Annotated in this window: 41 protein-coding genes (2 of these 41 running past the window's edge); 15 read left to right on the top strand and 26 right to left on the bottom strand. The window is 51.5% G+C overall.

From position 1 onward, the window contains the following. The 3 genes in view from CFT68_RS20950 to CFT68_RS20940 are tightly spaced (each overlapping or abutting the next) and all read left to right on the top strand, a layout consistent with a single transcriptional unit that may run on beyond the window. Positions 1-124, top strand: partial view of a DUF4932 domain-containing protein gene (locus CFT68_RS20950; RefSeq protein ID WP_088845642.1) — the 3' portion only. The gene continues 509 nt to the left of window position 1, outside the view; only the last 124 of its 633 coding nucleotides appear in the window; the start codon falls outside the window, past its left edge; it ends in the stop codon at positions 122-124. Then, positions 121-1,185 carry a sensor histidine kinase gene (locus CFT68_RS20945; RefSeq protein WP_088845641.1) on the top strand — a complete coding sequence of 355 codons (1,065 nt, stop codon included), beginning with the start codon at positions 121-123 and terminating at the stop codon, positions 1,183-1,185. Before CFT68_RS20950 ends, CFT68_RS20945 begins: the two co-directional genes overlap by 4 nt. Beyond that, a complete protein-coding gene (locus CFT68_RS20940) occupies positions 1,182-1,883 on the top strand; it encodes a LytR/AlgR family response regulator transcription factor (RefSeq protein ID WP_088845640.1) in 702 nt (233 codons plus the stop codon). The genes CFT68_RS20945 and CFT68_RS20940 overlap by 4 nt, the downstream gene beginning before the upstream one ends. A 171-nt stretch (positions 1,884-2,054) precedes the next feature. Here the strand turns inward: CFT68_RS20940 and CFT68_RS20935 are convergent, their stop codons facing one another. From CFT68_RS20935 to CFT68_RS20915, 5 genes are all read right to left on the bottom strand, one after another. Then, on the bottom strand, positions 2,055-3,584 hold the full coding sequence (locus CFT68_RS20935) for a M20/M25/M40 family metallo-hydrolase (RefSeq protein WP_088845639.1): 1,530 nt from the start codon (positions 3,582-3,584) through the stop codon (positions 2,055-2,057). 240 nt (positions 3,585-3,824) lie between these two features. After that, positions 3,825-4,874 (bottom strand): arsenosugar biosynthesis radical SAM (seleno)protein ArsS, encoded by a 1,050-nt coding sequence (gene arsS, locus CFT68_RS20930; RefSeq protein ID WP_088845638.1) that lies wholly within the window; start codon positions 4,872-4,874, stop codon positions 3,825-3,827. 227 nt (positions 4,875-5,101) lie between these two features. Then, entirely contained in the window at positions 5,102-7,303 is a 2,202-nt protein-coding gene (locus tag CFT68_RS20925) for a HelD family protein (protein ID WP_245815468.1), read from the bottom strand. 51 nt (positions 7,304-7,354) lie between these two features. Beyond that, entirely contained in the window at positions 7,355-8,680 is a 1,326-nt protein-coding gene (locus CFT68_RS20920) for a gluconate:H+ symporter (RefSeq protein WP_088845637.1), read from the bottom strand. 18 nt (positions 8,681-8,698) lie between these two features. Further along, positions 8,699-9,217 carry a gluconokinase gene (locus CFT68_RS20915; RefSeq protein WP_088845636.1) on the bottom strand — a complete coding sequence of 173 codons (519 nt, stop codon included), beginning with the start codon at positions 9,215-9,217 and terminating at the stop codon, positions 8,699-8,701. Between the two features lie 359 nt (positions 9,218-9,576). On the opposite strand from CFT68_RS20915, the gene CFT68_RS20910 reads away from it, so the two are divergent. The 3 genes from CFT68_RS20910 to CFT68_RS20900 all read left to right on the top strand — a co-directional run bounded on the left by CFT68_RS20910 (position 9,577) and on the right by CFT68_RS20900 (position 11,077). Then, positions 9,577-9,804, top strand: coding sequence for a helix-turn-helix transcriptional regulator (locus tag CFT68_RS20910; RefSeq protein WP_088845712.1), 228 nt, complete (start codon positions 9,577-9,579; stop codon positions 9,802-9,804). Next, complete coding sequence (locus CFT68_RS20905) at positions 9,801-10,127, top strand: HipA N-terminal domain-containing protein (RefSeq protein ID WP_088845635.1); 327 nt, start codon at positions 9,801-9,803, stop codon at positions 10,125-10,127. The genes CFT68_RS20910 and CFT68_RS20905 overlap by 4 nt, the downstream gene beginning before the upstream one ends. A gap of 83 nt (positions 10,128-10,210) precedes the next feature. Then, positions 10,211-11,077: a HipA domain-containing protein gene (locus tag CFT68_RS20900; protein WP_317044130.1), complete on the top strand. Its 867-nt coding sequence runs from the start codon at positions 10,211-10,213 to the stop codon at positions 11,075-11,077. A 214-nt stretch (positions 11,078-11,291) separates the two neighbouring features. On the opposite strand, the gene CFT68_RS20895 is transcribed toward CFT68_RS20900, so the two are convergent. The 5 genes from CFT68_RS20895 to CFT68_RS20870 form a co-directional block, all read right to left on the bottom strand. Beyond that, the gene (locus tag CFT68_RS20895; protein WP_088845601.1) at positions 11,292-12,260 is read right to left on the bottom strand and encodes a tyrosine-type recombinase/integrase; all 969 of its coding nucleotides are present in this window, start codon (positions 12,258-12,260) and stop codon (positions 11,292-11,294) included. 271 nt (positions 12,261-12,531) lie between these two features. Next, positions 12,532-13,467, bottom strand: a complete 936-nt coding sequence (locus CFT68_RS20890) for a DUF4062 domain-containing protein (protein ID WP_088845633.1) — start codon at positions 13,465-13,467, stop codon at positions 12,532-12,534. A gap of 258 nt (positions 13,468-13,725) precedes the next feature. Next, on the bottom strand, positions 13,726-14,967 hold the full coding sequence (locus tag CFT68_RS21680; protein ID WP_141106666.1) for a hypothetical protein: 1,242 nt from the start codon (positions 14,965-14,967) through the stop codon (positions 13,726-13,728). Between the two features lie 252 nt (positions 14,968-15,219). Next, entirely contained in the window at positions 15,220-18,501 is a 3,282-nt protein-coding gene (locus CFT68_RS20875; protein ID WP_088845630.1) for an Eco57I restriction-modification methylase domain-containing protein, read from the bottom strand. Positions 18,502-18,541: 40 nt separating this feature from the next. Next, positions 18,542-21,922 carry a helicase-related protein gene (locus CFT68_RS20870; RefSeq protein WP_088845629.1) on the bottom strand — a complete coding sequence of 1,127 codons (3,381 nt, stop codon included), beginning with the start codon at positions 21,920-21,922 and terminating at the stop codon, positions 18,542-18,544. Between the two features lie 684 nt (positions 21,923-22,606). Here CFT68_RS20870 and CFT68_RS20865 point away from each other — a divergent pair. Continuing rightward, the gene (locus CFT68_RS20865) at positions 22,607-22,918 is read left to right on the top strand and encodes a hypothetical protein (RefSeq protein ID WP_088845628.1); all 312 of its coding nucleotides are present in this window, start codon (positions 22,607-22,609) and stop codon (positions 22,916-22,918) included. 135 nt (positions 22,919-23,053) lie between these two features. Here the strand turns inward: CFT68_RS20865 and CFT68_RS20860 are convergent, their stop codons facing one another. The 6 genes from CFT68_RS20860 to CFT68_RS20835 all read right to left on the bottom strand — a co-directional run bounded on the left by CFT68_RS20860 (position 23,054) and on the right by CFT68_RS20835 (position 30,494). Then, on the bottom strand, positions 23,054-24,778 hold the full coding sequence (locus CFT68_RS20860; protein WP_088845627.1) for a hypothetical protein: 1,725 nt from the start codon (positions 24,776-24,778) through the stop codon (positions 23,054-23,056). A 278-nt stretch (positions 24,779-25,056) separates the two neighbouring features. Beyond that, positions 25,057-26,238 (bottom strand): replication initiation protein, encoded by a 1,182-nt coding sequence (locus CFT68_RS20855; RefSeq protein ID WP_088845626.1) that lies wholly within the window; start codon positions 26,236-26,238, stop codon positions 25,057-25,059. A gap of 311 nt (positions 26,239-26,549) precedes the next feature. Beyond that, a complete protein-coding gene (locus CFT68_RS21675; RefSeq protein WP_141106665.1) occupies positions 26,550-26,918 on the bottom strand; it encodes a hypothetical protein in 369 nt (122 codons plus the stop codon). Beyond that, on the bottom strand, positions 26,915-27,679 hold the full coding sequence (locus CFT68_RS20845; protein ID WP_088845624.1) for a ParA family protein: 765 nt from the start codon (positions 27,677-27,679) through the stop codon (positions 26,915-26,917). Before CFT68_RS20845 ends, CFT68_RS21675 begins: the two co-directional genes overlap by 4 nt. A 234-nt stretch (positions 27,680-27,913) precedes the next feature. Continuing rightward, entirely contained in the window at positions 27,914-28,765 is an 852-nt protein-coding gene (locus CFT68_RS20840; protein WP_088845623.1) for a DNA/RNA non-specific endonuclease, read from the bottom strand. A 1,264-nt stretch (positions 28,766-30,029) separates the two neighbouring features. Beyond that, the gene (locus tag CFT68_RS20835; protein ID WP_088845622.1) at positions 30,030-30,494 is read right to left on the bottom strand and encodes a hypothetical protein; all 465 of its coding nucleotides are present in this window, start codon (positions 30,492-30,494) and stop codon (positions 30,030-30,032) included. Positions 30,495-30,924: 430 nt separating this feature from the next. On the opposite strand from CFT68_RS20835, the gene CFT68_RS20830 reads away from it, so the two are divergent. The 3 genes from CFT68_RS20830 to CFT68_RS20820 all read left to right on the top strand — a co-directional run bounded on the left by CFT68_RS20830 (position 30,925) and on the right by CFT68_RS20820 (position 37,296). Beyond that, positions 30,925-32,187, top strand: coding sequence for a DUF4062 domain-containing protein (locus CFT68_RS20830; RefSeq protein ID WP_088845621.1), 1,263 nt, complete (start codon positions 30,925-30,927; stop codon positions 32,185-32,187). Positions 32,188-32,278: 91 nt separating this feature from the next. Beyond that, the gene (locus tag CFT68_RS20825) at positions 32,279-33,199 is read left to right on the top strand and encodes an AAA family ATPase (RefSeq protein WP_170934887.1); all 921 of its coding nucleotides are present in this window, start codon (positions 32,279-32,281) and stop codon (positions 33,197-33,199) included. 38 nt (positions 33,200-33,237) lie between these two features. Then, positions 33,238-37,296: a caspase family protein gene (locus CFT68_RS20820; protein WP_141106663.1), complete on the top strand. Its 4,059-nt coding sequence runs from the start codon at positions 33,238-33,240 to the stop codon at positions 37,294-37,296. A 187-nt stretch (positions 37,297-37,483) separates the two neighbouring features. On the opposite strand, the gene CFT68_RS22465 is transcribed toward CFT68_RS20820, so the two are convergent. The 4 genes from CFT68_RS22465 to CFT68_RS21880 form a co-directional block, all read right to left on the bottom strand. Continuing rightward, complete coding sequence (locus tag CFT68_RS22465; RefSeq protein ID WP_394340125.1) at positions 37,484-37,843, bottom strand: transposase; 360 nt, start codon at positions 37,841-37,843, stop codon at positions 37,484-37,486. A gap of 480 nt (positions 37,844-38,323) precedes the next feature. Beyond that, complete coding sequence (locus tag CFT68_RS20805) at positions 38,324-39,565, bottom strand: hypothetical protein (RefSeq protein WP_141106661.1); 1,242 nt, start codon at positions 39,563-39,565, stop codon at positions 38,324-38,326. 161 nt (positions 39,566-39,726) lie between these two features. Continuing rightward, positions 39,727-41,427 carry a serine protease gene (locus CFT68_RS20800; RefSeq protein WP_170934885.1) on the bottom strand — a complete coding sequence of 567 codons (1,701 nt, stop codon included), beginning with the start codon at positions 41,425-41,427 and terminating at the stop codon, positions 39,727-39,729. Between the two features lie 10 nt (positions 41,428-41,437). Then, positions 41,438-42,421: a lipase family protein gene (locus CFT68_RS21880; protein WP_170934884.1), complete on the bottom strand. Its 984-nt coding sequence runs from the start codon at positions 42,419-42,421 to the stop codon at positions 41,438-41,440. Between the two features lie 183 nt (positions 42,422-42,604). Here CFT68_RS21880 and CFT68_RS20795 point away from each other — a divergent pair, with 183 nt between their 5' ends. After that, positions 42,605-44,125: a tetratricopeptide repeat-containing protein gene (locus CFT68_RS20795; RefSeq protein WP_141106660.1), complete on the top strand. Its 1,521-nt coding sequence runs from the start codon at positions 42,605-42,607 to the stop codon at positions 44,123-44,125. Positions 44,126-44,360: 235 nt separating this feature from the next. Next, positions 44,361-45,194, top strand: a complete 834-nt coding sequence (locus CFT68_RS21665) for a hypothetical protein (protein ID WP_141106659.1) — start codon at positions 44,361-44,363, stop codon at positions 45,192-45,194. A 259-nt stretch (positions 45,195-45,453) separates the two neighbouring features. On the opposite strand, the gene CFT68_RS20785 is transcribed toward CFT68_RS21665, so the two are convergent. The 3 genes from CFT68_RS20785 to CFT68_RS20775 all read right to left on the bottom strand — a co-directional run bounded on the left by CFT68_RS20785 (position 45,454) and on the right by CFT68_RS20775 (position 51,614). Beyond that, complete coding sequence (locus CFT68_RS20785; protein WP_170934883.1) at positions 45,454-48,174, bottom strand: UvrD-helicase domain-containing protein; 2,721 nt, start codon at positions 48,172-48,174, stop codon at positions 45,454-45,456. 429 nt (positions 48,175-48,603) lie between these two features. Further along, the gene (locus CFT68_RS20780; RefSeq protein WP_088845612.1) at positions 48,604-49,644 is read right to left on the bottom strand and encodes a 5-methylcytosine restriction system specificity protein McrC; all 1,041 of its coding nucleotides are present in this window, start codon (positions 49,642-49,644) and stop codon (positions 48,604-48,606) included. After that, entirely contained in the window at positions 49,641-51,614 is a 1,974-nt protein-coding gene (locus CFT68_RS20775) for an MrcB family domain-containing protein (protein ID WP_088845611.1), read from the bottom strand. The genes CFT68_RS20780 and CFT68_RS20775 overlap by 4 nt, the downstream gene beginning before the upstream one ends. Before the next feature lie 177 nt (positions 51,615-51,791). Here CFT68_RS20775 and CFT68_RS20770 point away from each other — a divergent pair, with 177 nt between their 5' ends. Together CFT68_RS20770 and CFT68_RS20765 are read left to right on the top strand one after the other, a co-directional pair. After that, positions 51,792-52,736 (top strand): phospholipase D-like domain-containing protein, encoded by a 945-nt coding sequence (locus CFT68_RS20770; RefSeq protein ID WP_088845610.1) that lies wholly within the window; start codon positions 51,792-51,794, stop codon positions 52,734-52,736. A gap of 66 nt (positions 52,737-52,802) precedes the next feature. Continuing rightward, positions 52,803-53,969 (top strand): HNH endonuclease domain-containing protein, encoded by a 1,167-nt coding sequence (locus CFT68_RS20765; RefSeq protein WP_088845609.1) that lies wholly within the window; start codon positions 52,803-52,805, stop codon positions 53,967-53,969. 27 nt (positions 53,970-53,996) lie between these two features. Here the strand turns inward: CFT68_RS20765 and CFT68_RS21660 are convergent, their stop codons facing one another. From CFT68_RS21660 to CFT68_RS20755, 3 genes are all read right to left on the bottom strand, one after another. Next, positions 53,997-54,203, bottom strand: coding sequence for a site-specific integrase (locus CFT68_RS21660; RefSeq protein WP_141106658.1), 207 nt, complete (start codon positions 54,201-54,203; stop codon positions 53,997-53,999). A 170-nt stretch (positions 54,204-54,373) separates the two neighbouring features. Beyond that, positions 54,374-54,808, bottom strand: coding sequence for a site-specific integrase (locus tag CFT68_RS21655; RefSeq protein WP_141106657.1), 435 nt, complete (start codon positions 54,806-54,808; stop codon positions 54,374-54,376). A gap of 254 nt (positions 54,809-55,062) precedes the next feature. Further along, a complete protein-coding gene (locus CFT68_RS20755; protein WP_088845607.1) occupies positions 55,063-56,091 on the bottom strand; it encodes a helix-turn-helix transcriptional regulator in 1,029 nt (342 codons plus the stop codon). A gap of 666 nt (positions 56,092-56,757) precedes the next feature. On the opposite strand from CFT68_RS20755, the gene CFT68_RS20750 reads away from it, so the two are divergent. After that, positions 56,758-57,671, top strand: partial view of a reverse transcriptase domain-containing protein gene (locus CFT68_RS20750; protein ID WP_088845606.1) — the 5' portion only. It continues 220 nt past the right edge of the window; 914 of the gene's 1,134 nt are visible here — the first part of the coding sequence; the start codon lies at positions 56,758-56,760; its stop codon lies off the right edge, out of view.

The raw sequence follows: 57,671 nt of genomic DNA, 5'->3' as shown, positions 1-57,671 counted from the left end.
TGCCGACGTGATTACCGCCGAATACAGCGGCCGGCCAGCCAGCCAGGATTTCGCGCAGTTCTTCCCGCGAATTCTGACGTACTTGGCGCAGAAATACCCCACTGCCGAATCGACTACCCGATGACCGTTGCCCGGCCGCGCGCCTTCCCCGAGTGGCCCATCCACCTGCTGATCTGGGCCCTGCTGCTGACCAAGGACCTGGTGGTACTCTATACCACGCCCGCCGACCGCCCCCCCGCCCTGGCGGGCGCCACGGCCGGGTTTGTGACGCTGGGCTACCTGCTCATCAACGCCACGGCCTTTTACCTGCCCGTGGGGCTGGTGGCCCGGCCGCTGCTGACGGGCGCGCTGAACTGGCCGCGTTTTGGCCGGGCCGCCGGGGGCTTGCTGCTGACGTTGCTGCTCATTACGGGGGTGCGCTACGGGATGGAGTTTCTGGTGTTCAAACCCCTGCTCGGCTTCGATAACTACGAGCACAACCCGACGTTTACCGCGCGGTGGTTTGTGGAGAACAGCGTCCGGTTTTATTTCGATTACATGCTCTACGGGCTGCTCTATGCGTTTATCCGGCATCAGTTGCTGACCGAGCGGCGGCGGCGCGAAACCCAGCAGGCGCACACCGCCGCCGAGTTGACCTTTCTCCGCTCGCAGCTGAATCCGCACTTTCTCTTTAACACCATCAATGACATCTACGCGCTGGTGTATCAGCAGTCGGAGGCCGCGCCGCGGGCGTTGCTCAAGCTGGCCGAGCTGCTGCGCTACATGCTGCACGATGCCAACCACGACCGGGTGCTGCTGTCCCAGGAGCTAAACTACCTGGCCGGCCTGATCGAACTGCAGCGTATTGGTACGAAGGACAACCTTCAGCTCGATTACCAGCTTCGGGGCCCGCTCAACGGGCAGCTGATTGCGCCAATGCTGCTGGTCAGCTTCGTGGAAAATGCCTTCAAGCACGGGCTGCTCACGGACGCGGCTCGGCCTGTTACACTTCAGCTAGACCTCACCGCTACCACCCTGGATTTCCGCCTGCACAACACCCGAATTGAGCAGCAGAAAGACCAGGTCGGCGGTATCGGGCTGGCTAATGTGCGGCGGCGGCTGGAGCTGCTCTATCCCGCCCGCCATACGCTGACCATTGCCGACTCGCCCACTGATTTTCAGGTAACGCTCCGCCTTGCCCTATGACCACCCCCATGCATTGCCTAGTGATAGACGATAAGCCGCTGGCCATCGATATCCTGACCGATTACGTGGCCAAGGTGCCGTTTCTGCAGTTGGCTGGCAGCAGCCAAAACCCTTTGGAAGCCCTCCACTGGGTGGGCGAGCGGCGCATCGATTTGATCTTCCTCGACATTCAGATGCCCCAACTCACAGGGCTCCAATTCCTGCAGGCCCTGGACCGGCGCGCGCCGGTGGTGCTCACCACGGCCTACCCCGATTACGCTCTGGCGGGCTTCGAGCACGATGTGATTGATTACCTGCTCAAGCCTATCTCGTTCGAGCGCTTTTACCAGGCCGTGCAGAAAGCCCAGCGGCGCCTGCACCCGGTGGTGGAGGAAACGCCCCGCCCGTACGTGTTTGTCAAAACCGAACATCGGCTGCAACGGATTGATCTGGATGATGTGCTTTACGCGGAGGGCTTGCAGAACTACGTAATTGTTCACACACTAACCGAAAAAATCATTGCCCGACAAACCCTCAACAGCCTAGAAGCAAGCCTGCCTGCCTCAGCTTTTGTGCGCGTCCATAAGTCGTTTATTGTGGCCCTGGCTCACGTGCACAGTATAGAGCGTAGCCGGATTTTCATCCAGGCCACCGCGGATGAGTCCCGGTGCATCCCCGTCGGCGATGCCTATCGCCGTACTTTCTACGACCGGCTGTAGCCTATATGGCCCAACCCGCAGCGCCGCTAGTAACGTGCTGCCCCAGACCAGCATTAATTGGGAAACGTCATTCAGCGAATTAGCCTACCGATAGTTTCTGTTCCTACTCTTGCGCTACCCCATCTACTAAGCCATTGCAGAGGCTGCCTTCGCAAAATGTAGCCGCGTAGGCTATTGCAGCTGCATAATGGCAGCCATGGTTTCGAGGCCTTCCCAGAGGTTGCCCAAGCGGATGTTTTCGTTTTCTGCGTGCTGGTTGTTGTCGTAGTTGGCTACGGGCACGGTAAGCGTGGTGGCGCCAATCCTCTTGAACACGTGCAAGGGCAGGCTGCCGCCGGAGGTAGGGAGCTGCACCACCGGCTGGGTGCTGGTGCGCTGCACGGCCGCCACTACGGACCGGGCCACTGGCAAATCCATGGGCGTACGCTCCGCGTTGTAGCCGGTTTGGGGGCTTACCCGCACGAGGCGCGGGTAGCGGGCCCGTTCGGCCGCGGTTGGCTCCTGGCTGGTCACGAAATAGCCCTGGCGCTGAATATGGCGCACTACTTTGGCTACCTGTCGCTCACTGTCGTTGCCCAGCACTAGGCGCAAGTCCAAAGTGGCTTCGGCGGTGGTGGGTATTACGTTGGCAGCCTGGGTGCCTACCTGGGCGCTGCGCAACCCGTTGATATTGAGAGAAGGTTGGTTGATCAGCTCGTTTAAGGACTGCCCGGCACCATTGGCACGCGCGAAACCCAGTTCCTGCTGAATAGTAGCATCTAGGTTTGGTACGCGGCTGAGGGCCTGCTTCTCCAGTGGGGTTAGCGGAATCACGTCATCGTAGAAACCGGCAATGGTCACGCGGCCGGTGGTGTCCTTCATGGAGCCCAGCAGCTGCGCCAGCTCCAGGGCCGGGTTGGGGGCCCAGTTGCCGTAGTGGCCGCTGTGCAAGGGCCGCGTGGCACCGTACACGGTCAGGCCCACATTTACGTCGCCGCGGGCACCGAACACCACTTGCTTCTGCCCCGACTGGTGTACAGGCCCATCACAGATAATCCACAAATCGGAGGCCAGCAGCGCGCGGTGCCCTTCCACAATCTCGCTCAGGTGCGGCGACCCTTTCTCTTCTTCGCCTTCAAAAAAGAACTTGAGGTTTACGCTAGGCCGCTGCCCACTCTGCACGAGAGCCTCATAGCCGGCCAAAATGGCCATAACGCCGGCTTTGTCATCGGAGCTGCTGCGGCCGTAAATGCGCCAGTTTGGGTCGGTTTTCTCGCCGGCCTGCAGCAGTGGGAGAGGCTTCCCACCCTGGCCTAGGCCAGTGCTCATCAGCTGAGGCTTGAAGGGGCTGAGCCCGGCGGCCCACTGCGCCGGGTTCACGGGCTGCCCATCGTAGTGGGCATAGAAAATGAGGGTGCGTTTGGCGCCGGGCGTGCGCACTTCGCCATATACCGCCGGGGGCACACCAGCGGTAGTGGCCGGGAGCAGCTGCGTCTTGATACCGCGTTTCTGCATCATGCCCGCAATAAAGCGGGCCGTCTGGCGCAGGCCGGCACTATCGGCCGCCACATTCGGAATGGTCAGCAGCTGCATAAACTCCGCCAGCAGCGGCTGCTCATGTGCCTCCCGATACTGGCGCACCTTGCGCAGGCTGGAATCGGGGGCACTAAAGCTCAGTAGAGCTAATAGCAGAAGCAGACTGGCTAGGTAAGTCTTTTTCATAGAAGTTTTCGGACGCGAAGGGCTCAGATGCCAGTAAGGTAGGAGGCGTCTTGTAAAAAGCTACTACACAGGCCTAGGGGCAATCAGAGAATGAGCCGAAAAGCACGCTAGGCCACTCCTGATAGCCTGGGCTTGCTGCGTGAGCAAACTTGTTGCATCAAGAGTGGCCTAGCGCTGAGCTTTAGCAACCTCTTAAGTAGATATGTAGCAAGAGGAGGCGGAAAACTATGAATGGCACTTCTAGGCCACTGTGCCGCCGCAGCTGGAGCCGGCGCCGGCGGTGCAGCCGTAGCAGTGCTGGTTCACGACAATGGAGCGCTGCGCCAAAGCTGCCGCATCAAAGTCCCGGATGTGCTGCACGGGGCTGGCCACGTACAAATCCAGCATCTGGTTAAAGTCGCAGTCGTAGAGGCCACCGTCCCAACCCACGGAAATAGTGTTGCGGCACATCACGCCAGCCGCGGCTACGGGGTTGAAGGCATTGACCAGCTTTTCCATGTAGCCCGCGTAGTTGCCGGACTCAATCAAGTAGTCGAGGTAGCGGCTCACGGGAATATTAGTGATGGCAAACAGCTCATTGAACACGATGCCGTGGTCCTTGAGCAGCATGCGCTTGAACTGGTCCTGCAGGCCTTTTTGGCCAGCGGGCATAAATGCGCCGGCGGGGTTATACACCAAGTTAAGCACCAGGCCGCTGCCTTCTTGCCCGTACCCCACGGCATTCAGCATTTTTAGGGCCCGCACGGAGTCCTCGAATACCCCGTCGCCGCGCTGCCGGTCGGTTTTATCGGCCGTGTAGAAGGGCAGGGAGCTGACGACTTCCACGTTGTGCGCCTTGAAGAAGTCGGGCAGGTCGTGATACTTCTTGTTGGCCACGATGATGGTCAGGTTGCAGCGCACCAGCACTTTGCGGCCCAGCAGGCTGATCTGCTCCACAAACCACCGGAAGTCGGGGTTCATTTCCGGCGCGCCGCCCGTTAAATCCACCGTCGCAATATCGGTCTGCGCCAGCGCATCCAGGCAGAACTGCATCGTTTCCCGCGTCATGATTTCCTTGCGGTCGGGGCCAGCATCGACGTGGCAGTGCCGGCACACCTGATTGCACATCTTGCCCACGTTGATCTGCAGTACGGCCGCCGCCACCGGTGTCAGCGGAAACAGGCCCGCGCCCCCCAGCTTCTCATGGAACAGCGGCAGGTGCAGGGTATCGGCCACCTCCCGGCGCAACACCGTCAGCTGAAAAGACGAATCGGCCAGTTGATGTCCGGTAGATTTAAGGGACTTTGTCATGAGCTATGCGAAACGAAAGGCAGCTGGTCGCCATCCGCAGGGTACCAAGATAGATGATAACTTTAGGGTTAGCGGGGGCTGATTCAGTATGAAGCCTACATAACCACAAGCACAACCGGTTTACCTGCTAAGCGGTTCAGCCGATAGGTATCAGGACCGAGTGGCCTAGCCAATCGGCCGGCTTATAAACGGGGGCCAAGCCGGTTGGACAGCTTCTGCAAGAGCAGCTACTGCGGCTCGGGCGCTCCCGACGGGGGCGGGGAGAGCAAAAAGCCGGTGATTTCCCCGGAGTACGTCAGGGTAAGCTGGTGCATGGCCCGGGTGCAGGCCACGTAGAGCATGCTTTTATCTACTTCCGTTTTGTAGGTGCGGGCCGATGCAAAGGGCACAATGACCTCATCAAACTCCAGCCCTTTCGCCAAATGGGCAGTGGTGATGATAACTCCTTCCTTGAAGGTCGTGGACTCCTCCGTGAGCAGCTGCACGCCAGCGGCCTGAATTACCTCATACGCCTCTTCTGCTTGCCGCAGGGTTTTGCAGATGATGCCCAAAGAATGTTTGCCGGAGCTTTGGAAGGTCTTGATAAGCTGCTGAATGGCCTGTAGCTCTTCGCTGCGATTGGAGCAGCGCACCAGGGCCGGCTCCTGCCCGTGCCGTTCCAGCGGAATGATCTGGGGATTGGGCGTAATACGCTGGGCAAAGGCCGTAATCTCTACCGTAGACCGGTAGCTGCGGAAAAGCTTCACCACATCGGCCTGCGGAAATACGCGCTCAATCGTTTCAGCGGAGGAAGAGCTGTACGGGTTAACCGTCTGGCTGACATCGCCCAGAATGGTCTTGCGGCACAGGAATAAGCGCGACAGCACGGCATACTGCACCGGCGTATAATCCTGCATCTCGTCCACCAGCAAGTGCTTGACGTGTTCGTAGGCGCTGATGCCCTCCAGCCGGATGCGCAAGTAGATCAGAGGAAATACATCCGCGTACTCCAGGCGCTGGCGCTGGTCGATCTTCAGCAGCTCGGGCTTACCGATCCAGCGGTAAAAATCCCGGTAGAGGTCCAGCACCTGGTGGTATTTAAACAGGCGGGGAATAGCTTCTCCAATTCGGCCTTTCTCCTGGCCGGTCAGCTTACGGCGGGCCGCGTCCCGCACGTAGGCCTGTACATCCTGCACCACCAGCGCAAAGCGTTTCAGAAGGGGAACCCGGTGGTAGGCCTTGAACTTTTGCTGCAGGAAAGCGCTGGGCACCACGGTCGGACCTACGCGCAGATCGTTGAAAGTGAAGTAGTTATTCTCAATATAAATCAGGTACTGATTCAGCTTGCTCAGGAAGTCAAAGGACGACTTAAACCGGATACGCTCGATGAAACCGGCGTCGTGGTAGTCCAGCAGGGCGGATACCTGCTCAAAGAAGGTTTGGAACTGGTAACGGTTTTCCAGCAAATCGACCGCCAGCTCCTCCATGCCCATCTCGGGAATATGCTCTTCCCCCAGCTCGGGCAGCACATTGGAGATGTAGTCGGCGAAGACCTTGTTGGGGGAAATGATGAGAATGTCTTTGGCCGTGATGGTTTCGCGGAAGCGGTAGAGCAGGAACGCGATGCGGTGCAGGGCAATGGAGGTCTTGCCCGAGCCCGCCACCCCCTGAATGACCATCACCGGGGCCGTCTCGTTGCGGATTACCGCGTTCTGGTCCCGCTGGATGGTCGCGACGATGTTCTTCATCTTATCGTCGGAGGACTTGGCCAGCTCCTGCTGCAGCACGTCGTCGTGAATGTTCACGTCATTTTCGAGCATGAACTCCAGGTGGCCGTCGCGGATCTTGTACTGCCGCTTCAGCTCAATGTCGCCCTGAATCGTGCCGGATGGGGTTTTGTAGAAAGCCTCCCCCAACTCGAAGTCATAGAACATGGAGGAGATAGGGGCCCGCCAATCGTAGATCAGGTTCAGGCGCTGCCTTTCGTCAAAGAAGGAGTGCACCCCAATGTAGATCGGCGTGCTTACCTGGCCCCGGGCAACAAAATCGATGCGGCCAAAGTACGGGGACTGGCCTAGCTTGAGCAGCTTGCGTTTTCTGGACACCGCAGCATCGCCCGTAAAGGCCATGCGGTTAATGGATTGGCCGGCGGCCACCATATCGGCATCGTCCATGCCCGACTGGTGCTCGTGGATGTACTGCTTTTTCTGCCGGAGCTCCTGGGAAAACTGCTTAACGGCGTCATCCACCCGCCGAATGGCCAGCGTTAGTTTCTCCTTGATTTCTTCCAGGTATTCTTTTTCTTCTTGCTGGGTTGCATTCATCACGGGCGGCCGGTAAAAAAGGACCTCAAAGGTGAGGGCAAATTCTGGCCTGGGGAAATGCTGGTCGTATTTAATGTTACCGCCCACTAGGCTTGCGTCGGCACCTTTCGGTGGGCTGCCTTGCATAAGAGAAGCAATGGTCTCTTACTTAGTTTCTGATCTGGATATACCCGGCAGTTAGCCTAGGGCCTTCAAAGCCCAGTCCAGAATGAGCACGCCCACCAGCCCTACCACGGATACTATGGTTTCCATCATAGTCCAGGACCGGAGCGTGTCGCGGGCCGAGAGGTTAAAGTATTCCTTGAACAGCCAGAAACCCGCATCGTTGAAGTGGGAGAGCAGTAAGCTGCCGGCGCCGATGGCCAGCACCATCAGGTTAGGGTTAGCGTGCGAATGGGCGATGGTGGGCAGCATGACGCCCGCGGCCGTGAGACCCGCAATGGTGGCCGAGCCCAGGCATACCCGAATGATGGCGGCAATCAGCCAGCCCAGCATCAAGGGCGGCAGCCCCGTGCCCTGCAGTCCGGCGGCAATCTCCGAGCTGACGCCGCTTTCCACCAGGACCTGCTTGAGGGCTCCGGCCCCGGCAATGATGAGTAGAATCAGGGCGACGTCCTTGACCGAGGCCGCACAAGCCTCCATCACTGATGCATACGTCTTGCCCTGGGCCAGGCCCAGACTCACGCTGGCCACCAGCACGGAAGCCAGCATCGCCACGGCCGGCTCCGCCAGGAAGGTTAACGTGGGTGCCAGCCAGGAGGTAGCTGGCAGCAGCGCCTGCAGGCCTAGCACGAGTACCAGTAGCAGCACCGGCAACAACGACGAGAGGAAGCTGTTCAGGCGGCCGGGCAGGGCACTTTCGGGCAAGGGCTCGACCCGAAATCCGGCCAGAGGCACCGCCACGATATGACGCAGGGTGCGGCCATACACCGGGCCCGCCAGCACAATGGCCGGCACCGCAATGAGCAGCCCGTACGCGAAGGTGAGCCCCAGGTTGGCGTGAAACTGGGCCACCAGGGCAGTAGGCGCGGGATGCGGGGGCAGGAACCCGTGCATAACCGACAGGGCCGCCAGCATGGGCAGGCCTACGTACACGGCGGGCAGCTGGTATTTGTAGACCACCGAAAAGATGAGGGGTATCATCAGCACAAACCCGACGTTGTAGAACAAGGGAATGCCGATGATAAAGCCCGCGGCCATCATCGTCCACTGAATATGGCGGGTGCCGAAGGCCTGAATCAGGGCGACGGCAATCTGCTGGGCCGCCCCGCTCTCGGCCACCAGCTTTCCGAGCATGGCCCCGAGCACAATGACGAGCAGTACTGAGCCCAGCGTATCACCCAGTCCCTTATACATGGCTGCCAGCAACGGGCCCGGGCCCATCCCAAAGGCAAACCCAACCCCCATGGTTACCAGCAGAAACGCCAGAAAAGCATGCACTTTCGCCCAGCTAATCAGCCCAATCAGCACCAGAATGGCCGCCAGCAGTATGAGTATCGTCATCGAATGCGGGGCTAACAACTACACCTTGGAAACAGATTGGTCACCCTTCCGCAGGTAAGCCAGCGCCCGCCGCACCAGGTTGGGCGGAGTGTCGTCAATGGGCAACCGTAGGCCATAGGCGGGGCGCTCCAGGGTAGCAAATTGAGAACCCAGCAGGGCGGAGCCCATGTAGTGGCCCTCCCGATTGGTAAGTCGCTGGCGCACGAGCTCCTCGGAGCCATCCAGAAACACCCAGCTTATGGGACCCGCCGCCATCAGTTGTTGCCGGTAGCTTTCCTTCAAGGCCGAGCAGGCCAGCACGGCGCCTCCCTGTTGGGTCCACTCCCGGATGCCGGCGGCCAACGCGGTCAACCACCCCCGGCGGTCGTCGTCGGTGAGAGGGATGTTGCGGCTCATTTTGGCAATGTTAGCGGGCGAGTGGAAGTCGTCAGCATCATGGAAGGGCAACCGAAGCTCCTGGGCCAGCAGCGCGCCCACGGTAGATTTACCCGACCCCGAAACACCCATAACGATAATGACCTGGTAGGTTGACGGCATACGAAAGGAGGGAGTAGCAAATGAATAATGTTGGGCGGGCTTACTGCGTTACAGCATCAGCGCCTGAACCGTAACCGCGCTTGCGGGATACGTAACTGGTGGGCTCAGAGGCTAGACTTCCCCGCTGGCACAAGCTACCTGCCCGGAACTGCCGGAACCGAGGTTTGTTTCGGAGGACGAGACGGCTGCCAGCCGTAGCCTCTTTCAGTACCGGAAACTGCTTATGCCCTGCTCCCGCCCGCTTGATTTAGTATATGTATACCCGATCAGGTATAAGTTCAGGATTATCTTGTATATTTATACCCGAACGGGTATTAAATAGATAACTCTGGGTTCTGCACCCTAACCGGATGGAGCGTATGCCGTCTTCCTTAGCTGCTTTCGTTAAGCACCGGCGCAAGCTGCTGCAGCTGTCTCAACCCGACCTAGCTGCCAAAGCGGGAGTGGGCCTGCGTTTCGTGCGGGAGCTGGAGCAGGGCAAAGCTACTCTGCGCCTGGATAAGGTTAATCTGGTGCTGCGCCTGTTTGGTCACGAGCTTGCGCCCGCTCCGCTGGACCGCACCCGGTTACTGGAGACGCAGCCATGAGAAAAGCCGAAGTACACCAGCATGGGCTGCTGGCCGGGCACCTGACTCAGGACGAGCAGGGATACACCTTTGTCTACGCCCCGGCCTACCTAGCCGCGACGGCCGCCGAACCGGTTAGCCTGACGCTTCCGCTGAGGGCTGCCCCCTACGTGGAGCGCGTGCTGTTTCCCTTTTTTGACGGGCTTATTCCTGAAGGGTGGCTGCTGGAAGTCGCGGAGAAAAACTGGAAGCTCCACGCCCGCGACCGGATGGGCTTGCTTCTGGCCTGCTGCCGGGACTGCATCGGCGCAGTCAGCATTCACCCTCTGGAAACCGACGCATGAACCGCTGCCTGTTTTGCTACCAGCCCCTACCCGCGGGGGCAGACTATCACCCGGCATGCAGTCGCCGGCTGTACGGCAAGCCCATGCCGCCAGCCTTTCCTTATACCGAAGGGGAGATGCGGGCCCTGGCGGAGGCCGTGGTGCGCCAGCACATCACCGTGACGGGCGTGCAGCCCAAGCTATCGCTGGCCCTGGCTCCGGCGGGACCCGCCGGGCAGCCCTCGCGCCTGACCATCGTCGGCGCGCTGAGCGGCGACTACATTCTAAAGCCCCCGACGCCTCACTACCCGTACCTGCCGGAAGTGGAGGATTTGACGATGCACCTGGCGGCGCTGGCCCGGCTGCCCACTGTGCCCCACGGCCTACTACGTCTGCAGGATGGAGCCCTGGCCTACGTAACCCGGCGCATCGACCGGGTGAAAGGGCGGAAGCTGGCCATGGAGGACATGTGTCAGCTGACCGAGCGCCTGACGGAAAACAAGTACGACGGCTCCCACGAGCAGGTAGCCAAGGCTTTGCTGAAGTATTCGGCCAATCCCGGGCTGGACGTGGTCAACTACTACGAGCTAGTACTCTTCAGCTTTCTGACGGGCAATGCCGATATGCACCTGAAAAATTTCTCGCTGCTGCAGACGCCTGGCCAGGGCTACGGCCTGGCTCCGGCCTACGACCTGGTGGCCACGGCCCTAGTCAACCCGGCGGACACCGAGGAGCTAGCCCTGACGCTCAACGGCAAAAAGAAGCGCCTGCGGCAGGCGGATTTCCGGCAGGCCGCCGGGCGCGCCGGCGTGGAGGAGAAAGTCATGACGGGGATCTTCGCACGCTTCGCGAAGGTGCGGCTCACCTGGCACAAGTTCATTGACCAAAGCTTTTTGCCGGTGCCCCTGCGGGAACAGTTTCACACGCTGGTCGAGCAGCGATTCGCGCAGCTGGCGTTGGAAGATGAGTGAAGGGGGCGGCGCCAGGGGCTTACCGAAAGAGGAGCCGTAAGACAGTCGATTCAGGAAAACCAGGAAATGGTGCCCAGTCTAGGCGGGACGGCGTGGGACAGGAAACGTAAACTTAGTACCGATAATGCTCAATTGTCGGTACTAAGTTTACATCAAAAAACCGGCTTTTTGGCCGGATTTCCAACCTCGCTTTTTGCCGGTCGGATTTGCCCGGCTAGAGCCCGAGCTCCTTGGCCGAGTTGTGCTGGCGCACATTGTCGAGTCGGGTGTAGCGCCGGATCATCGCACTCGTCTTGTGCTTGGTCTGGTTCATCACCTTGGAGTCGTCGGCACCGTTGAGCTTGGACACCGTGACGAAGGAAGCCCGCAGCGAGTGCGCCGTGTACTGTGGACCCAGGTACTGTTGCACGATCAGGTTGGTGTACTTGGTCGTCATGCGCCGGGTCGTCACCTGGTTGTTACGCCGCATCGATACAAACACCGGACCTTCCGTGCGACCCAGCATCCGCAGCCAAGCCTGCAGCGACCGGATCGGACACAGCGCCGAATCCGGCGAATAGAAAATGGCTTTCTCCTCGGCTTGCCCCAGCTGGTTGGTTTTGCTGTGGGGCAGCGTTACCACCAGGCCGTCCTCGTCAAAGGCCAGGTCTTCGATGTTGAGCGCTTCGAGCTCTGAGCGGCGGAACGCGCCGGTGAAGCCGAGCAGCAGCAAGGCCCGGTTGCGCAAACCCGCGGGCACCGTGACATCGATGCTCTTGATGGTGCGCTTGAACGAATCGAGGGAAAACGCGGGCGCCTGCTTTTGGCGGGTCTTGATTTCGCGGGCAATGCCGCGCAACAGCACCTTGAGTTTCTTGTCGGCCGTGGGCGACTCCACGCCCGCCAGCTCGTGGGCCTTGGCAATGGCGGCGCCGTGCCGCTCGATGGTCGCGTACTTCTTGCCCGCGTCCGCGAGCTCGGTTAAGAATCCGACCAGTGCTTCTACCGAAGCCGGCAGCGCGGCGAGCTGGTGCAATGCACACCAAGTAGTGAAGCGCTTCCAGTCGCCGGCGTAGGCGCGCACCGTGTTGGGCGCCCCGCGCAGGCCGGACTCGACGTAGCGGTGGGTGGATTCCACCAGGTGGGCGGGCACCTGGGCGGCGGCCGGAGACTGAACGACGGGGAGCAGATTCTCAGTAGCCATATATATAAGGAGTAGCGCGCCGAAAAACGGAGTGAAATACGAATTTACGCTAAGGACCGATAAGAGAACCCTATCAGACCTTACACCCAGCTTTAGATAGGTTTTGTTAAGGAAAACTTATCGAATAGGCAATTCAGAGTTGCAGGGGCTACTTACTACCGAAGTTGATTTAAGCGCGTTGTCAGACTAACCCTACAGTGGAAATTATAAGCTTTAAATTAGCAAGAATGACGGTACATAAAACAGAATACAAATAAAATTATGTGTTATGTTAATTATAATTCAATCTGGCAAATAAGCTTTTTCCTTTAGAGGTAAGTTCTAAAATATTCGTGTTTTCTCTTTCTTTAAAAGAAGCTAAATCCAGTATCAGTAGTTGATCTAAAAACATATCAAGCAACAAACTAATCTCACTCGGATCAGTTATTGAAAATTTTTGAAGTTCAGATTTTATATTTCTATAAAAATAATTCTTTGAAACACCATGTAATAATGCACTTGCATTGCTCTTATAAAGTTCCAATCCATTCACTACATAGTTGCCCTTAATATTGTTTTTATAAGTAGTCAAAGTGTAATTGAAATTATTAAGTATATTTTGTGACTCATTAAGCTCCTTATTACCCTCCTGACTTAAAAGCTTCGATTGTAACACACTGTTTTCTCTGCTAAGCCTCGATATTTCCTCTGCAACAAGTGGACTAGCTGCTTCATTACCGCGTATCCAACCCATGCGAGGTTTAATCGTCATTAGAGTAGACAAGGAATGAGATACTTGTAAAGCCAAATTATCAGTAGTGGTCCAAAAATTAACTAACTTTTTGTTAAACCTAGATTTAAATAAAGTAAGCCTCTTTTTTTCTCTGCCTGAATCTATGAAATCGTTATTCCACGTTTTTACCGAGTCATCAAGCATGAATGCTATGCACGGAACGCCCTGTTCTAATGCGTAGCTATATTCTTTCTCTGTAAATCCGACTCCATCGTCATCAATTGATCCATAGCGGCGTGCAATAATCAACAGATAGTAGTCGGAATTATTTATGTGTCGTTTGATAACTTCCCATTGACTATCATCGGCTGCGTCAAACATTTCCATGCCTACAGGCAAGTGCCCCATACGGAGAACATTTTTGACAACTGCTTCACGTTGCTCTATTAAGTCTTTGTAAGTAGAGCTAATAAATATTTGATATTTTTTGTCCATTTTCAAGTTAGGGCTAAAGTCTTTCCTGCAGGGTAAGTAGAACAAAAAAGGTGACAGATAACGTGACACGATAGCCTCCTTCTAACCCCTTAAGCCGGTTTAACTTAACGAATAGGATTAGTGATGATTGACATTTTGTAGTCATCCAGACATAAAGTTGGTACCAGCGATACACGCTTATTTTTCCACCTCTTGTTATCTTAAACTTTCCTCTTTTGTGTTGCTTTAACTGTCGTTAAGCATTTAAGAGCTAAAGAGCTAATCAATTCTCGTAATATCAAGTCCCTCGGCCATAACTCTATCAATTAAGATGATTGGAAATCTTCTATCATCCATATTTAGCCCAAGAGTAAAATTTTGAGATATTTTAGCTGAATTAGCTATAGTTTCATACAATAAAAAGTTGCTAGTAATCACTCTTTTTTTAAGTTGTGTCCCATAATGTTTTTCAGGTAAATTATATTCATCACATATCGATAGCATACCATTAATTAATTTATCCCAATCATTCTGATGAGATTTAAGGTTGAAGGTAAACCCGTCTTTGTTAGCCGCTATACTTTGAAAGTGGCTTCCTAAAGTTATATCACAAGGATCCCCAAAGTCAGGAAATCCGCACCACCACTTTTGGTTATAGTAGCCCATAAATTTAGACTTATTTCCTTTCATATTTATTCCTATATCCAATTGCATTAAGTTAGATACAGGATAATCATTGCCTGAGGTTTTATATAAATCAAATATTGGCCACTTTGAAAGCAATGCTAGTTGTTTTGAAGTTGAGCTAGCGCTTGTATTACTCAGTGATTTTACAGGTGTATTAAAGGGTGAGATATCAGTAATTTTAGCTTGAATAATAGAAGCAACGGAATATTTACGACCACTACTAATATCATGAGCAGTATTAATGATAAGCAAATCACCTATTTCTACTTTAGCGCTGAATGGATTTTTGTTGTAATCAAGGGTAGGGTCAGGACATTTTGCCAATGGCACTTTATCAATCCAACCCAAAGAAACCTTGTATTTTTCTCGATAACTATTAAATCGTGGCGCTCTCTTATTCAGTATTTCTTCTAAACCGCTTATAAATTTTTGGCTTATTAATATTGATAGTGCTTCAAGTTCTCCATAATTCTTTTTTGCTTGATAAAGTGTACTTATTAAGCAGTCTATTTCTTGCGTTATGCTAATCTGCATCTTGAAAAATATGAAGGGTGCAAAGAATGATATTTTTTTATCCTTATTCCTTTTTATGTGCATAGTGTTACATAAAATAATATTATTAACTAGGTTGATTTGTTCAACAATCGCAAATGCCAGTTCTTCGAAAGGTACAGGCAAAGAAGGGTACAAAGCTCCATTAGGCTCAAGAGTCCTACTACTATGTGGTGGAGTGCAGTTTGAGAAAGTTTGCCAAGCCTCTGCCGAAGACCGTTTAGAGCTTTCCTTACCTCCTACCGCAGTGCGGGTCAGGGTCGAATTGGGGCTGGCGTCCAAACCTCTCCGCTGCCGAGCGTACATCCATCGTCGCCGAAACGCTTTACAAAGAGCAGCAACTTGGCGTCAGTGAGATTGCCCAGCGTCTATAAATCTCCAGAGTCACGCTCTACAAGTAGCATTAAGTATGAAAGAGCAGCCCTTATAAAGCATCTGCTTCCCTAATCATTCTACATTAGAAAATACAATATCTTTCCTCGTATTGTATTGCATAAATCAGAGCAAGTAAAGTTAGTAATGGCACACTCCTAGTTAACCCAAGCCCATACGGTACTTAATGTCATAGTTGATTATATAATCTAACTGTTTGTCATCAAGGCCATAATGTTGCGCTATAATCTGGTCTATCTCATCCAAAATGGGTTTCGCTTGATTCACCCGGTACTCGTCCTGCTCCACCCAACCAGATTTACCATCGGTACTAACCCGCACGGCAGTATCCTCCAGGCGTTTCTCATAGCGTTTAGCTAATTTGGTCAGCGTGTCGGCCGAAGGCCCGGACAGCAACGAAGTGCTAATAGGAAATGCCGCCAGTTCCCTCTTGGTAAGGTGTCGGCAGTTGGAAACTACCCGCCAGTACCAGTAGAACAGGGTGGAACTATACAAAGCCACCAGTACCGGCATTGCGTCGGCACTTACGGCCATCGTAAGTTCCGTGGAAGACGACGTATCACCCCGCGACGAATTGAAGTAAGAAGGAGTGCTTTTGACCAGACGCCAGTAACGCCCGCCCGCGTTGCGGTAGTAGATATTCTTCAGTTTGCCGGTTATCTGCAATAGGGCCAGTGGTGTTGCCTTAACCGTCGAAATCTGCTTCAGAATTGCCGCCTCAATGGCAGTTGAAATCTTCGGTAAAACCTCAGCTACACGCTGGTTTTTTGGTATTTCTACATACTGGATGTTCTCAAACAGGTAGGGACGCTCATCTTCCGGGGAGGTTTGCCAGTGCCGCATACCCGTGATGTGCAGCTGCTTTTTGATCAGCTTTTTAGCGGCCACCTGAATGCACAATTGTTGGTCCACCCCATCGAAGAGCTTACCTGGCCGCTCATCGTAAAGGCTGACCCACAACCCGTCGAAACGAGTCGTCATTAATTTCATTAGCGGTTCCATGCGCGGGGTGCAGCAGCTTGCGCTTGGGATGATGAAGGCGAAGCGTCCCCGCTCGTTCAGCAACAGGTCCGCCCGCTCACTAACCACAGCATAGAGATTGCCGCAGGATTCAGTAGCGAAACCTTGGAGCTTATAGGGCACCAGCCGCGGCGTGATTTCCACGTATGGCGGATTTCCAATGATTATGTCAAAACCTTTGCGGTCGTTGATTATATCGTAGAACTCCGCAAACCAGTGGAACGGCTGGTACTGTTCGGAAAACTGATCGAACGTGACGGTGTGGTTTTGTTTATGCAGCAAGCCGTTCAGCCGCGTATTCAGCAGCAGCAGGTCATGTTCAAGGGCAGTTTTTGCCGCCTGGAAAGCACCGTGGGGCGCATCTCCATCCATGAGCTGCAATTCTTTGTAGTTGGTAAAGCTATCTGCTACTACGTCACATTGTGCCTCGATGCCAGGCTTTGCTTGCTGCCCGTCGAAGTCATACATAAGCCCCTTTTCCAATTCCTTTTCCGTGGCGAAGCCCACGAGGGTATTGCCAGTACGAATATTGAAATCAATGTCGGGCAGCGGTTCGAGGCCAAGATTGGGGTGGTCGTAGTCGGGCTCACCCAACGTGGCCATGAGTTGCAGAAACAGCCTTAGCTTGGCAATTTCAACGGCCTCGTGCATAATATCAACCCCATAGAGGTTGTGCAGGATAATGCTTTTTGTGATGAAGTACTGTCGATTGGGGTGGGCGTCAATCTGTGCCCGTACCGTCTGCATTTCCTCAAAGCGTGCTCGGCGCACGGGCGTTGTGTTCGGGTCCTCCAGGTCCGGCAGGAAAGCTGCCATCCGGTCCAAGCACGCCTCGTACAGCGGCTCCAAAATGTTTAGGGCCGCGAATAGGAACGCACCCGAGCCACAGGTAGGGTCGAGAACCGAGAGCGTCCGCAGTGAAGCGTAGCACTGCCATACCCACTCCGAATCTTCGGAATTACGAATAGCATCTTGCGCGAACTGCCGAATGTTAAGATTCAGCGTTACCAGCTCGTTGATGGAAGTAACCTTGCCCTGCGTAAGCTGCTCGGCAACGGTTTCGCCAAATTTCAGCCGGCCCAGGGTTTCGCGCCATATTTCCGTTGGGAGGGCATATTCCGCTGGCGTTTTTTGATTCCATTGCGCCGGTCTGGCCGTAACATCTTTCCGCGCAGCGGCCACTCTGGCGGGAATCGGAAGGTCGATGCCTTGCCACGCCGATTCATAGACGTAGCGTATCGGCTCATCCCGCAACAGGTGCCACACGGCCGGAGCGTGTGATACCTGTTGCTCAATGCGGTCAAACAGGGCCGGGATGATGGTATTTTGGGCGATGTACTCTGTTATATCTTCTTTGGTGTAGTAAGCGCCCATCTTCGCCCGCTCGTTGATGTACCGCTCGAAAATGTAGCCGATAACGTCGGGGTTAATCTCCTTGCCCGTGGCTTCGCTACGGGTATCTAGGTGCCATTCCCAGCCCGAGAAGAAGGCCAACAAAGGAGCAAATGCCTCATCGGGAATATGCAGCATTTCGTTACCAGCTTCGAGCTGATGCACCTCAAAAAGTCCGCCGTTCAGGTAGGGCACCCGGCCAATGAGCTTCTGCAAAGCCGGGTTGTGCGGCGTAGGGCCATTAAATCCCTGGTCGAACAGCACCCGAAGGAAACTTTGATAAAAGGAATGGAATTTGCCTTTTCCTACCTTTTGCTGGCATTCAGCCAATTTGTCTTCCAGGTAGTTACGGTTATCATCCAGGTAGCCTTGTGCCTGAATGAAGTAGATAAACATCAAGCGGTTAAGCATGATGGAGGTGTACCACTGCCGTTCGGAAACGTCCTCGATGCCGGTGATGAACGTCTGAAATGCTTTGTGCTGCCGGCTAAATTCCGTGTAAAACTTCTTGGTGACTTTCTCCGCGTGAGCCGTGAAACGGCGGCGTACCCGTTCGCGCACATCGACCAGGTTCAACGCATCTTCCTCATCCAGCGAGAAGGCTAGGCCGAGCACCCGCTGATAGAGTGCCCGAGGCGTCTGGTGATGGTGGTAATCAAATTCCAGTGCCACAATCGGCTTGCCGGGCTCCCGGCTCACGAGCTGCCAGATTTGCCGGGACTTGTCGGCCGGCGCGAAGATGAGCAGGTGTTCCGCATAGCGTTTGCTCAGCTGAAGGTCAAGACGGCGGCGCACGTCAGCTGAAGGCAGGGCCGAGCAGACGAGCACAACAAAGCCCCGCTTTTCAACTACGGCCCGGTATGGATAGGGCGTAGTGTCGTTGGGCAGGTACAAGGTTTCGGGCTTAGCGCCTGAAATGTTGTCCCAGCCCAAATCCAGAAATAGTTCTTTGTAGCGACGGGCACGAATTTGGTCCGCGAATACGGCCTCTGTAGGGTAATAATCAGGCATGAGCAAACAAGTAGAGCAAGAAATAAAGCGGACTTAGGAGTTATACTAAGCCCATTGAGCATAAAATCTGAGGTTCACGTCGGCTGAAACCGATGCCCTCGTCGGTAACAATGCCAAGTAGGCCTTCTTCGTAAAGCGCCATCACGAACTGCGCTACCTGCGCGTCGGCCGGCGACGTTTTAAGCAACCGGTTCAACCCGTCGCGGGCACTTTCGCGCAGGGGGAAGCGGTAGAGTTCTTCAATGGCTTTTTTTAGCGTTTCCGAGTTAAATAGCGGTAGCATCTTAACCGCGTCGTGGTGGCGCATCAAGATATGATAGGTACGATAGCGGGCACTCGTTTTTGGCCCCAATTGGCCCCCCACACTGTTCTCTGAATCATGCGCGAAGACTAGCGCCTTGGCTACCAGCTCGTGATGTTTGGCGTACTTTTCCTTCAACGGCGTTTCCACCGTACAGGCAGCGGCGCGTAAAATGGTGAATTGGGATTGGGTAATAACTTCCCCTTTCCGGTCCACCCACACTAGCATATCGTTATCGTTGGCTGTGCGGGCATAAAGCAGCACCCCTGGCAGCATCCCATCGGGAGAGTGCTTGGCGCGGGTAGTGTGCGATACCGGAGCCAGGTCTGGAATGATTTTATGTAGCTTCGGGTCCGCGTCCGAGGCGTTTTTCCAGATTTGCCAAGCATAGGAGGCCAAATCGACCTCCCCATCTGGTTCCTGGTTGTAGAGGTCGGACCGCTCGTTGTAGAGGTTGCGAATCAGGCCCGCCGTAATATCTTCTTCCATAAACACCTCGTCGGTGCCTACTACTTCGGCGTTTTCTTCCAAGCGTTGAGTTAGGCGGGTTCGGAGCTGAATAATTTGCTCAATCCCATCCTCCGGCAAAAAGGAGTAGCAGAAGATGTTTTTGGCCTGCTGGCCAATACGGTCCACTCGGCCGGCCCGCTGAATGAGGCGGATGATGGCCCAGGGCAAATCATAGTTGACAATAATGTGCGAATCTTGCAGGTTCTGCCCCTCGCTGAGTACATCGGTGCTCACCAGGACGCGCAACTCGTGCTCCGTCCCAGCTACATTTTCTTGCTTGTTGCTCACTGGGCTAAAGCGCCGGGCATAATTGGTCGGGTCATCGTCGGAGCCCGTCACGCCGGCCAATTGCTTCACCTTGCGCCGCTTCAGCTCATCAGCCAAGTAGCAAGCCGTATCGGCAAATTGCGTAAACACCAGAATTTTTTTCTTCGGGTGGGTCGACTGGCACAGCTTTTCCAGGGCGTTGAGCTTGCGGTCCTGAGCCGGGTCCCAGTCGATGGCCAGAGCCAGCACCTTTTGCAGCGCCACTGCATCAGCCAGCAACTCTTTGCGTAAGGCTTTTGTGAAATAATCGCTCTTTATCCAGCGGAAGCGTTTTTTCAGCGGCCCCGCGAAGTGCGTGTAAATGGACTCAGCCCGTTCGCGGTACTGTTTGGCGGTAAGGTTCCAGGCTAGCTTGTTATCAGCTGTTTCTTCTCCCTCTTGTTCTTCAGTGGTGGAAAATAGTTCTTCCGGGTCCTCATCCTCCAGCCAGCTATCCAGCATTTGCGCGTCCTGCTGGCCTATGGGCAACGGCAGGTTGTTTTCGATGGCGTGAACGAACACATAGTTTCGCAGAACGTGCCTACTGAGCGACAGCAGGAATGCTTGCCCGCTACTCTCCAGCCGCTTGAATAAGTTGGTTCGGCAGAAGCCTTTGAGTCGCTTGCCGGCTCGCGATAGGTTGTCGAGCACTTGGGCATCGTGCTTTTCCTGTTCGGTCTTGGGGGTTGGGCGAGGTTGCTTTTCGTATTGGCCGAGGCCATAGCGCGGAAGGCCTAGCGCGTTTAGCGCGTCCACTACGGGGGTAGAATACAGTCTGGCATACTGGTCCTTTTCATCATCCGGGGCAAACCCGTATTCCACTTTCCGGGCCACACGGTCCGGAAAGTAAGAGCGAGTACCGTCTTTAAAAGTTAGAAAGCGTCGCTTGTTGTCGGGGTCAATGGTAGCGTAATGCTCCTTGATGAAGCTTCGCGTCCGGCGCACCATAAACAGGCGCAGCAGTTCTTGCCAGTCATCGGCATATTGACTGTTATCGAACGCGGCCAACGTCCGGGGCGAGTATTGATATTGGGCAGCAAACTCAATCGGCCCCCCTAGTGACCGGATGAAGTGCTCTGGAGCCATGCCCAGGTCCAAGTCATCGGGGATGAACAGCCGTAGTTGGTTGGAAATATCGGCGTAAGCCTTGTTATAGGGGGTGGCGGAAAGCAGAATCACCTTGCTTTCCATTTGACGTAGATACTCCCGGATTGCCCGATATCGCTTGCCTTCGCGGTTACGCAAGTTGTGGCTTTCGTCGATGACTACAAGGCGGAAGCGGCGCAGCTTTTCCAGCTCGTTTTGCACGGTCGTAATGGCTAGCACCTGCGCATTCAACTCATATTCCTTCACGTAGCCCTGCCACATTCCCACAAGGTTTTTGGGGCAGATGATAAGGGTGGCTAGCGTATCACGTAGCTCAAAAAGCTTGACTAATGCCGCCGCCGTGATGGTTTTGCCTAGCCCTACTACGTCGCCAATCAGGACGCCGCCCCGCTTGTCCAGATGCCGCGCAGCCATCAGCACCGCGCTTTTTTGAAACTCCAAGAGGTCCTCATCAAAAGGCGATGGCACCTGAAACCCGGCTACCCCGGCGCGGGCATCCGAAGCTAGGTGATAGGCCATTTTCAGGTAGATGTGGTAGGGCAGCTTGTCCCGTACCCAGCTATCATCTAGCACCTGAATCAATTCTTCGGTAATGTCCACGCAAAAACGGTCCTTCCATCGGTCATCAAACCATTTGGACAGCTTCTTGGTCGCATCGTCGTCTACTACATCAAGGTTCAACTCCCCCTGCTGAGCGAGGCCCGAGAGAGTGAGGTTACTACTGCCCAGATAGCCAGTGATGGGATTGTTGAAGTCATCTCGGAAGAGTAGGTATAGCTTGGCGTGTAGCGTGTGCCGTAAGTAAAGCTTCACTACTACTTTCTTGTCGCGAAGCTGCTGCTGAAGCTGGCGTAAATGCTTTTCATCCTCCGCTGTAGGCACACCTAAGGTGAGCTGCTGACGGAAATTCTGTGCGAGCTTCTTGCGAATTTCTGATGCCCGTCGGTTATCAATCTCATCATCTTCGCCAGGGGAATAATAATCCCGAATCAAGTTCTCAGGAGGTTGCTGCATCCCCACCAAAAGGCGGCAGCGATTATTATCTGCCCCGCTCCATGTTTCCATATAATCTGCTACTCGGCGCCAACCCCGCAGGTTGAAGTAGCCGACGCAGAAGTCACAACGGAAAGAAACCTTGAGGGTGGCACGCAATGCTTCATCTAAAGGAGAGGTTATATTATCAAATATGCGGGGCATATAGAGCTTTAGGCAGAGTGGGAGCCAATTTAAAGAGGCAAGCTAACCAATGTTTCACTTGCTGCTACTGAAATTCAAATCCAGTCCGACAGTAGTAGGCTAAACGTATGTTACTCCAATTGCTCTCTGATACTAGAGCTGCACAAGTTCAGCAGCTCGCTGGCGTGGGTCTATTAGTACACCTCGATGCCGCGGGCATGTAATAAAGGTCCGCCATGCCCTGCTGATGGCCTTTAACTTGGATTAAAGTATAAAAGCATTCACCCCTTAAAACAGGAATCGGGGGTAAAAATTAAAAAAGGCTACTCATGATACCGTGAGTGGCCTTTCAGCGCTCCATCCTGGACTCGAACTAAGATGTAGTAAATAGAGGCATACCTTAAGGCTTAGTACCGACAAGTGGGGATTATCGGAATCTATCGAGCAATGCTCCATCGATGGTGGTACTTCCGGCTTAGGTCATGAGTAGTAAAGTTTATTGGGCGTAATTGTTTCCTCTATAGCCAGCGGCCTGCGGTGCGTATCGGCTTGAAACAGATCTTCTCCTCGGCGTGGAGAAGTTGAGCTTGTCCCTAGGGTTTCTTGCCAATAATGAGACACGGTTGTAGTTCTACTGCCGGAAGCTGAGTCAATTGCTCGATAGTTTGTCCCGCACCCGTATCCTCGGGTTTACCCCGTGCGACCATGAGTCCCAAGAAGCTTTCTTCCCCTGCTGACTTACCCGCCTATGCAGACCACCAAGCCTTCATCCGCGTCTTCCAGTACAAACCGCTTAACCAGTTCGATCAATTGATCTGTGTGCACGGGGATCGGGGCCAGGGCACCCGATGCGAGATGGCCCATCTGAAAATTTCAGTCTCGGCCTACGAGGCCATTGCCGAGCACTTCCTCCTCGCAGAGCGCGAATCCAATCTGATCCGTAGTAACTACTTGTTCTTTGGGCAGGTCCCCTCTCTGGTGCAGCATTCGCCTGTCCTGGCTTCCGCCCCCGAGTAAGCAGAAGAGCGCGCAGGGCCCCCCTGCCCTATTCTTACCATCTGGACCATACTTGGATATTTGGTTGGTAGAGCTGAGTATCACACTTCCAGGCCCCGTTTAACTTATGTGACAGGGGTTTAAGTTGTGGAATAGCTAATATCTAGACGACAGTGTTTGGGTAGTGCGATTGAAGTACTGGTAATAAATGGGCAGCTTGAGCGTAGTGCGTAAGTGTTGTAAATATTGCTTAGTCTTCAAGTTTATATCCTGGTGCGTGACGATGACGAGAGTACTCGCCTTGACCTTATTATGAAAGTAGCAGTATTCCATTATTTGTCCTAACGCTTCTCGGATCGAAACTCTGACGGACGGGTAGGTTTTAATCTCGTAGAAAGTAAGGCCACTGCCGGTATTCACGACTATGTCAATACTAGTGCTATTATACCCTCCTGGGTGCTCTTGCGTGACATTGGCTGCACCATAATCTATTCGTAGCACGGCAGCCAGCTCGTCACTTAACAGCTTATGCAGAAACTTGATCTGTTTTCTCTTAGCTGGTTGTAAATAAGTACTCGTTTTCAGCGTGGATACTCCTGCACTGGAGGTAGCAGTGGAAGGCATGAAAGCGAAGTCATCCTCTTGATCTTCTGTTACCTGGTAAGCCTCTTTAAAAATGCTGAAGTTGTAGCGCGAATGCTCAACAACTGGATGAGAAGCGGCTAGTTCGATATACGGTTCGTTTACAACCAGTTCCTCAGGCATAAACTTGACGTTGAAAAGCTTGACACCCTTCCAATGGGAAAAGCCCGATTCATCCGCGCCGGAAGCCTTAATCTCCCTTTCCATCTCGGCCAGCCAGCCATTCTGTCGGTACTGATCCTCTACCTCCTTTGCCTCTTCCTCCGTTAAGACCATAAGATTGGTGATCTCCCCCACCCAGTATCGCTTCTTGGTATCACGGTTCATGGTGTACAACCAGACATCGAACGTAGCACCCGCATGGTGTTGCTGATTCCGACGCACTGGCTCCAAAAAGCCATAGTGATAACCATTTAGGAGCCGATTGGTATCAAAGAGCCACTCTTCATGGCCATACCCATGTTTACCCTCATGCGTGCTGCTATCGGTACTTTTGCCAGACGGGCCTGAAGGTTGCATCCAACCCATACTGTTCCAAGCGAGCCGCGCGATTCGTTTTCTGGGTAATCCTGGGAAGATAACGTCTATATCGTCCTCGCGTTTTACTTGAATCAGTGAATTCCACCAGTTCCCTGCACCTACTCCTGCGGGTTTACTTCCACGGAACAGAGGGGGATTATAATCCCATTGTACCCCCAATTCACCTGTTGCAATAAGGCTGGTATCTGTGACGGTACCCACTTTCAAGATCTGAATGATACCGTTTTTCCTGTCTAGAGCTCGGACACAGATTCTGTCATTGATTTTTACTTTTCTCAACAGCCTGTAAATCTTCGCGCCTTCTCCTTCTGCTAAGTTGTGATCAGTCGCCCAACGGTTCTTTAGGGTGAAATCGTCCAGCATATTCTGATCCTGGTTTACACCAAAGAGATAAGCACCCGCCCAGTACTTAACAGGTACATGTGTAGCTACTGCCTGGGCTGACTTAAACAGAACATGGTACCCTAGCTTCTCAATGTATCGTCTGGAGCTATCATTGCTATGCACCTCGCCCGGCTTCAATGGGGTTGAAGTAAAAGTGCTCGCTAGCTGTACCGTATACATGAATTGGTACAATTTACCTCTGTAGCAAATCCAATACTCACTCCACTGATGGTCTTTGGGTACTTCTTCCGCGTCTATCTTTTTTAGGGCGTTCGCGATATGCTGAGACTTGATAAATGCTAACTGATGATTCATGGATACAGATGTAGAGAGGCAATAACTATAAGTGTGCTGCTGAAAGTAGTAATATCCTACATGTAATCCTGTAGGCTTGTGTCATCAACCTAAAGACGTTCCTCCTTAGAATGAAACCTGCATCCTAATGGCCGGAAACGGGTTACCGGATAGGGGTGATTCCTGAGTGTCCAGTTGGCATGCTAGTCTATTGACTAGTGGAACTGTCCCAATAGGTAGAATAGTCTCGTATCAACTAGCCCACATAGCAGAGCTACGTGTCTGTCTAAACTGACCCCTTACTGCTGCTTGATGAGCCACTCTTCCCCGTTCCGCTCCGCGAGGGTAAAGCCGTCCTGTAGGTAGACCTGCTGCAGGTGCTTCTCAAAAGTATCAGCCCGCTTTTGGCGCAGAGCATAAGGCCCGGGGTTTTCATACATGCTCTGCACCTCGCTCAAGCGGAAGGCTATCTCAGTCTTTCTCTCAGCTACTTTAGGTAGCTCCTTCTTAGCCGACTGACGTGGCTTACTTGCCAGGTTATAATCATCCAGCAAATATTTATCGACTAAAGCCTTATAAATAGCGCCTGCTGGTTTTTTGATCTTCCCTTTTCTAAACTGGCTCTCAACAATGCGGACTACAAAGGCGATGTAGCCTACGTCATATTCTCCATTTTCTAATTGGCTAGCAATAGAAGTGATACTACGTTGACTAACGCCAACTTGTAATAAAGCATCCGCCCATTCTGCTGCTCCTGGCAACGTCTTTTTTGTAGCAGATGCAGCCAGTTGCTGAAATAGAAACTTGATACGTGCAACAGTTTTTCCTTCTCTTTCTAGCTCGTATGTGAAGGGAATATCAGTAGCAGCTATTTCACTTTGCGCCTTATCTAACACACGGGCCTTAAAATTAGAGAAGCGCGGGTATTCATCCTCTTCTATGCCTAACACGAACCGTAAATCTTCTACGCTCATCGTGCGGCGGCCGAAGTCCGCATACTCCTTAAGTAGCCAGTAAATACGTAATGACTGAGGGCTTTTAAGCTTAAGCACCTGCTGCATTTCGGCAGTAGTGAAGTTACCACTTTCCCGAAGCTGTAACAGATAGGGCATTATCTTAGGGTTGAAGCTTGCTATCACGCCACCTAGATCTGCTCGATAGCCTGCTTCAGCCATAAGCGGAATGTAAGTATAGCTAGGCTTACGACGGCGCTTACGAGTCTTCTCTTCCAGCTCTTCTATGTAGAGAGTAAAGGATGCTAAGCCTTTGCACATTTCGTCTACCTGCTCATAAGCTGAACCTCCTCGGCGTTCGAATACCAATTCATCCAACGGAATAAAGTGCTCTTTAAAGTCAACATCCTCAAAATCTATCCGCGATAAAAGTGCCACAAACAGACGCATTTGTAGCGGCACAAGACTAAATCGCGCATTTATAAGAGCATTATGCTGAGCAACTCTTTTGTCAGGGGTAGGCTCCATGAAGTAACAACGTCTTTTTTGTAGCAGATGGGTTGTAGAAACGGCTATTCTGTAGCAGAATCACGTCTTTTTTGTAGCAAGTCAACGTCTTTTTTGTAGCAGATAACGTCTTTTTTGTAGCAGATACCCCTTGTTATTAGGTGATAATCAGATAGATATGAGCCCTATAATACTCTTTAATTAGAGTAATAAAAAAAAGACTAGTTGTGCTTTTAAGTAACGTCTTTTTTGTAGCAGATAGATTTAACCCCCTGGGTATAAAAAAGCCCATTTCCGCTTCAAAATCAGCGTTTTTATGCTTTTTTATACTCCTATGACTGGAGTTTTTTATTCTTCTGAAGTAGTTTCTGTAACTGCTCTTCAGGTAAGCTTTTGTTGGCACTTTCCAGCTTATCTAGTAGCTCACTAACTACTTGCTCAATTTGCTGTCGAACAACAAATCCAGGCTCCCAATACTCAGCTTGCTTAAGGCGTAAATAGGTTTTGCGATGTAGATAAGTACTGAATTGTACCCATTCATTTGCCATTGCTTCTGTTGGAGTCACTGGAGCAACGCTTTTTGTATCCGCATCAGGTACCGATGAAGAAGCAGGTACCTCATCCATGCCGTATAGGGAAGTAGCGTCAATAACAGGACGTGTTGTCTTTGCTGTAAAGTTGCGTTTAGGCGTGCTACTCATAGTCTTGCTAATATTTCATCTGTGAGAGAAGTGTAATCAACTGCACCATTACTATCTGGAGCATAAGCTAAGATTGGTTCGTGCATAGCTTGAGCCTCACTTAACTTGTTGTTTTGCCGGATGCTGACATTCATTACTAAAGGCGCCAGCTGTTCATCTTCATTAATTAGATCAACATACTGGTGGTGCATAGATGAACGATAGCTGGAAGAGTATTTAGTAAAGAAGATCCCTCCTACCTTAAGCTTTTGATTATAGTGCTTTCGTACTCGAACACATGCTTGCAATAAGGAGGTGAGCCCATTGTAGCCGAAGTACTCTGGTTGCATAGGAACGAAAACAGCATCAGAAGCGATTAGGGCAGAATAGGTGATACCTCCTAGTGAAGGAGGAGTATCAATAAGACAATAGTCAAACTCGCTTTCTATTGACTCTAGAGCCTCCCTTAAAACGAACTCTAGGCCAGAGCTGCCGGCCATCAGCTTTTCTACCATCTGCAGACGAGGAGAAGCAGCTATGAGGTGTAACTTCTCCCCTACCTCTTCCATTAGTTCAGCAATTGGCACCTTACCATCGCTTTCTAATAACTCTCCCAAATGCCTACTCCCTTGTCTGTCAAAAGACATAGAAAGGTTTGTTTGCGAATCGCTATCAATTAGTAATACTCTTGAGCCACGGCTGGCTAGAACTTGACCTACATTCAGTGTAGATGTCGTCTTGCCTACTCCTCCTTTGTGGTTGGCAAAGCATATGGTCTTCATCAAAGAGGCCTAGTTAGTTTAAGATATGTCTGGGACATCCCATAAGACACACCAAACATACATAAAAACCTATACAATCATCACTTTTAATAAGTTTATTACACACAATAATTTCAATGTATGTATTGCACTTAATAAGTGTAAAAGATGTGATCTATGTACTACACTCATAATATGTGCTGTATGTTATGAGTGTAGTACATAGATTACGTGTGCTACATTTTGGGCAAATTATTAGTTAGTGGGTCCATTATCTACTCTAGCTTCAATGGCTTGCTGGACAGCAGGTGAAACAGTAGACAGTAGGTCCAGTCCCGTCGCGGCCTCAATGGCGTCCACGCTCGTGCGGTAACCGTCCCAGGCAGAGTTGACGGCATTGTCATTGGGCGTATCTACGGCGATAACCCGCGTCGTGCTCGTGACACGGCCGGCGTCCTTATCACCGACGGGTAGTACTACCACGACTTTCCAGATGCGAGCCGGCACCGTCACGCGGCCCTGATCAATCGTCGTGGCGTACCCGTTTGATCCCGTTCCCCCTTTGCCGTAGGAGCCCATCACCACATATACCTCTTGGGTAGCAGTGACCAGCGTGCGAGTGTAGTTCTCCAGGTTAGCCCAGGTCCGCTGGTTGTTATTCGGTGCCTGCGGGATCATGTTGCTCATCAGGAACGTGGCCGAGTTATCCGCGACGGTGGCCGTGCGGTCAGCCGAGGGCGTATTGTGGCCGCGGTCAAAGCCGGAACCAGAGTAACTCGTGCCCTGCACTGGGTACCACCCCGCGGGCAGTGAGGCATCGGCCCGAAAGTCATCCTGCCGAGCAGCGGAGCCTAGGTCGGCTTGTTCCAGGTGCCAGCTCACCCAGGTGGGCGTACCGCGGTCGCGGTGGTAGGAGAGGGCATACTGGGGCTTCACGAGCAGGTAGTTCTTGGGCTGCCCTACGTCCGTAAGGGCGCCACTGGGATTGCCCAGCGTCAGGTGGACGCTCCCCGCGGCAGTGGAAGGGAAAGGCTGCTCATCGCCACGACAGGACGCCAGCAAAGAGAGTGCTACCAGGGGTAGCGAGCGAAGGAAGGACCGGTTCATCCCGTAAAGATACCCGGCGCGGCTCCGCCACTCCGTCAGCTCGGCGGCCTACTCTCGAATAGATGGGATGCGTGGTCCAGAAAGAGTGAAGAGGCTACCGGTCGCAGGCAGAAGGGTCTAACGTGTTTCGCGGCCTCTAGCACCATGGCCGTGTCCTAGACGACTCCTTGTCCAGCGCAGCCCCTGTGCGTAGCACCTTGACTCCTTAAAAGCAACACAGGCGGTAGAGAGACGCGCCCCTTACCAGCAGACGCAGCGGGGGAGGGGCCGTCGGCCTACAAAGGGAAGTGCCTTCCCAACGGGTGCCGGGCCATAACCAGGCAAGCTCTCCGGCTGGCCACACCACCCGTTCGTCGGGTGCGATCGACTAGGGGTTGATAAAGGTCCCAGTCGCGCTAGCCCTTGCCGCCTGCCGCCAGCTGCCCGCCCTAGCCGGGTTCCACCGGCGGGAAGACGACGGAACACCTCCCCGTTACCCAGGCAAGGAGGCAGACGAAGAGAGCCGTAGCCCCAAGCCGTGAGCCTGGCCGAGACCGGCCGCCGTGGCCGCGCCCCTAGTGTGCCGAAGGCCTGACATCGGGACACTGGCCGATTTCTCTGAAGTGCTAACTCTCCCTTCTCCAGCCGTTTCTACTTCAACTTTAAAAGCTAAAAATTGATTTTGAGCCGAAGGCGAATTCCCCTCTCTACACAAAACATTAGATTCGTTAAGTATCTACAGTTCTATTTATTGCCCCCGAACTCGGGGTAACCCTCCCCCAGCACGGGGCACCCCGCACCGACCAACTACCGCGTGGGTACCCCACCCAGGGCCAGGACAAGCACTAACGGTAAAGTTCTAAAAGCTATCTACCCGCCCTTACTCCGGAGGTCATCCGGTCAAATGGCTCCAAAAGGCCTTTTTGCGAACACGGGTGTAGCCTAGTGGGAGGTGCGATACCTGACAAAGTGCTACTTCAACCTAAAGAAAGATGAAAATGCCCCTGTTTCGGGGTCCGGCAGGGCGAAAAGGCAGCCCAGGGCTCCGGAGGCGATCCGGTCGATTCGCTGGAAACGCCTTTTTTAGCCGGCCCCCTCCCGTCGTTAAGGGAAAGGGCCTAGCATCCGCAGCAAAAAAGGAGTATCCCCTCCGCCATCCGGAGCCCGTTCGGGAGTATCCCCGCCGTGAACCGGTGAAAAAGCGGGAGTATCCCCGACCTTTTTCAGCGAATAAGGACTAGTTGGGCCAAAAAGAGCGCAGAAAAGCGCTCTTTTTGGGTGTTTTTTACCGCTTTTTAACGGGTGTAGCTGATAAAACCGGGGCGTTTTCCAGCGAATCGGTGTCTAAAGCCGGATTTTCTTCGCCGGGTAGCACAACGGAAAGCTCTGGTTGCGCTAACGCCTCCTGCAAAGCCTCTGGCAGCAGCTCGGGGCGGTTGTTGGCTACACACCATTGCAGAAAGAGGAACTGCTGGCGAAAGAATTTTACTTGCTGACTCAGCGCGCGGGCCTGGTACGCGGCCTGCGCGTACTCGTCAAGCAACTGTTGATGCACGACTTCGCGCTGCTGGTAATGCGCGCGCACACTGGCTGCCTCGGCGCCCAGGGGCTGCTGCCCGCGCTCCGTGATCAAGTGCCGCGCATACGTGTTGACCGGGACGCCAGCGCGGTCCGCTTCGGCTTGCAGGGAGGCGTATTCGGTGGCTGTGAACTTGAGGCCAATCTGGGGGCGGTCTTCTTTGTAAGGCATAGTGGCAAAGATGGCGGCTTTCTGTCGGCACAAAAGCTCTACTATCCTTTGAAGCACACCATTAAGTTTAATAGAGAGAGCTGCTGATGGTTCTGTAACGCTCAGGAGAGATAAGGAATTAATCTTCGTATTCCTTGTTGGCAGTGACCACTGTGCTCAGATTGCCTTTTTTAAATTCTAAGGATAAGGCACTATTCTGTCCACATTTACCCGACCACCTCAGATTTACCCTGATACCTCACTCCTTGCAGAACTCCTACTTACATTTTTCTCACAATTATATTTTACTCGTTTACTCATTTTGTAAATCAATTTGGGCCACTACTACAGAAATAGTTATCTCCTTTGTATAATATTACATAGAATATAAGTAACTTATCCAATATTGACTAACGATTTCATCGCTATAACCTCAATTGCTTTAGTGACTATGGCCAATTATAAGGTGTACATATCGTCTACTTACCGTGATTTGGCCCCATATCGCCAAACAGTAATGAAGTCGTTGCAAAAGGCGCCCAACTTCAAAGTTATTGGGATGGAGTACTACACGGCTGAGGATACGCAGCCCCTTGAACGCTGCTTAAAAGACGTGTCTGATTGCGATATCTATATTCTTATTCTTGCCAATCGTTACGGATATGTACTTGATGGGCAAGACTTTTCAATTACGCATCAGGAATACCTAAGAGCAAGAGCACTTAACAAAGTGATTCTGGTATTTAAAGCCGAAAACCGCGATGTACGTTTTCCAGCCGATGACGACGAGGATAATCAGCCCTCTTCGATCCGCAAACAGACAAGGTTAAAGTCACTTAAGGATGAAGTTGGTAGCCTGCACTTATCACACCCTGAAGGATTCACATCTGAGTACCACTTGGCACTGCAAGTAATGGAATCGTTGGTACGCAACCCACGTGTTGATTTTGATGGCGAGTTACCCGAAGATCGTAAAATCTTCTGCGACCGGGCGAATCAGGTTTTTGATTTTTATGACTTTGTCCGAAAAAAGCAGGCGTTTAACGTATTCTTGATTCAGGGACATAGGACGAATTTAGGACGGAGCTTAGTCGACCGGCTGAGCAGATACTACCTCGGCATATCCGACCCTACGCTGATAAGTTACCACGAATTCATAACGGACGCTTCGTACCCTAATTTCAGAAGAAGGCTCATAAATGAGCTTTGTGATAGGCTCCTCCCTAATGATCCTAATCCACCTATTGACCCGGAAAGCTTATTGTCCGATCTCAAGGCCAGCGGTACCCTCGCATTGGCCATGCTATCATTGGTCAGCAATTCGGTTCAATGGCAAAAAGGTTATGAGTTTCTAGATAAAATTTTATTAGAGTTTAAAAATGCTAGCGAGAGGGTAGGAGGGATTCGAGTATTTTGGTTCGTTGTAATCGACACCCCAGATGCTTTACAGCAACAGGTGAATTCAGTAGATATAAAGGCAGCTCCTCCGCTAACAGAGCTCTCCGAAACAGATATAGAAAACTGGCTTCGCACCTATATCATTAGTGATGATGAGATTGTGCTTTCCCTTCAGGAGCTTTGTTTTCCTAATACTTTGAAATCACCTTGCCAGCTTAACATGCGGCAGGCTCAAGAACAAATAAGAGCTTTTATAAACCGTTTCAACTTACGCCGAAAAGCAAGCGATCTACCATTGTTAAGCTTGCTCCCATAACTAAAAAGTAGCTGAACATCCAAATAAACACCTGTTTATGCCACTTGTCCTTCGCCATATATCAGTTGACTTAAATCCCTCTAATTATTTGATGGACACACGTTTACAGCGGGCTGTTGAATTAGCTATTGCCTTAGACAAGCCTCTGCTAGTAAGTGGCGAACCAGGCACGGGCAAAACTCAGCTCGCCCAACATGTAGCCCACATGTTGTCCGAACAAACTCAGGGAAGCGAAGCCTCCTTTTTACCTAAACCGATTGAGTTTTACACGAAATCTACCTCTTTAGCAACCGACCTCTTTTATACGTACGATGCAGTAAGCCACTTTCGCAGTAAGGACCATACTGACACTAGCGCATTTATGGATTTCACAGCTTTAGGCCGCGCCCGTGTACTGGCTCATGGACGGTCCAGTGCAAGCCTGCAAGCACCTCGCATCCAGCCGTTGCTTGCTCGCTGCCCGGAATTAGCTGATAGGCCACAAAGCAGCGTGGTATTAATTGATGAAATTGATAAAGCACCCCGTGAATTTCCAAATGATTTACTTAACGAAATGGAATCAGGGGAGTTCCGAATTCGAGAACTTGACTTCTCCTTAAAAAAAGCACAAAATGATGCGAGAGTGGTGGTGATTCTTACATCTAATTTTGAGAAGAGCTTACCAAATGCATTTCTAAGGCGTTGTGTTTTTTATCATATTCCCTTTCCAGACGATGACCAGCTACTAGATATTGTCAATCTTCGCTTGGGGCTCGATAAGTCACCGGCGGTACGTGAAGCCCTACAACGCTTTAAGTCTTTTCGGGATCAGGCCCGGCAATCTTCAAATAGAGTGCCTTCTACTGCTGAGTTTCTTGACTGGCTACGAGTGCTCAGAGCTGATGGCCTGCTTATAGACGGAGCCTTTCCTCCTGGGCCAGCCCATGTTGCCCGAACTCTTTATGAGTCATCGTTGGTGGTTTTACTAAAGGACGGACTTTCACCTGATAAGGCCAACCCACTGCTAATGTGAGCCCCATCCATTCGAAGCGCAACGATATCATCTGGCCCTTGGCTGATCTTTTCGACGCGTTGCGCCGTGATGGGTTTCAACTGCGTCCGAATGATTACATAGAGATAGATCATGTAATCGACACTTTTAAGCCTCTTTCACTTGCTGATTTGAAGGCAATAATTGCTCCCTTGATTGTTACAAGCGAGGAAGAGCAGGAGAAATTTGATCGCATCTTCGACACCTTACATCAAAAGCCATTCATTCCCGATCCACCAAGGGATCCGGTGCGATGGGGTTTGTTAACAGCGATTATCCTAGGGCTAATTGCATTCCTTTACGCGGCATTTTTATGGCCTGGGCCAAAATTTAGAACGCATGGACATTTAACCGTTCCCTCTATAGGCCCTTGTAAAGTAGGCGATACGCTTGTTTTTTCAGTTGATTCCACCCTTCAAAAGGCCAGGGGACAATTGGCCCGCTGGCAATGGGAAAGCATAGATAATCAGCAATATCCAGACATAATTGAGCCAAAGTTGCGTGTGGTAGCAAAACGCGCTGGCCCGCTCGTTGTAAACTTAAGAAGCCAGCGTGGACATGGCTTACTGTATACTTCTTGGACAGACAGTCTAGGAAGAATTGAAGTTATGGTTTGTGATAAACTACCCGTCGTGCAAATAGACAGTGTACGATTGTCCAACTTACCTCTTCGTTATCGCTTCACGGCTCGCCAGAGTGGGTTTATAAATAAAGTGCAGCTTACCCAATGGCGGCTCAATGGCCGTGTTGTAGGGCTCAACCGGAATGTTTGGGAACATGTATTTCAGGCCGGAACGACACCGGCTTACTACGATATAAGTTTTAAAGCTTTCCCGGACACTTCCCAACGGCTTTGCTTTGGTGAGGCTAAGCTAACTATCGGCGTCTCGCCTCCAGTCGTGCCACCTTTTACGATTGCTGTACGGCAAGAGGGAGAATTAATTGTGCCCAAAACGCGGATTGCATCTGCATATATCTGGGCAATGGGGCTAGTCGGAACCCTTTTTGTAGGATTACTTGGACTTTATCTCCGGCTTGTGGTTCGTGGCTCTTCCAAAAAGCCTGCCCAAACCATTCCTTCCGACAATCCACTGAACAAATTCGGTAGTGATAAACCACCATTAGAAATTCCATTTGAAAACCGCGATGCTGAGTTGATCACCCGCGACCAAGCGTTTTACCGAACGGTACGTCTTTTCCGCCAGCCTACAGAGGGTGAAAATCGTCGATTGCATGTTGCTCAAACTATGCAGGCAACTATGCGTGAAGGTGGCCTCCCAACGCTGGTTTATCAGCCACATCGGACAGAGACTGAATACTTGTTCCTGATAGACCGCAGCCAGGTACGCAGTCAGCAAGTGGCCCTGTTTGAGTATCTATTTCGGGCGTTTATTCAGGAGAATGTTAGCATTGAACGATTTTTTTTTCATAAGTCGTTTGACCAGTTCACTAATGAGGCACAATCTAAGAAACTTAGCCTCCGTCAGTTAGTGGATCGGTTTCGCACCAATACATTAGTAATTTGGGGAGATGGCTATCCGCTGCTTTATCCACCTTATCCAATTGTAGAGCCGTTCATCCGCGATGCGTTAGTCGATTGGAAATCGCGGGCCATACTAACCCCTAACCCCTTCGGTGACTGGGGAACAAAGGAGCGGGCCTTACAAACCGACTTTTTACTCTTACCTGCTGATGTAATCGGACAGCTTCGATTGGTGCAGGCACTGGCAGAGAACCAACTACGCCAAGATGCCTATTTACAACAGGGGAAGGCTTCATATTCTATCGAATATTTAGACCTGAACGAAGTCGAGGAACTGCACGAATATCTTGGCGAAAAACTATTTCAATGGCTGGCCGCAACCGCTATTTATCCGCGAATACGCTGGGAAATATTGGTGGAGATAGGTCGAGCACTGATGCCACCTGAAGTAGTCAATTATACGAATCTGCTCAAATTGGCACGCATCAATTGGATGCATGAGGGGAGCTTTCCCGACTCCACACGTTTAGAATTACTTAAAGGACTAAAGCCTAATAACGAAGCAAAAGCTCGTCAGACGCTGCTACGGATGCTTAACTATTCCGAAAAGTATTTTCCAGGCAAACACTTTTATGACGGCGAGAAGTATCTTTTACAGAACGTTAATCAATTTCTGCTTTATGCCTACAACCCCGAAGCCTACGCATATTACGAACCTGCACAGCAGGAATTTGCAACGTTATATGAAAAAGGTCTTTTTTCCGACGGAGCTATGCTTCATTATCTTGAAAACCCCGCTGGTGATTGGGTGACTTTGCTGTCCTCTACAAAGTCAGTTAAAAATCAGCCATCTAGCTTTAGCCTACAAGATTATTTAGAGGGTCTGCCAATAAAATCGACTGAGAAGCTAGTCGAACCCAGAAAATATTATAAAAGATTTTTATTTGGAGGCGCTATTCTTGCTTTGACAAGTCTTATAGGTTTATGGTATTTGTCCACCAAAAAGCAGAACCAAAATATAGATTGGGAGCAACAAATCCCCATTAACATTGCCTTTGATACCACTGATTGTGTAAATGATAAAAATATTACTAGTGCTTATTCAGGGGACACGGTTCCTTTATCCAAATCAGATTCATACCTATTTAATAAATCGCCGCATTCAAACACACGTTGGACAGTATTACTTGATGACACTACGTTATATATAAGTAAATTATTTAGCACAAGTTTTATACCTCTTCGTCATTCCATGACATTAGGGAGTGATATAACTCATAATTCAGCTACATTACGAACCACTTTAACAGTAAGAGATACAGCAGGAAGGGAGGAGCGACGAAATGTAGATTTCAGCCGGAACACACTTCGAGTCCGAATTAGTTGTACAAATATTCCTCTAAAATCCGTTAGGCCTCTAGTGTATATTCAGTATGCCTCATCTGAGGAGATAGATGAAGTACGGCAACTACAAAAAAGATTGATAACCATTGGTTTTAACGTTCCTGGAATAGAATTTCAAAAGGGGTTTAGCGATGCTAGTCAAGTGAGATACTTTGTAGATCAAGACCGTTTAATGGCTGACTCAGTAGCTCAAATCGTGAAAAGGATTTTCAAGTTAAGCGCTATTAAAATTGTAAAAGTTGCAGGAAGTAAAAGTGCACATTTAGAGGTATGGATGAATAATATTTCATCATTCAGTGGTAAAGAAAACTCTTCATCGGATCAGATATCTAAGCGGATAATGCCTAAAAAATCCTTGAAAGGCAGTGGTGCTTTGACGGTACTATCTACTGACACTTCAAACGGGTTACATACCGAAAGAACACCAATTAAAACCATAGAAGGACCATTTTCTACTGAGGATAAAAAGCTCGAAAAAAATCAACGGCGGTTGGCTCTAGTAATAGGCAATAAGGATTATCAATTTCAGAGACGACTAATGTATCCTGTAAAGGATGCTTACGCAATGCAATCATTCCTGGAAAAATCAGGGTTCGAAGTTTATCTGCTTACTAATGGAAGTTTGAGAAGCATGCAATCAGCATTTCAGTCTTTTTTTGACAATATTAGGAAAAATGATATAGCTTTAATTTATTATGGTGGAGATGCTTTTATCTTAAATGGTGAAAACTATTTAGTCCCTATTGATGCTGATTTAAAATTCAAAAAATCAGTGCCCTTTACATGCCTTCCCCTTAATAACATCATAACCAGGTTTAATGAAGCGCAAAGCAGCACAAATCTATTGATTTTGGATGCTTGTAGACCAGTAATACTAGCAGATAGTACTTATTCAAAAAGTGACACCTACAACGGGATGGCTGAAATCAAGCCTCCGCGTGAAGGGGTTGTCGCTTGGTCGTCCTCACTTGGCGGTTATGCCTATGAAAATTCCAGCATACAAGGCGGTGTCTATACAGTGGCTTTGCTAAAAGCTTTGCAAATTCCTGGATTATCCTTTTTAGAAATTCTTAATCGTGTAAGATCGGATGTTGAAAAGATGTCAGATGGAAAACAGGTTCCAAATTATATTAGCTCTCTTTCTTCAGACTTCTACTTTTACCCGAAACAGCCTGTAAAGACGAGAGATTAGTTCAAATACTAATGTTTCATATTTATATTAAGAGGTTTATTAATATTACGCTTTATCAAGAGTTATAACGAATTGATGAACGGTGTACGTGTTAGCCGCTGTGGTTAAACTAGACTTTGGCGTCTTGGCCAGTAATCCAGTTAGCGGCGATATGGATAGCGGCTTCGAGGGCTTACCACGTGCGAACCTAGGCTTGGCGCAGCTTCGTTTTGAGCTTGCTCCAGGGCGGCTCAACCGACGTAAAGTCGGGCGAGTAAGGCGGCAGAAACAGCACCTTGACGCCGCGCCGGGCCAGTTCTTGCAGCAGCCCTTTAAGCTTGTGCCCAGGCAGGTTATTCGAGGACCAGCACTTCGGCGCGGCGCAATTGTGGGCCCAACATGTGGCCCATGTAGAAAGCGAAGCGGCGCTTATTTGAGGCTGCGACAAATAGTATGCTGGGCCGTCAGCCCACGCAAGCCCAGCGCTCCAATTAATATCAGCGTCTGGCCTCGTTTGAGCGGCACGGCTCCAGTCTCGCGCTGGCTGTGCAGCGCCGGCCCGTAGCATCGGCAGCAATCTAGGCGTAGGCCTGTCTCGTCAAATAAGTACAAGCGGAGCACATCCGCCCGGCCTGCGATGTGCTCCAAGTGCTGGCGCTGCATCACGCGTACCCACTCCGTTTCACGTTCGGTAGCGTGCAGGCTTTTTTGCGGCGTAGCCCGTGCTCCTGCAGTACAGACCAGAGACAGTTCTGGTCCACCAGGCATCATTAACCTTAGCCAGTGTGGCATCGGGGTGCTGGCCTACATACTCCACTAGCCAGGTAAGGGAGCTAGCGAGCCGGTTTGCCGCGCGTGTGTCAGGAGTTTGGACACGAACGAGTAGCTTACGCCAAAGCGGTCGCACACCTGCTGTCGGGTAGTGCCGTGCGCACCTCTGGCAGGTGTGCGACCGCTTTGGCGTAAGACATTGGAGTACGGGTGCATACTCTCTCAAACGACGACGCTAGTAAACCGTTCGAGAAAGCGCTATAAAACAACCAAATGATTAAGACTGTGATGGGCAATCACTTATTAACCTATCATGAGCTAAAATTTTACTAACAGCGACTTCGTATGAATCACATTTTTTGTCTTTGCACATCGCTATATTATTTATAGATCCATTGTTAAAATTCATTAATAAATACATTTCATTTATTTCAAGCTCTATGGGCAAATCAATAATCTTAATGAAAGCACTCCACCTTGCATGAATGCTCGTTATATCCTTGGGTGGGAAAACCAATATTAGCTTGTTCAATAAGTTATAATTCTTAATCTTCTTAAATTCTAATTCTAAACTATTTGTATTACCTAATATTGCAACTACATACTTTGACTCGGTTAATAAAGCATCAATTTGATCCATCCAAGAACTATCGTCATAATAGTCTCTTGCAGCACCTAATGGAGGCAATTTCTCTTTTGGATTGCCGATTGCAATAACCGGCCCTGATAAAGACAGTCTTCTGCATAGCGTTTCTTCAAGGGTTGGAATAGGGCTTAGCCATTGAGTTAGCTTAAATCCCTTGCCCCGCTCTAGTTTTAAAGCATCGTCTTGAAACGAACGAATAAGAAGGATTGGCGGACGAACGTCTTTGCCTCTGGTTTCTAGAATAGTGTTGGTTAAATGTCGTTTTGATAAAACAACGAGTTTGCGACCATATTTAATGCCAAAACCGGATACAATTAGTCCTATTAAATTATAGCCGAAATAGCCAAAAGTAGCCGATACTCCCCCTGCTACAAATGCTATCGCAGATACAGCAATAAAACAATACGATAAGATTAATAACCCAAGCGCTATCAAAATTTTTAACAAACTCTTATTTTTTAGAACAACACTTTTTCTCTTGTTTTTAAAAGACTTGAATTCTTGAATTTCATTTTTGTAAACTAATACTGCCTTTACTGCCCGATAAAATGGATACATTAATAGCAGGCACATTAAAATTGCACTCCATAAAGGAATTCCTGTATTATCAGTTGCATAATTAGGATTAATTTTTTGTTTGAATTTAATTAATTCGATAGATTCTTCGTCATTTGGACCATTAGATAAAACACCAACCATGACCGCAGTGCATAGACAAAGAATATATAATGACATTAGCAATACCGATAATTTTTGCCCTCTACTAGCAAAAAAAACTATTACGAGGTAGACTACCGTTACAGTAACAGCTATTACACTATTGGCATCTTTATTCAGCATGACCAGCGTTGGGACGAGTAGAGGAAAGGCCATAAATAGCCCAATGCTTGCTGCAGTAGTAATACTCCTTGTAGCCCAAACATGGTTTGTTACGTGTATTATCATACTGAATAAAATTCAATGAGTGAGTCCGATTCGCAGCAGATCATACAGCACACTCGGGAGCATAAGCGCCAAAAGAATAGAATAAGCTATTAGTGAAATTTCGCCCTCGAATGTTCAATTGTCAGGCCATTGGCGAATGCCTTTGCCAATTCAGCTTTAATGGTCTGAATCCATAGTCCCTCATTGGCCGGGTATGTGCCTACCTTCCCATTCAGCATGGGTAGATTCTCGCTGCCTTTGTGGTGAATGCCAATAAGCTCCCACTGACGGTTGAAGACGGGACTGCCCGAGCTGCCCCCGACCGTGGGGGTACGGTAATGAATCCGCGGGTCTTGATGGTCCACTAATTCGTTGCCCTGTAAGGACACACTGAGTGTGCCCCCGGCAGGGTGGCCTATGATGTAGATCCGCTGTTGCGCGTCCCCCACCAAGGGCAAGGCTTTGGCCAAAGGATACGGCACCACTTCTTTGACGAGCTTCCGCAAGCGGTCGGTCTCTTCGGGGGCAAAAAGCAGAATCGAGGTGTCCAGTGCGGTGGGAGGCGATGACCAGAGCAACTGGCCGACCTGATACTCCTCGTCGGGGTTCAGGGCTTCGAAAATGATGACTGCCTCCTGAGGTCGCAGGGCTTCGGTTTGGGCCGGGTCCTCACTGACCACGTGGGCGTTGGTGAGCACGACCAACTGCCCCTTCAGTTGGGGGTGAAGACTTTCACCCCACAACAAAAATCCGGTGCCCACCCCTTGGCTAGCGTCCCGGCCGATGCGCGCTACGGCCAAGCACCGGGCCGCGCCTTTCATGTACCATTTGTAGGTGTTGAAGGTGTCCGAGCCAAACACTTTCTCGTACACCTGCGAGGTATTGGCTTCTTCCCGCTGGTGTTGGTGAAGCTCCGCCACCGTCATCACGACCTGTCCTCCTTCCCGTGCCAGCAAAGAGGCCTGCAGTATGGGAAGGATATGCTTGGCCATATCTGGGTTGCGCTCCACTTGCCACACCTCCGTGAACTGTCGCAGCGTCCCGGCGATCTCAAACGCGTCAGCGGAGGGCTGGTTTATGTACCGCTCGACCCAGCGCAAGGCCTCCGTGGGGGAAGGCAAGGCCAGGCACGCTTCCGCGGCAATGGCAAAAGCCCAAGTGTCGGCCAGGCCCTTGTCGTATTGCTCGGTAACCCGCTCCAGCAGATTCCGCGCGAGCTGGTGGGGTTCGGCTATTCCCGCCAGCCCAATCCCGTCGCGCTCCGCCCGAAAAAGCAGAGCTACCACGTTGATGCCGTGCCAGAGATTCGCCTCCGGGGCCTCCGCGTACGCGGTCAGGTACGCAAAGACGGCTTGCCTCAGGTGCTGCCGCACGTGCGGGTTTTCGGTCCCCGCAGCGTTGACATACAGCTGCTTGTGCACGCGCCCGATCAAGCCCTGGGCTTCGGAGTGCTCCTTCGCGGCCTCCATATTGTTCCCGGCCACACCAGCCGCGGTGAGCAAGTTCGCCAGCACGGCCAGGGCCGCGGTGAGGCACCCTTGGTCTATAAGGGCCTGTGCATGCTGCAGCTGTATCTTGAGGGTGCCGCGTTCGGTTTGCAGCAGCGCGTCGCTGACTCGTTGCTGCAGCCCAAACATGCGCTTGCTGCACAGCAGGGCCAGCACCTTCTCGGCTTCGCTGGGGGGGAACGAATCGGGGCGCGCGTACAGCCACGCAATCAGTTCTTCGCCCAGGGCTACCGTGCCCGGGGCGTCGAATGTGCGCAGCGATTCGGAAAGCGCGCACACGAACTCGATTGGACTGCGGGTCATGGCGGCGCACTTAAAAGCCGAGTTGTTGGGAGAGCGCGACGCGTAACTGCGGTCCCGCGAAGTACTTGGAGATGTTGTGCCGCCAAGAGCCCCAATTTGCCTCCTGAATGACCTGAACCACCTCCTTGCCTCCTTGGAGAAAGTCATCGGCGATGTTCCCGTCAAATCCGGTGACGGGGTCCAGCCGATCGTACACGCTTACCCACGAGCCCTCCACTTTTCGAGGAAACCCGTTTTCCGTAGGAAACCGTCGGCTGGAGGCTCCGTCCGGGATGAGCTGATCCTGCACTTCGTCCAAGCCCAAGGGGCTTCCGATGGTCATGAGCGCATCCACGGATGGGCAACCCTCCACGCGCGTGAGGCAGTCGTAGGCAATCACCGTCCCCATGCTGTGGCTGACGACCACGTGGGGACCGGGCTTCGTCGCCCCTTCCTGCAGTGCTGCCAGCAAACGTGCGCGAATCTCGTCTCGCACTCGGTACGTGTCGCCCATGCGGGGGCTGAAGCTTTCGTTGAACAGATAGTGGTGCACGTCCCGCAGGAACTGCTTCATGATCCGGCGCTTGACAAACCAGGGCAGAGGAATGCGTTCCAGGGTTTCGTTCACCTCGGCTTTCGGCGGAGTGAACGTGTCGTTGACTAGCACGTCAAAGTTGAGCTTGGCGGCCAGTGAATCCACCATGCGTTGCTCCTTGCCGCGCAAGTGCTGCCGCCACGCCATATCCGGGTCCCCCCCCGCTTCCGGCCCGGCGGCCACCACTCCCTCAAACTCCTCCTCCTGCAGCGCCTCTTCTTCGATGGAGGGGCCTTCCAACGGCTTGTCGTACAAGACGTCGGCCCAGTATACCATGGACGAGGTAACTCCCAGGGAATCCAAATCCACCACCACGTCGTGCGCAGGATAGTCTTTCGCGAGAGCTTGGCGCCAAATGGCATGCAATTTAGCGGCCTCGGGCTTGTTGGAAATGCCGTGAATGAAGGTGATGTGTGCCATTTGAATGTTAGAGAAGTTGTATTATCAATGTATTAAATATAAATTATAATTGTTGATAATTAACTGAGGTAAGATGCTTACGGTGCGACGTTTATGTACCCCGCTTGCGTTGCTCCCCCTTGCCACATAAGCCCGTCGTCCCTTCCACTCTTCAAGGCGTTGCTGCCCTCTTGATTCAACCATATGGCACCACACCAGGAAAATCAATCCCAGAAGACGTGCTTCGTCATAATGGGATTTGGGAAAAAAGTCGATTTTGAAACTGGGCGGACCTTGGATTTGGACATGTCGTACCAAAACATGATCAAGCCGGGGGTGGAAGCGGCTGGGTTGCGCTGCATTCGCGCCGACGAAATCGTGCATTCCGGCCTGATTGACATGCCCATGTACGAACTGCTCCTCAGCGCCGACGTGGTAGTGGCCGACCTGTCGACATCCAACAAAAACGCGTTCTACGAACTGGGCATCCGGCACGCGTTGCGCCCGTTCACCACCATCATCGTGGCCGAAGACGGCATCAAGACCTTTCCCTTCGACGTGAACCATGTGGCCGTACGGCAGTACCATCACTTGGGCGAAGACATTGGGGCCAGCGAGGCGCGACGTTTCCAGAAATTGCTGACCGAAGCAATTCAGCAAATCTTGGCGAAGGATCCTATAGAACAGGACAGCCCGGTTTACACGTTTCTGAAAAACCTGACGCCCCCCGCGCTGCAAAAAATGCAGGAAGCCATGCGCAGCGCTGCGACTGCGGCAAAGAGCCTAGAGCCAAAAACAACACCCGAGGGTAATGAATCCGATGGGGCCGACAACCCGACGCACCGGGCGCTCATGGCCCAAGTAGGTGAAGCAAAAAAAAAAGAGAACTGGTTGGAGATGAAAAGACTACTGGAAGTGGTGCGCAAGACCCAGGCCAACAGCCGCAAACAGCTTCGACAAGCGGCAACCTTCGAGGCGAGTTCGGAAGACCAGGAAGACCCCTACCTGTTGCAGCAGCTGGCACTGGCTACATACAAAAGCAAGCAGCCCACCGAAGAAGCAGCCTTGCTGGCGGCTCGCAGTGTGCTAGCCCCGTTGGCCCCGCACACCACCAACGACACCGAGACCTTGGGCATGTGGGGCAGCATTCACAAGCGTCTCTGGGACTTGACTAAGCGTACAGCAGATGTTGTTTCATCTAAGACCAATGGGAAGGAGGATAACAACGCATTACTGGACGAAGCCATCCGGGCTTATGAACGCGGCTATTACCTACGCAACGACCACTACAACGGCATCAACTTCGCTTTTTTGCTCAACAAGCGGGCAGCCGAATCGAAGGTGCCGGCTGAGGCCATTGCCGATTACGTGCAAGCCCAACGGGTACGAAAAGAAGTCATTGAGCTTTGTAATCAATCGCTAGCAGTGCAGACTTTTCCAAGAACGCCCGAAGTCTACCAATCGAAGGAAGAACAGCAGAAAGAGGCTGCCGAACGGTACTGGGTGATGGCCAGCCAAGGAGAAGCCTACTTCGGCGTGGGTTTGTTTGAGGAGGCCAACCGCATTATTCAATACGCATATGCGATTGCCCCGGAACCTTGGATGAAAGTAACCACCGAGGAGCAGCTGGCCAAATTGCGTGTCTTGTTAGCGAATGATCCTTTGCGCTTTATTACACCTTTGAAGCGAATACCTAAGTGTAAGCTTCCCAAAAAAGGCAACTGAAAAGAGTATGCTTCTTAACGCATCATATTGGCATAATTCAACACAGACTGCTCCCAAGCTTAAAGCTTTGAAATTTATGCGCAATTATTACAACACCTGCATACTGGCTTTCATCTAAACAACTTTCGCATTTGAAATGCAAGGTGAAATACGCTATTTAGTAACAATATTAGAGGAATTGCTACTACTTGTGATATTATGAAATAGAGGTAAATTAAATATTTTATAAAACTTGATGGAAAATTCAAATCACAATTTGACGGAACTTACGTTTGATGAAACGATTGCATTAGCAAAACTATATTCAAAGAATACTCCGCGAAAATCAGTATTACTTGGTTACACACTCATAATACTTTGGTTGTCTTTGACCTCTCTTACGTGCTATTTTTTGATAAAATTTTCACTATTTTATAATATTAAACTTAATTATTTCTCTTTTTTATTAATTTTTTTTGTATCGATTTGCCCATTCTTTCAACTACTTGAAGCAGGAAATAAATTGCTTAAGAAAAATGGCCTGGAAGTATTACAAAATCGACATTATGGATTATATTTAAGACGTATTACTGATGAGTATTGGGGAGATATTTTAAAATGGGGCTTTATAAGAACCCCTGAAACTAATTTAAGTAGTTTACTAAAAAAAACTGCTCCTCTGATTGCTCTTGGTAAAGAATCAGAAGAAATGGCATTTGGTGGATACCGCCTCTTTATAACTGACGCAAAGTGGCAATTAATAGTTTATAATATTATCAGATTCTCACATTACATCGTTTTAAGATGGTCGAATACTGAAAATTTAACTTGGGAAATAATAACTATAAGGAAAGTGTATAATCCACTGAGATTTATATTGTATTTTGAAGAAATTGATTTAACTGATTTAAAGCGTCTAAATGATTTAAATTTATTCGAAGAAATTGTTATTGATTTTACAACGCAATTTATTGCTTTTGACAAAAATTGGAAGCCTTACATACCATATTTTAAAAAAATTAAAAAAAATGAGATATACTTTCAGCTAATGGAATTCGTAAAGACTAAATTTTTAAAAGAACTTGTTTAAACCTGTTATTTTTTTGGGGGGGGGGAGTAGTCTAGACGGTGTTATGAACCTGCGAGAAAATCCAGGGGGGGGGCGCTTTAGAGCGTGTTTGGGATTGAATAGGGAGCTAATAAAAGCGACTTTTTGATCCGAAGCAGCTCCAATCTATTCGCTGGAAACGCGGTTTTGTGACCCTCCGACCTGTAGGCTTAGGGGCTCCGGAGTTTTCACTTCATCACCATGCTTTAACCGGCTGAAAAGAGATGATAATGGAAAGTATTTAGCGCACCCATTCTCGATAGTTGCAGCCGTAAGCATAGTTGGCACAGCCGTAAAAGGTCCACAGCTTGTCATTCGTAGTCCCGCTGCGCTTGTATAGATCAGCGGTCACACACACCGGACACTTCTTCCGGGAGCTATGGTGGTCTTCGCCCTCCAACTCGGTGATGAACTTTGATTTGGCAGCCGGATCCGTCACGAGAATCACTTGCTCTTTGGCTCGAGTAAGAGCCACATAAAATAGCCGGCGCTCTTCCGCATTCTCATACTGGTCCGCACCGCTGAGCAGCAAACTCAACACTGGGTCATCGGACAGCTGCGAGGGAAACCCAAACTTGCCGGCATTGCAATTAAGCAGAATAACCACATCAGCTTCCAGCCCTTTGGCTTTATGCACGGTCATAAACGGTAGGTGTAGGCGTTGGGCTTGACCTAGACTATCCTGGTATGCATAAGAAAGAACCTGACTAGCGGAATCCATCGAGAAGGTACGGGCCGTATTCTTGATGCGCTTCCAGTCAAAGGAATATCGGCCTAACAGCAACAACTCTTTGCTGGCAATCCCGGGCAACTGCGCGATCAACTCCTCCAGGATCTGTTTTAGCACTAGCGTGTCGTCCTGCTCTTCAGATTCCTGGTAGACGATCCGATAGTCCGTTTTCTTGCCTGCGCTGGCACTTTTCAGCTTCTTATTCTTCTGACGCGGGTTCTGGGTAATAAAGGCACTAGAAAGGGAAATCAGCGGCTCATGAAACCGATATGTGGTCTCGATAGCCGACGTAGCACTAACCCCGAAGTGGTCGCTGAAGTCCGTGAATAGGCTGATATCACTGCCGGCGAAACGGTAAATGGATTGCCAGTCATCACCAACGCAGAAGAGTTTGCACGATGGATTTCGGGCCTGTATAGCTTGGATGAGTCGGGCGCGGCCCTTCGAGATATCCTGAAACTCATCAATGATGAGATACTCGAACGGCTTGTTATAGGCTCCGGTAGCGATATACTCAGTGGCCTTATTAATCAGGTCGCTAAAATCGATTTCCCGCCGGTCTTTTAAGTGCTGCTGGTAGCGCGCGTAAATAGGGCCCACCAGATCCAAAAACCGGTGATTGCGCTCCCGTTGGTGTTCATGGGCGGTAGCCTCATTCTTTTTCCGCAGGTCCTCCAGCGAAACATTGTCAGACTTCATCAAGATGATGAAAGTTTGCAACAGGGTGCTGAAGCCTTTGACTTCCTCCGCAGCCGCCGCGGAAATGATCTCCCAGATGGCCGCGGGGGATTTGGGCTGCAACACAATTCCCTGCTGGGCTAAGTTGGCTTCCAACTGCGAGAAGAGGGTGTTCTCCTGCTTCTGGTAGCTGTAGGATTCCACCAAGGGGGTGCCGTACTGCTGGCTGGTCTGGCGTGCCCACTCCATCTTGCTGCGATATTGCGCGCTGGCAGCCTGCCGGGACTGCCCCGGCTGGGCAAAGAAGGCGGGAACGTTGCCCTCCCGGTCGATGCCGAAGTGCTCTAGATAGACTCTTTTCCCCCCTTGCGTGAGGGTAAAATCTGGCTTCCACTGCGCGTACTCGGAAGAAGCCGTGTCATGCTCGTAGGGGGCTTCATACTGATACTCCACGCCGTGGAAAAGCAAGAAGTTGGCGATCTGACACTCTTCCACGCTTTTGACCACTTCCTGCTTGTAGGTGGTCCGTCCCTGGAACGTTTTGCCGACTGTTTTGTAGGAGCGGAAGTTGTGGTCCTTTAGGTGTTGAATGTACTGGCCTTGATCTTGAAATTCCTCATTGGGCTTAGCCGGCTTGAGGTAATGTTGGAAGTAGGTCGTCACCTGCTCGGCATACGCCGGCGTCTGCATGAGCTCGTTAAAGGCCGACGTGATGAAGGTTCCAAATTGGCTATCCGCATACAGGGAGGGCTGCTTGCCTTCCACGGCACAGATAATATCCTTCCCGAATTTGTGGAAGGTTTTGGGTACTAGACTGTCCAGGCCCAGGCGGGCAGCGAGGGTAGCGGCCGAGGCCTTGGTGAAGGAGATGAGCAAGATATTCCCCGGAGGGGTTTGATAGCGCTCCAGCACATACTTCACCTTACCAATGATGGTGGTTGTTTTTCCCGAGCCTGCGCCGGCCACGACCAAGCTGTTGGTTTCATTGCGTACAATGGCCGTCCGCTGCTGCTGATCTAAACTGCGGCCTTCGATATGGCTGAATAGGGAATCGTAACGTTCCAGTTCCTGTGGGATGAACTCGGCGTTATATGCCTGCCGCAGCTCCTCGGCTCGGCCGTAATGCTCTAGGAAGGAGTGAATGGTGGCTTTTTCTAAGGAAGACAGGGTGGTATCGTGATACGCGACACCACTGACCTCGGCGAAGGCCTGCTGGTACTGCTCTTTCCATTGGCTGAGGGCGTAGTGATCGAAAAAGCCGGAGGCAACCGTGGTCTTCGTTCGGAAGGTGGCCTCCGCTTGCTCCAGCGGTACTAGCCAGACACGCAGTTTCAGGGTCCGGGCATCTCGTTTACGAACGGATACCTGCCGGCGGTAGCCTCCGTACCCCAGCAGCAACACCACTAGGCTCCACGGCGCATAGGAGAGGGGGGAAGATGGGGGAGGGGTGTTGGATGCTTGATGTGTGGTGGGGCTCTGCCTTTTAGCGCAACTAGCCAGCCGACAAGCGCGACGGCCTACTCGGCGCGCTTTGGCGACGGTAGTTTGCTTCAAGGAGGTAGAGCAGGTGTTCAACCCTGGGCACGCACGGGTATAGTGATACACCTGGCTCTGGCGGCTCTGGCAGAGATACACCGTGACGGCTTTAGGAGCGGCAGTCGCGGTCGTTTGGGCGATAGATTCGGATAGCGGAGCGTTAACTAGCAGAGCGACTGCTAACAAAATATAACGAAGCATTAACACGCTAGTAGCAGTTAAAATAGGGTAAGGTAAAAAGCTTAGAAAGGTAGCAGGACACAGCTAGTAGACCAAACTACTAGGAAGAAGGCAACTGACGGTTCTAGTATTCTGTCCTAATGAAACGCCGACTAGTGAAGCCCAAATGGACTTCACTAGCACCTGGCAGAGGTTACAGGACATCGTTCAACCCTGAGAATTCTGCGGTGGCTTTGGTACCTGTATACGCCCTGTTTGGCTATTCCCTTAAAGGCCTATCACAGTTAGCAGCTCTCGTTCTACTTCCCGCCAGGGTTGGTCCAGGTTCACCGTTTCCACACGCATCTTATGGTCCGTTCCCGCTACCTCATAGCCGAAGCGGTACGCTTTTACCGTTACCGGGTAGAGCAGAATGGCTTCCAGCGGAACGAGTCGCTTGGCTGGCTGGCCGTGCTGGAGGTACGCATATAGCTGATACAAGTGAGCAGAGATAATCCGCTCTCGGGCATGGTGTCGCACGAGGGCCTGCCGGTAGTACTTACAGTCTAGAATAATTTTGCCCGTAGCAGCCGTTAAGGATACGTCGGTCCGCATTACGGGTAACACGGCCTGGGAGGCTTCATCCTGAGCCCTAAGCCCCCAAGTTAGTTGCTCGGCCTGTACGGAGTAGACCTGCTGCTTACGGTGATAAAAGTTGCGCACAAACCGCTCAAATAAGCGAGCCATTTGCGCTTCGTTCCGCGCAAAGTCCTGAAACAACCGCTCCCCCGTTTGTTGGCTCAGCATCGCCTGCTCGTGCACGAGCTGGCAGACACTCAGGAGCAAGCCATAATGGGCGGTGTTGCGGTTGAGCCGTACTTGCTCAAATATGCGCAGGTCCCGCACCGGTTGCAAGGGCACGTCGCCTAGCCGGTAGTATAAGGCGCGCAGCTCCCGGGCAAGGGAGCGATCCAACTCGTCAGCCGTAAACAAGCGATACAGCGTCGCTTTGAGCAGGCGATTGGGCAGCGTGTCGTGACTAAGCTCATCGAAGGCACACCAGGCCTGCGCTTTAGGCAGGGTCTGTTGCCGGATTGAATCCGCCAGTAGTAGCTTGCCTCGCAAGCGTCCCGTTAGCTCTTCGTGCTCTACATACTCCCGTGCCAGCCCTCGCTTCAGCAGGTGGGTAGTGCCCTGGATCAACACCCGCGCCAATAGCTCGAGGAGGCCATCTTCCGCCTCTGCAGTAACCGCTACCTGGTCCGCTGCTTCCAGCTGATCCCAGGCGTAGACCAGTAGATGGTACACATTCTGGACGGGGATGCTCACTGGCCCAACAAGGCTTGCGCTTCCCGGTCTGCCCGTTTCAAATCATCAAACCAATATTCGCGCAGCGTCGGGGCCAGCTCGTGGAGCACAATGTTCGGCCACCACGCGTCCACCCCTTCGCCATTGGGTTCAGAGCAGAAATAGCTGTGGCCAATGGTAAAGCCCGCCCCCAAGTTCTTATCGTCTTTGATCAGCTCATTGAGTCGCTTGACCCGCTCAATAGCAGGCTTGCTGATAGCGGGGGATACCCCTAATCCTTCAAGGTGCGTCACCAAGCGTTCACTCAGCACGGGCTCTAAATCCACGAAGGTAAAGCGTCGCCGCAAGGCATAATCCACCATTGCCAGCGAGCGGTCGGCCGTATTCATGGTCCCAATCACGTACAGGTTTTTGGGCAAGTAAAAGGGTGCTTCCCCAGGCCGAGGGTACGTTAAGGGCACGGCGTACTCGTCGCCCCGCTTATCGGTTTCCAGCAGTAAGAGCAACTCGCCAAAGATCTTGCTCAGGTTGCCGCGGTTGATTTCATCAATGACGAAAAAGTAGGACTGCTCCGGATCGTGCTGAGCCCGCCGCACGAAGTCTAAGAACACCCCATTCACGAGTTCGAACCCGCCTTTGCCGTCCTGGCTAGGCCGCCACCCCCGGATAAAATCTTCGTAGCCGTAGCTCTGATGAAACTGCACCAGTTGCACACGCTCTTTGTCGATGTTGCCCATCAACAAGTAGGCTAAGCGACGCGCTACAAAGGTTTTCCCTACCCCTGGAGGGCCTTGCAAGATCAAGTTCTTTTTGCGTTTAAGCGCCGCCAGCATATGGTTCACGGTAGGTTCGGCCATTAGCAGTTCTTGCTGGGCTTCCGCCCAGGTGTAGGGCGGCAACTTGGTGGCTAACAGGCCCTTCGCTCGGGCAACCAAGGCCGTGAATTCTGCTGCGGAAAGCTTAAACAAGCTTCCCTGGTTGCTGCGCAGAGGCTCGGCGTGCGCTAGCTCCGGAATCAGCAACAGCTCGTCGCGGGTGAGTTCATGAGGCAAGAATTCCTTTACCCGAAAGGAGATGACTTCGGCGCCATCCTCTCGCTGGTGGGCCGCTTCCGTTATTTCTAAGAGCGCTTTTACGCGTTTGATCGGGCTGGTTTCATAGCCCACCAATAAATCACCCGGCTGCACCGCCTGGAAGTATTTGTAGATGTTGCGCTTGTTCCCGCGCTCATTATGGGTGGTGTAGGACTGCTCTACGCCCACCGCCACATCGCCTACCCGCCAGTACTCCGGGTTGATATTCAACCACCACGTTGCGGCGTTTGGCTCGGGCTGCTGGTAGTCACCTGAAGGCTCCTGCATGTGGGCAGGTATCTCCGGTGCAAAAGCCTTACTGGATGGAGTACCAGGTTGTACCCCATCCAGTAAGGCCAACGCCAAATAAGCTTCGCACATGGCGTGCAAATCAGCTTGAAGGTACTCCTCCGGGGGAAGGGAGTGCAGCTCGTACTTGCACCCAAACGCATGGCCGGCCTCATAATCCCTGGGTAACCGATTGTTAGAGCCCAATTGAATGGGAGTAGCCTCAAACCGCTCAATTAAGTCGTGTACGCGGGCTCGGATATCGGCGGCTCTCTGCTGCAAAACTTCGTGCGCTTTACGCCCAGCCTCTTCCCGGACTTTCGTCGTGCCTTGGGTTAAGGAGAGATACACCACCGGCTCCGTAGCGCTAAATAGGTACACGATATAGTACCCCGTCAACGCACTGGACGTGACAGGAGGATAAAAGACCGCTATCCATGGCACGGCGGACCAATTTCCCGCTCCTGGACTGGAAGACACTTCGAACTTATTCGCAAGTGGCCCTAAAGCGTCTCTGACTGCTTTAGGAGCCATTTTCCGGATATACTCGCTAGTTGTATTCCCCGCAAATACCGTTTTGCGAGCAGCCGGTAAATCAGTGAGGATAGTGGAAAGCGCTTCACGAAGCATAGTGGTGGGGATAACGAATAGGGTTGCTGAAGTAGCAAAGGAGTAAAGATCGCTAAGTAATGCGATCGCCAGTTTGCAAAAATTGAACTTTTTGTGGACGTTACAACGAAATTTAGGCTTGCTCTTAGGTAAAAACTACTGGCAGAGAAAGCCCCCTTTTAACTATTCCACTTCCCTATGAAGATTCTCTCGCCGCATCACATTAGCAGCGAGCTGTTAGAGCTCATCCATTCCGCTAAGAAATACCTGGTATTAGTATCGCCCTACGTCAACATCACCCAATGGCCGCAGTTAACCTCTGCCTTGACAGCTGCACTTCATCGTGGGGTACGTGTTGAAGCCTTCGTACGGTATGACCCAGACAATGCTGTGAGCTGGGAGGAATTGGAGACTCTAGGTATTCGCCCTCGATTAATCACGAACTTACACGCTAAATTCTACTTCAACGAAACAGATGGCTTGATTTCCTCCCTGAACTTGCTGAGTAGTTCCAATGCATCCGCTTTGGAGATTGGCTGCAAACTGGAAACGGAGTTGGAACTCCAGGAACTCCAGAATTTTGTAAAGCGCTACCTGGTTCCACTGGAGCAAGCGGATCGCCCTAGTGAGGATGACCTATACCTGAGCAAGGAAAAGTTTATGGTTGTGCTGGAGCATTACCTTCAGCAAGTCACGCGAACCAATAGCAGGGTTAGTTATCAGCATAACCAATTTAAAATTCGCTCAGGCGACAATTATTTTGATCTGTTGTTAGACAAGGTCAAAAATTTAGTGGCCATAATGGCCTTCTTATCTCATGATGAAAAAGAAGAATATGAGAAACTAAAGAGTCAGTTTTTCAATGTCCCCGGAATTTACTACGACTATAATGCGGGAAGTAACGGCTACAGAACTACCCTAGTGGGAGAGCTAGACATGCGGCTTTCTACCACCTATCTAGACAAGTTACGGGTGTCAGAGAAGAAACAATTACTAGATGCAATAGCGCAGTTCGTGCTGGATATCTTGGCATTCAAGGAAGCGGTATATGCCCCTAAGCGAGCGGCCGCTGCAGAACAGAAAAGGGCTTGGGAGGCGAAGGAAGCGGCGAATCCAACGAAAAAGAAAGGGTTTGCCTTTTAAGGTAACAAAGGTTGAACATGGTGCTTAACCTGGCATTGCGCTTATCGTATCCCAATCGTTTTTTATATGAAGGCCATTTCCGGTGAACAGATCCTTGCCACGATCCTGAAGCACGATTCCAAGGTAACTAGTTACAAAATCGCGCTTCTACGTGCCCTCAATGATCTGGTGCTCCTATACCCTGACTTGGCCGCGCATGGTCGGGACGTGGCGGTGCCCTTATCCCGCATAGCTGAACTGTGGATGGCGTATTACTGGCCCTTCACTGATGCCCAAGCGCCCATTTACCAAGGTGCCCGTGCAGTTCGGGGGGAGACCCTACGGCAGGAAATCAGCTTTCGCCCAGCTCTTACGGCCCTGCGAACAGAATGGCAACGCACAGGCCAATTGAGCTCACAAGCTGCAGATGGTTTCTTTCTACTGACGGAAATGCGAACGCCCAGGCGGCGAGCCACCTACTCGCTCGCTCTGCTACAGGCCTATAATACAGCCGTAGAAGCGATTGCTTCCGCAGTGAAGATGCCGATTCAGCATGCGGGTCCCGGCCACTGGACAGTCTTCGCCAAGCCTACCCGTTTTAATCAACTACCCGCTGGAGTACTAACCATTCCGGGGGTTAAGCCACAGGAGCTATGCGTCGTGGTGCCCTCCACCTTATGGGAGGCCTTTCATCGATTGTCCCTCTATGTGGAGGCACTCTGCCTCCACGAATGGAGCCTGTTCACCGAAAACGTGGCGCAGGAAGCCAATCAGCTTATTACCCGAGGACACGTTTATAATTTACTTACCTCCCGTCCCGATAACCGTCGTCCTCTTTCCTGGGAACGCAACCAGGTCGACCTCTTGCTCCATGAACAGGTCCACTTTATTTGTCCTTGGACGCAAAAACGCCTTACCCAGCCGCAGCACTACGACCTGGACCATTTGCTCCCGCTCAGTGTGTACCCCGTGAATGAACTTTGGAATCTGCTGCCGGTGGACCGGCAGTTCAACCAGCATGTAAAGCGCGATCGAGTACCCGATGCCACACGTCTTTTAGTCGCTGAGCCCTGGTTGGCTCAGGCATACGCTATGTATCAGAAGTCGGCTCCTCTACGCAAAGCCATGTTAGAGGATGCGTCTTTACGGTTTACCGGCCTCATTTTGGACGGGACATATGCAGCCCAACTAGCCCGGCATGCGGTTCATTTCATGGAAGAAGTGGCCACGGCTCGTTACGTTTCACGTTTTTAAGATCCGAGACTTTATATCCGTTATCTTTTATAGAACCAAGTACTGCGCCGCATTGAAGCGCTTGACATCATCAAGGCGAGTATAGCGCTCAATCATGGCATCGGTCTTTTGCTTCGTCTGGTTCTTTATTGCCTTATTGGACTGGCCCGCTTCTACCGCTACGGTCACAAAGGAAGCCCGCAGGGAGTGCGCCGAATACCGTGGTCCCAGATGGCATTGCACCAGATCATTCACACTCTGATCCGAGAGCGGTGCGGTACCAGGCTGCGCTGCCCACGCCTAACTGCGCGTAAAGAGCGGTCAGGTGGTGCGCCCTAAGCAAGCCGTCCATTCCTGCACGGGTGATTTTCAGAATCTTACCTGTGGGGCTGCCAGTTTCTCGCGGCGAAAGGCACCCGTAAAACCTAGCAACAAGAGGGCCAGATACCGTAAGCCGGTAGGCGTCGTGATATCCATGGCTCGAACGGCCTGCTTAAGCTCCGCCACAGTAAAAGCTGGCGCCTGCTGTTGCCGCTTCGGGCAATGCCATCGAGCACAACCTGCAAGGCTTCATGACCGGTGGGCGAGAGCTTACCGGCCAGTTGATGGAGCTTGGCAATGGTGGCCACATGCCGGCGAATGGAGGCCAGCTTCATTCCGCGGTCGGACATCTGCGACACGTATCCGGCGACCGTAGTTACCTCAGCGGGAAGGTGGGTGACGTGGTAGTGCTTACAGTAATCATGAAAGCTGCGCAAGTCCGCCGTGTAACAGCGCTTGGTATTCAGCGCTCCTTGCAGGCCCGCCTCGACATGACTACTGACGGAAAAGGGAAGCTCGACCAAAGAGTGGTTGCGCATTGAAACGAGGAGGGGCAACGAAGACCCATTTCCATAAACTCCCCATTTGTGCGGAAAAGTACCAGGTTTAAGCCGAAGTACTAAGAATCTAGTTTAAGTACTAATGATCTTAAATCATTATAGAAACATACGCAAAAAGGACAAAGGCACACTAATGAAGCGTTATCTCACCTTTCTCCTGTTTAAATGCCCCATCATTTAGCCTAGAATACCGAATCTATCTTGGTATCGCGTTAGGATAGATTCATCCTGAACTATTTCTTATACTGCCCAATCGCAGAATGCAACCGCTCAAAAAGTCGAGTACGCAAACTCACTGGAGCCAATACCTCTATATCATCCCCGAAGCTCAAAAGCAGCGTTTCCAGTTCTTGGGTTGGCACAACCCGAAGACTTATCTCAATTGTCTTAGTAGTCTCGGCTTCTAGGCGTTGGCTTGGATGCAAGGGTTTGGTGCGTACATATTGTCCTCTTCCTGCCCGGAACCGCAGCACTATTTGCTCCATCACGCTGCCATTAGCTGGCACCGATACCCCGACTATGTCCGCAAATCGCAGTTCTATATCGGCCGGTGGTTGAACATAAGGGACTTTTGGGGCAGGTGCTAATGCTTCGATGCGGTCTAGGGCGAAGTTGCTTAGACCTGGTCGCACCGAACCCTGCCCAATCAAAAACCAGCGGTGATTATACTGCTTCAGCAAGTAGGGATGCACAAAGGTTTCGTAAGCTTCAGGCGCATCGAACGGACGGTAGCGTATCGACAGTACCTGCCGCGCTCGAACAGCTTGGTAGAGCGGTCCCAAGAACTGTGCTCCAGCATAGTCTGGCACCTGTTCGAACCAAATAAGCTGCCGCAAGGGCTCCACTTCGGGGCGCGCCTGCAAATGCTCTTCCACCCGCTTCACAATGTCCCCCAACTCCTCGCTGAGCCCCAGCCCCCTAAACTGTTGCAGCATCGCTAGCGCTTGTCGAAGCACAGGGGCGTCGTCACTAACCAAGGGACTATTCCGGATGGAGTAAGTTGGGTCTGAATAGTAATAACCTTTGGCTTCTCGGTCGTATTCAATTGGCGCTTCGTAGCCGGTCATACCACCCGGACGCATCTGCTTGATGTCCTCCTGTACCTGACGCTTGCTGATACCATTTTCCCGACCTACCCCAAAATCAGCCATCCTTTCGCTTATAAATTCCATTAAGGCCTCTATAGGCCATGGGCGTTGCCGACGAAGTAGACAGTCATCAATCCAGCCGTAGCGGGCGAATGCATTTTTATTGACGGGCATATTTTTTGAAATTCTTTTTGACAACGCAGAAAGACTGCATTCGAAGCTAGTTGGTTTGTAGCATGAACCAACCCGCTACCCCCGCTGCCGCTCTTCCAGTTGCCCAAAGTACGCACGCCTTCGCCCCAGACATGTTGCTGAATGCTACCATTTGCCCGCGTTGTGGGGGTAGCGGCCACTTGTCACATTATCGCCACGTCGAGCGCGGTCGGTGCTTCCGTTGCAAAGGGAGCGGCCAGGTACCAGTTTTGCGGGCCTCCTGATCTAATAATAGCTTTTTTTATATCAGTGCAGATAGACTGCATTGCTGCCTTCCACCTTTGCATCCTGCCTCCCGACCGAGCAACTGCGGTATTCTTGTCGCATTCAGCTTACTTGCGGCAGCAATTGAAACCACCGACTGCCGAACTGCGGTAGCCGCTCGCTCTTTGAAAGTATCTGCGTCAGGGCTTTTGACCCCGTGCGGCGTTGCGCCGCGCCCGTTTTTACAACGGCAGTAATGACACTTTCCGGAATTGATTGATTTGAGTTACGGGATTGTCATTATGATTTCTGAATTGGTAAATATCGTTTATCAGTTATCTCTTATGCATTAAGTATAGGACATGAAAATTCCCGGCAGGTACTTTCAATCGAGCAAACTGTTTGTATTGCTTGATTTCCACTATGTCTATTCCTCCATCTTCATCTAACACTAATGGGAACGAACAGCCTGCAAGCGTACCGGCAACGAAGGTTGACTTAACAGCAAGTTTTCAAAAGGTCACCGATGTCCATCAGTTGGCTCGAGTGTTGAATGTTGCACTAACGTTAGAGCTGGCCGAAAATCCCGAGCATAAGGACAAACCCATTTCGGCTAAGCTGCTCAACTATTACGCTTACCACAAAAAGGAAACGCGTTACCGCACGTTTCGGATTCCGAAGCGTACCCGCGGTGAAGTACGCATCATCAAGGCCCCCGACCGGGGCTTGTTGCGTTTGCAGCGGCTGTTACTGTCCTGTCTCACTGCTACTTTTACTACTAGCCACCCAGCCTCTCACGGCTTTGTGCTTGGCCGTAGTGTCCTCACCAATGCGCAGCCGCATGCTGGCCACCGCTTTGTACTTAACCTAGATTTACGTGACTTCTTTCCCAGTACCTCCATTGGGCGAGTAGTTGCCGTGCTGCAATTGCCCCCGTTCAGCCTCTCCAAAGAAGGGGCTTACCTCATTGCCAATCTTTGCTGCGACCAGGGATGCCTGCCGCAAGGTGCCCCCACCTCACCACTACTTACAAATGCCGTTTGTCAGCGCCTTGACCGTCGTTTGCAGCAGCTGGCTACCCATCACCGCTGTACCTACACCCGGTATGCCGATGACCTCACTTTCTCTTGCAACCGCCCTGTTTTCCGCGACCGTTTTCATCAGGAGCTGAATACCATTATTACGGCGGAAGGGTACCAACAGAACGAGCAGAAACAACGACTCCAAACACCTGAAATCCGCCAAGAAGTAACCGGCATCGTGGTTAATGAACGCCCAAACGTACCCCGCGAGTACGTGCGACAAATCCGCGCTATGCTGCATAATTGGGAAACCAG

The sequence above is a fragment of the Hymenobacter gelipurpurascens genome, assembly GCF_900187375.1.
GTDB classification, from domain to species: Bacteria; Bacteroidota; Bacteroidia; order Cytophagales; family Hymenobacteraceae; genus Hymenobacter; species Hymenobacter gelipurpurascens.
The sequence above is the reverse complement of the archived record's forward strand: the minus strand, read 5'-3'. Positions and strand labels throughout refer to the sequence as shown.

Excerpts from the sequence above, each read along its gene's own strand:
- CFT68_RS20945 (WP_088845641.1), top strand. The coding sequence starts at position 121 with ATGACCGTTGCCCGGCCGCGCGCCTTCCCCGAGTGGCCCATCCACCTG.
- CFT68_RS20940 (WP_088845640.1), top strand. The coding sequence starts at position 1,182 with ATGACCACCCCCATGCATTGCCTAGTGATAGACGATAAGCCGCTGGCC.
- CFT68_RS20935 (WP_088845639.1), bottom strand. The coding sequence starts at position 3,584 with ATGAAAAAGACTTACCTAGCCAGTCTGCTTCTGCTATTAGCTCTACTG.
- arsS (WP_088845638.1), bottom strand. The coding sequence starts at position 4,874 with ATGACAAAGTCCCTTAAATCTACCGGACATCAACTGGCCGATTCGTCT.
- CFT68_RS20925 (WP_245815468.1), bottom strand. The coding sequence starts at position 7,303 with ATGCAAGGCAGCCCACCGAAAGGTGCCGACGCAAGCCTAGTGGGCGGT.
- CFT68_RS20920 (WP_088845637.1), bottom strand. The coding sequence starts at position 8,680 with ATGACGATACTCATACTGCTGGCGGCCATTCTGGTGCTGATTGGGCTG.
- CFT68_RS20915 (WP_088845636.1), bottom strand. The coding sequence starts at position 9,217 with ATGCCGTCAACCTACCAGGTCATTATCGTTATGGGTGTTTCGGGGTCG.
- CFT68_RS20910 (WP_088845712.1), top strand. The coding sequence starts at position 9,577 with ATGCCGTCTTCCTTAGCTGCTTTCGTTAAGCACCGGCGCAAGCTGCTG.
- CFT68_RS20905 (WP_088845635.1), top strand. The coding sequence starts at position 9,801 with ATGAGAAAAGCCGAAGTACACCAGCATGGGCTGCTGGCCGGGCACCTG.
- CFT68_RS20900 (WP_317044130.1), top strand. The coding sequence starts at position 10,211 with ATGCCGCCAGCCTTTCCTTATACCGAAGGGGAGATGCGGGCCCTGGCG.
- CFT68_RS20895 (WP_088845601.1), bottom strand. The coding sequence starts at position 12,260 with ATGGCTACTGAGAATCTGCTCCCCGTCGTTCAGTCTCCGGCCGCCGCC.
- CFT68_RS20890 (WP_088845633.1), bottom strand. The coding sequence starts at position 13,467 with ATGGACAAAAAATATCAAATATTTATTAGCTCTACTTACAAAGACTTA.
- CFT68_RS20875 (WP_088845630.1), bottom strand. The coding sequence starts at position 18,501 with ATGCCTGATTATTACCCTACAGAGGCCGTATTCGCGGACCAAATTCGT.
- CFT68_RS20870 (WP_088845629.1), bottom strand. The coding sequence starts at position 21,922 with ATGCCCCGCATATTTGATAATATAACCTCTCCTTTAGATGAAGCATTG.
- CFT68_RS20865 (WP_088845628.1), top strand. The coding sequence starts at position 22,607 with ATGAGTCCCAAGAAGCTTTCTTCCCCTGCTGACTTACCCGCCTATGCA.
- CFT68_RS20860 (WP_088845627.1), bottom strand. The coding sequence starts at position 24,778 with ATGAATCATCAGTTAGCATTTATCAAGTCTCAGCATATCGCGAACGCC.
- CFT68_RS20855 (WP_088845626.1), bottom strand. The coding sequence starts at position 26,238 with ATGGAGCCTACCCCTGACAAAAGAGTTGCTCAGCATAATGCTCTTATA.
- CFT68_RS21675 (WP_141106665.1), bottom strand. The coding sequence starts at position 26,918 with ATGAGTAGCACGCCTAAACGCAACTTTACAGCAAAGACAACACGTCCT.
- CFT68_RS20845 (WP_088845624.1), bottom strand. The coding sequence starts at position 27,679 with ATGAAGACCATATGCTTTGCCAACCACAAAGGAGGAGTAGGCAAGACG.
- CFT68_RS20840 (WP_088845623.1), bottom strand. The coding sequence starts at position 28,765 with ATGAACCGGTCCTTCCTTCGCTCGCTACCCCTGGTAGCACTCTCTTTG.
- CFT68_RS20835 (WP_088845622.1), bottom strand. The coding sequence starts at position 30,494 with ATGCCTTACAAAGAAGACCGCCCCCAGATTGGCCTCAAGTTCACAGCC.
- CFT68_RS20830 (WP_088845621.1), top strand. The coding sequence starts at position 30,925 with ATGGCCAATTATAAGGTGTACATATCGTCTACTTACCGTGATTTGGCC.
- CFT68_RS20825 (WP_170934887.1), top strand. The coding sequence starts at position 32,279 with ATGGACACACGTTTACAGCGGGCTGTTGAATTAGCTATTGCCTTAGAC.
- CFT68_RS22465 (WP_394340125.1), bottom strand. The coding sequence starts at position 37,843 with ATGCTACGGGCCGGCGCTGCACAGCCAGCGCGAGACTGGAGCCGTGCC.
- CFT68_RS20805 (WP_141106661.1), bottom strand. The coding sequence starts at position 39,565 with ATGGCCTTTCCTCTACTCGTCCCAACGCTGGTCATGCTGAATAAAGAT.
- CFT68_RS20800 (WP_170934885.1), bottom strand. The coding sequence starts at position 41,427 with ATGACCCGCAGTCCAATCGAGTTCGTGTGCGCGCTTTCCGAATCGCTG.
- CFT68_RS21880 (WP_170934884.1), bottom strand. The coding sequence starts at position 42,421 with ATGGCACACATCACCTTCATTCACGGCATTTCCAACAAGCCCGAGGCC.
- CFT68_RS20795 (WP_141106660.1), top strand. The coding sequence starts at position 42,605 with ATGGCACCACACCAGGAAAATCAATCCCAGAAGACGTGCTTCGTCATA.
- CFT68_RS21665 (WP_141106659.1), top strand. The coding sequence starts at position 44,361 with ATGGAAAATTCAAATCACAATTTGACGGAACTTACGTTTGATGAAACG.
- CFT68_RS20775 (WP_088845611.1), bottom strand. The coding sequence starts at position 51,614 with ATGCTTCGTGAAGCGCTTTCCACTATCCTCACTGATTTACCGGCTGCT.
- CFT68_RS20770 (WP_088845610.1), top strand. The coding sequence starts at position 51,792 with ATGAAGATTCTCTCGCCGCATCACATTAGCAGCGAGCTGTTAGAGCTC.
- CFT68_RS20765 (WP_088845609.1), top strand. The coding sequence starts at position 52,803 with ATGAAGGCCATTTCCGGTGAACAGATCCTTGCCACGATCCTGAAGCAC.
- CFT68_RS21655 (WP_141106657.1), bottom strand. The coding sequence starts at position 54,808 with ATGCGCAACCACTCTTTGGTCGAGCTTCCCTTTTCCGTCAGTAGTCAT.
- CFT68_RS20755 (WP_088845607.1), bottom strand. The coding sequence starts at position 56,091 with ATGCCCGTCAATAAAAATGCATTCGCCCGCTACGGCTGGATTGATGAC.